The organism is Microseira wollei NIES-4236 (assembly GCF_020521235.1).
Lineage (GTDB): Bacteria > Cyanobacteriota > Cyanobacteriia > Cyanobacteriales > Aerosakkonemataceae > Microseira > Microseira wollei.
This window is the reverse complement of the sequence record NZ_BLAY01000037.1, coordinates 1-57671: the sequence shown is the minus strand read 5'-3', so window position 1 is coordinate 57671 and position 57671 is coordinate 1. Positions and strand designations below refer to the sequence as shown.

At 46.3% G+C, this 57671-nt stretch carries 50 protein-coding genes and 5 pseudogenes; 20 read left to right on the top strand and 35 right to left on the bottom strand.

The annotated features are described in order from the left end of the window. Nucleotides 1-1564: 1564 nt before the first annotated feature. From MiSe_RS14240 to MiSe_RS14230, 3 genes and pseudogenes are all read right to left on the bottom strand, one after another. Nucleotides 1565-1911, bottom strand: a pseudogene (locus tag MiSe_RS14240) (transposase); the annotation flags it as partial. Between the two features lie 543 nt (nucleotides 1912-2454). Further along, nucleotides 2455-3009: an NAD(P)/FAD-dependent oxidoreductase gene (locus tag MiSe_RS14235; RefSeq protein WP_373872793.1), complete on the bottom strand. Its 555-nt coding sequence runs from the start codon at nucleotides 3007-3009 to the stop codon at nucleotides 2455-2457. A gap of 19 nt (nucleotides 3010-3028) precedes the next feature. Then, nucleotides 3029-3572: pseudogene (locus MiSe_RS14230) on the bottom strand (thioredoxin domain-containing protein). Between the two features lie 190 nt (nucleotides 3573-3762). Here MiSe_RS14230 and MiSe_RS14225 point away from each other — a divergent pair. Both MiSe_RS14225 and MiSe_RS53795 read left to right on the top strand, forming a co-directional pair. Continuing rightward, nucleotides 3763-3936 carry a hypothetical protein gene (locus tag MiSe_RS14225; protein WP_226580440.1) on the top strand — a complete coding sequence of 58 codons (174 nt, stop codon included), beginning with the start codon at nucleotides 3763-3765 and terminating at the stop codon, nucleotides 3934-3936. Beyond that, nucleotides 3911-4321, top strand: a complete 411-nt coding sequence (locus MiSe_RS53795) for a helix-turn-helix domain-containing protein (RefSeq protein ID WP_444980495.1) — start codon at nucleotides 3911-3913, stop codon at nucleotides 4319-4321. Before MiSe_RS14225 ends, MiSe_RS53795 begins: the two co-directional genes overlap by 26 nt. A gap of 106 nt (nucleotides 4322-4427) precedes the next feature. Here the strand turns inward: MiSe_RS53795 and MiSe_RS14215 are convergent, their stop codons facing one another. The 5 genes and pseudogenes from MiSe_RS14215 to MiSe_RS14195 all read right to left on the bottom strand — a co-directional run bounded on the left by MiSe_RS14215 (nucleotide 4428) and on the right by MiSe_RS14195 (nucleotide 9818). After that, on the bottom strand, nucleotides 4428-4979 hold the full coding sequence (locus MiSe_RS14215) for a 3'-5' exonuclease (protein ID WP_226580437.1): 552 nt from the start codon (nucleotides 4977-4979) through the stop codon (nucleotides 4428-4430). Nucleotides 4980-5013: 34 nt separating this feature from the next. After that, nucleotides 5014-5616, bottom strand: a pseudogene (locus MiSe_RS14210) (Uma2 family endonuclease). Between the two features lie 246 nt (nucleotides 5617-5862). Next, nucleotides 5863-7041 (bottom strand): D-alanine--D-alanine ligase family protein, encoded by a 1179-nt coding sequence (locus MiSe_RS14205; RefSeq protein WP_226580430.1) that lies wholly within the window; start codon nucleotides 7039-7041, stop codon nucleotides 5863-5865. A 355-nt stretch (nucleotides 7042-7396) separates the two neighbouring features. After that, nucleotides 7397-9034, bottom strand: coding sequence for a Mur ligase family protein (locus tag MiSe_RS14200; protein ID WP_226580427.1), 1638 nt, complete (start codon nucleotides 9032-9034; stop codon nucleotides 7397-7399). Next, nucleotides 9027-9818 (bottom strand): alpha/beta fold hydrolase, encoded by a 792-nt coding sequence (locus MiSe_RS14195; protein WP_226580424.1) that lies wholly within the window; start codon nucleotides 9816-9818, stop codon nucleotides 9027-9029. The genes MiSe_RS14200 and MiSe_RS14195 overlap by 8 nt, the downstream gene beginning before the upstream one ends. Nucleotides 9819-10506: 688 nt before the next feature. On the opposite strand from MiSe_RS14195, the gene MiSe_RS14190 reads away from it, so the two are divergent. Continuing rightward, nucleotides 10507-11805 carry a Sll1247 family protein gene (locus tag MiSe_RS14190; RefSeq protein WP_373872792.1) on the top strand — a complete coding sequence of 433 codons (1299 nt, stop codon included), beginning with the start codon at nucleotides 10507-10509 and terminating at the stop codon, nucleotides 11803-11805. A 469-nt stretch (nucleotides 11806-12274) separates the two neighbouring features. Further along, the gene (rpsU, locus tag MiSe_RS14185) at nucleotides 12275-12454 is read left to right on the top strand and encodes a 30S ribosomal protein S21 (RefSeq protein ID WP_190471310.1); all 180 of its coding nucleotides are present in this window, start codon (nucleotides 12275-12277) and stop codon (nucleotides 12452-12454) included. Nucleotides 12455-12564: 110 nt separating this feature from the next. On the opposite strand, the gene pth is transcribed toward rpsU, so the two are convergent. The 3 genes from pth to psbH form a co-directional block, all read right to left on the bottom strand. Next, nucleotides 12565-13221 carry an aminoacyl-tRNA hydrolase gene (gene pth / locus MiSe_RS14180; protein WP_226580421.1) on the bottom strand — a complete coding sequence of 219 codons (657 nt, stop codon included), beginning with the start codon at nucleotides 13219-13221 and terminating at the stop codon, nucleotides 12565-12567. Nucleotides 13222-13231: 10 nt separating this feature from the next. After that, a complete protein-coding gene (locus MiSe_RS14175) occupies nucleotides 13232-13504 on the bottom strand; it encodes a TatA/E family twin arginine-targeting protein translocase (protein ID WP_226580418.1) in 273 nt (90 codons plus the stop codon). Between the two features lie 170 nt (nucleotides 13505-13674). Next, complete coding sequence (gene psbH, locus MiSe_RS14170; RefSeq protein ID WP_226580415.1) at nucleotides 13675-13878, bottom strand: photosystem II reaction center phosphoprotein PsbH; 204 nt, start codon at nucleotides 13876-13878, stop codon at nucleotides 13675-13677. An 85-nt stretch (nucleotides 13879-13963) separates the two neighbouring features. Between psbH and psbN the strand changes: the two genes are divergently transcribed. After that, complete coding sequence (psbN, locus tag MiSe_RS14165) at nucleotides 13964-14095, top strand: photosystem II reaction center protein PsbN (protein ID WP_226580412.1); 132 nt, start codon at nucleotides 13964-13966, stop codon at nucleotides 14093-14095. A 137-nt stretch (nucleotides 14096-14232) separates the two neighbouring features. Here the strand turns inward: psbN and MiSe_RS14160 are convergent, their stop codons facing one another. From MiSe_RS14160 to cpcB, 4 genes are all read right to left on the bottom strand, one after another. Next, nucleotides 14233-15102 carry a phycobilisome linker polypeptide gene (locus tag MiSe_RS14160; RefSeq protein ID WP_226580407.1) on the bottom strand — a complete coding sequence of 290 codons (870 nt, stop codon included), beginning with the start codon at nucleotides 15100-15102 and terminating at the stop codon, nucleotides 14233-14235. 131 nt (nucleotides 15103-15233) lie between these two features. Continuing rightward, entirely contained in the window at nucleotides 15234-16049 is an 816-nt protein-coding gene (locus tag MiSe_RS14155; protein WP_226580403.1) for a phycobilisome rod-core linker polypeptide, read from the bottom strand. Nucleotides 16050-16189: 140 nt separating this feature from the next. Next, nucleotides 16190-16675, bottom strand: a complete 486-nt coding sequence (locus MiSe_RS14150; protein WP_226580401.1) for a bilin-binding protein — start codon at nucleotides 16673-16675, stop codon at nucleotides 16190-16192. Nucleotides 16676-16819: 144 nt separating this feature from the next. Beyond that, entirely contained in the window at nucleotides 16820-17338 is a 519-nt protein-coding gene (cpcB, locus tag MiSe_RS14145; RefSeq protein ID WP_226580398.1) for a C-phycocyanin subunit beta, read from the bottom strand. Between the two features lie 298 nt (nucleotides 17339-17636). Between cpcB and MiSe_RS14140 the strand changes: the two genes are divergently transcribed. After that, nucleotides 17637-18389: a phycobilisome rod-core linker polypeptide gene (locus tag MiSe_RS14140; RefSeq protein ID WP_226580395.1), complete on the top strand. Its 753-nt coding sequence runs from the start codon at nucleotides 17637-17639 to the stop codon at nucleotides 18387-18389. Between the two features lie 163 nt (nucleotides 18390-18552). Here the strand turns inward: MiSe_RS14140 and MiSe_RS14135 are convergent, their stop codons facing one another. Beyond that, nucleotides 18553-18813 carry a hypothetical protein gene (locus MiSe_RS14135; RefSeq protein ID WP_226580393.1) on the bottom strand — a complete coding sequence of 87 codons (261 nt, stop codon included), beginning with the start codon at nucleotides 18811-18813 and terminating at the stop codon, nucleotides 18553-18555. Nucleotides 18814-19179: 366 nt separating this feature from the next. Between MiSe_RS14135 and MiSe_RS14130 the strand changes: the two genes are divergently transcribed. Beyond that, a complete protein-coding gene (locus MiSe_RS14130) occupies nucleotides 19180-19989 on the top strand; it encodes a hypothetical protein (protein ID WP_226580390.1) in 810 nt (269 codons plus the stop codon). 107 nt (nucleotides 19990-20096) lie between these two features. Then, entirely contained in the window at nucleotides 20097-20714 is a 618-nt protein-coding gene (locus MiSe_RS14125; protein ID WP_226580387.1) for a hypothetical protein, read from the top strand. A gap of 340 nt (nucleotides 20715-21054) precedes the next feature. Here the strand turns inward: MiSe_RS14125 and MiSe_RS14120 are convergent, their stop codons facing one another. Further along, the gene (locus MiSe_RS14120) at nucleotides 21055-24702 is read right to left on the bottom strand and encodes an alpha-mannosidase (RefSeq protein WP_226580384.1); all 3648 of its coding nucleotides are present in this window, start codon (nucleotides 24700-24702) and stop codon (nucleotides 21055-21057) included. On the opposite strand from MiSe_RS14120, the gene MiSe_RS14115 reads away from it, so the two are divergent. The 3 genes from MiSe_RS14115 to MiSe_RS14105 all read left to right on the top strand — a co-directional run bounded on the left by MiSe_RS14115 (nucleotide 24653) and on the right by MiSe_RS14105 (nucleotide 27998). Then, on the top strand, nucleotides 24653-26230 hold the full coding sequence (locus MiSe_RS14115; protein ID WP_226580381.1) for a hypothetical protein: 1578 nt from the start codon (nucleotides 24653-24655) through the stop codon (nucleotides 26228-26230). The genes MiSe_RS14120 and MiSe_RS14115 overlap by 50 nt on opposite strands. Before the next feature lie 71 nt (nucleotides 26231-26301). After that, on the top strand, nucleotides 26302-27069 hold the full coding sequence (locus tag MiSe_RS14110) for a proteasome-type protease (RefSeq protein ID WP_226580459.1): 768 nt from the start codon (nucleotides 26302-26304) through the stop codon (nucleotides 27067-27069). Nucleotides 27070-27572: 503 nt separating this feature from the next. Continuing rightward, on the top strand, nucleotides 27573-27998 hold the full coding sequence (locus tag MiSe_RS14105; protein ID WP_226580378.1) for a hypothetical protein: 426 nt from the start codon (nucleotides 27573-27575) through the stop codon (nucleotides 27996-27998). A 110-nt stretch (nucleotides 27999-28108) separates the two neighbouring features. Here the strand turns inward: MiSe_RS14105 and MiSe_RS14100 are convergent, their stop codons facing one another. Both MiSe_RS14100 and MiSe_RS14095 read right to left on the bottom strand, forming a co-directional pair. Continuing rightward, nucleotides 28109-28804, bottom strand: coding sequence for a hypothetical protein (locus MiSe_RS14100; RefSeq protein WP_226580375.1), 696 nt, complete (start codon nucleotides 28802-28804; stop codon nucleotides 28109-28111). Between the two features lie 136 nt (nucleotides 28805-28940). After that, entirely contained in the window at nucleotides 28941-29594 is a 654-nt protein-coding gene (locus MiSe_RS14095) for a sigma-70 family RNA polymerase sigma factor (protein WP_226580372.1), read from the bottom strand. A 386-nt stretch (nucleotides 29595-29980) separates the two neighbouring features. On the opposite strand from MiSe_RS14095, the gene MiSe_RS14090 reads away from it, so the two are divergent. From MiSe_RS14090 to MiSe_RS14075, 4 genes are all read left to right on the top strand, one after another. Continuing rightward, on the top strand, nucleotides 29981-31831 hold the full coding sequence (locus MiSe_RS14090) for a S8 family peptidase (RefSeq protein WP_226580370.1): 1851 nt from the start codon (nucleotides 29981-29983) through the stop codon (nucleotides 31829-31831). A 264-nt stretch (nucleotides 31832-32095) separates the two neighbouring features. Beyond that, complete coding sequence (locus tag MiSe_RS14085) at nucleotides 32096-32470, top strand: hypothetical protein (protein WP_226580367.1); 375 nt, start codon at nucleotides 32096-32098, stop codon at nucleotides 32468-32470. Between the two features lie 104 nt (nucleotides 32471-32574). After that, the gene (locus MiSe_RS14080; RefSeq protein ID WP_226580365.1) at nucleotides 32575-33858 is read left to right on the top strand and encodes a S8 family peptidase; all 1284 of its coding nucleotides are present in this window, start codon (nucleotides 32575-32577) and stop codon (nucleotides 33856-33858) included. 224 nt (nucleotides 33859-34082) lie between these two features. After that, the gene (locus MiSe_RS14075; RefSeq protein WP_226580362.1) at nucleotides 34083-34322 is read left to right on the top strand and encodes a hypothetical protein; all 240 of its coding nucleotides are present in this window, start codon (nucleotides 34083-34085) and stop codon (nucleotides 34320-34322) included. 251 nt (nucleotides 34323-34573) lie between these two features. Here the strand turns inward: MiSe_RS14075 and MiSe_RS53790 are convergent. The 7 genes and pseudogenes from MiSe_RS53790 to MiSe_RS14035 all read right to left on the bottom strand — a co-directional run. Next, a pseudogene (locus MiSe_RS53790) lies at nucleotides 34574-35309 on the bottom strand (hypothetical protein); the annotation flags it as partial. Between the two features lie 245 nt (nucleotides 35310-35554). Next, nucleotides 35555-36442 carry a transglutaminase family protein gene (locus MiSe_RS14060; RefSeq protein WP_226580353.1) on the bottom strand — a complete coding sequence of 296 codons (888 nt, stop codon included), beginning with the start codon at nucleotides 36440-36442 and terminating at the stop codon, nucleotides 35555-35557. Between the two features lie 278 nt (nucleotides 36443-36720). Continuing rightward, nucleotides 36721-37674, bottom strand: a complete 954-nt coding sequence (locus MiSe_RS14055) for an alpha-E domain-containing protein (protein WP_226580350.1) — start codon at nucleotides 37672-37674, stop codon at nucleotides 36721-36723. A 96-nt stretch (nucleotides 37675-37770) separates the two neighbouring features. Then, entirely contained in the window at nucleotides 37771-39201 is a 1431-nt protein-coding gene (locus MiSe_RS14050; protein ID WP_226580348.1) for a circularly permuted type 2 ATP-grasp protein, read from the bottom strand. Between the two features lie 309 nt (nucleotides 39202-39510). Beyond that, a pseudogene (locus tag MiSe_RS14045) lies at nucleotides 39511-39870 on the bottom strand (adenylate/guanylate cyclase domain-containing protein); the annotation flags it as partial. 277 nt (nucleotides 39871-40147) lie between these two features. After that, nucleotides 40148-42658 (bottom strand): DUF3769 domain-containing protein, encoded by a 2511-nt coding sequence (locus tag MiSe_RS14040; RefSeq protein ID WP_226580345.1) that lies wholly within the window; start codon nucleotides 42656-42658, stop codon nucleotides 40148-40150. 115 nt (nucleotides 42659-42773) lie between these two features. Next, complete coding sequence (locus tag MiSe_RS14035) at nucleotides 42774-42890, bottom strand: photosystem II reaction center protein I (RefSeq protein WP_226580343.1); 117 nt, start codon at nucleotides 42888-42890, stop codon at nucleotides 42774-42776. Nucleotides 42891-43354: 464 nt separating this feature from the next. Here MiSe_RS14035 and MiSe_RS14030 point away from each other — a divergent pair, with 464 nt between their 5' ends. From MiSe_RS14030 to MiSe_RS14010, 5 genes are all read left to right on the top strand, one after another. Further along, a complete protein-coding gene (locus MiSe_RS14030) occupies nucleotides 43355-45337 on the top strand; it encodes an ATP-binding protein (RefSeq protein ID WP_226580340.1) in 1983 nt (660 codons plus the stop codon). A gap of 186 nt (nucleotides 45338-45523) precedes the next feature. Further along, nucleotides 45524-45712, top strand: a complete 189-nt coding sequence (locus MiSe_RS14025; RefSeq protein WP_226580336.1) for a hypothetical protein — start codon at nucleotides 45524-45526, stop codon at nucleotides 45710-45712. 202 nt (nucleotides 45713-45914) lie between these two features. Continuing rightward, nucleotides 45915-46754, top strand: a complete 840-nt coding sequence (locus MiSe_RS14020; protein ID WP_226580333.1) for an RRXRR domain-containing protein — start codon at nucleotides 45915-45917, stop codon at nucleotides 46752-46754. A gap of 290 nt (nucleotides 46755-47044) precedes the next feature. After that, nucleotides 47045-48025, top strand: coding sequence for a PAS domain-containing protein (locus MiSe_RS14015; RefSeq protein WP_226580456.1), 981 nt, complete (start codon nucleotides 47045-47047; stop codon nucleotides 48023-48025). Between the two features lie 545 nt (nucleotides 48026-48570). Next, nucleotides 48571-50493 carry a PAS domain-containing sensor histidine kinase gene (locus tag MiSe_RS14010; RefSeq protein WP_226580330.1) on the top strand — a complete coding sequence of 641 codons (1923 nt, stop codon included), beginning with the start codon at nucleotides 48571-48573 and terminating at the stop codon, nucleotides 50491-50493. 31 nt (nucleotides 50494-50524) lie between these two features. Here the strand turns inward: MiSe_RS14010 and MiSe_RS14005 are convergent, their stop codons facing one another. From MiSe_RS14005 to MiSe_RS13965, 9 genes are all read right to left on the bottom strand, one after another. Then, nucleotides 50525-51322, bottom strand: a complete 798-nt coding sequence (locus MiSe_RS14005; RefSeq protein ID WP_226580327.1) for a class II glutamine amidotransferase — start codon at nucleotides 51320-51322, stop codon at nucleotides 50525-50527. Nucleotides 51323-51728: 406 nt separating this feature from the next. Next, the gene (locus tag MiSe_RS14000; protein ID WP_226580324.1) at nucleotides 51729-52295 is read right to left on the bottom strand and encodes a class I SAM-dependent methyltransferase; all 567 of its coding nucleotides are present in this window, start codon (nucleotides 52293-52295) and stop codon (nucleotides 51729-51731) included. Between the two features lie 61 nt (nucleotides 52296-52356). Continuing rightward, nucleotides 52357-52557, bottom strand: coding sequence for a hypothetical protein (locus MiSe_RS13995; protein ID WP_226580320.1), 201 nt, complete (start codon nucleotides 52555-52557; stop codon nucleotides 52357-52359). A gap of 392 nt (nucleotides 52558-52949) precedes the next feature. Then, nucleotides 52950-53408 (bottom strand): hypothetical protein, encoded by a 459-nt coding sequence (locus MiSe_RS13990; protein WP_307731409.1) that lies wholly within the window; start codon nucleotides 53406-53408, stop codon nucleotides 52950-52952. A 20-nt stretch (nucleotides 53409-53428) separates the two neighbouring features. After that, nucleotides 53429-54394, bottom strand: coding sequence for a protein translocase subunit SecF (gene secF, locus MiSe_RS13985; protein WP_226580317.1), 966 nt, complete (start codon nucleotides 54392-54394; stop codon nucleotides 53429-53431). Continuing rightward, a complete protein-coding gene (gene secD, locus MiSe_RS13980; protein ID WP_226580313.1) occupies nucleotides 54394-55806 on the bottom strand; it encodes a protein translocase subunit SecD in 1413 nt (470 codons plus the stop codon). The genes secF and secD overlap by 1 nt, the downstream gene beginning before the upstream one ends. Nucleotides 55807-55928: 122 nt before the next feature. Next, nucleotides 55929-56912: an alpha-ketoacid dehydrogenase subunit beta gene (locus MiSe_RS13975; protein ID WP_226580310.1), complete on the bottom strand. Its 984-nt coding sequence runs from the start codon at nucleotides 56910-56912 to the stop codon at nucleotides 55929-55931. A gap of 68 nt (nucleotides 56913-56980) precedes the next feature. Continuing rightward, nucleotides 56981-57418 (bottom strand): hypothetical protein, encoded by a 438-nt coding sequence (locus MiSe_RS13970; RefSeq protein WP_226580306.1) that lies wholly within the window; start codon nucleotides 57416-57418, stop codon nucleotides 56981-56983. Next, nucleotides 57415-57671: hypothetical protein (locus MiSe_RS13965; RefSeq protein ID WP_226580303.1), on the bottom strand; the 257-nt coding region annotated here is incomplete at its 5' end. The genes MiSe_RS13965 and MiSe_RS13970, both read right to left, overlap by 4 nt.

Below are 57671 nucleotides of genomic sequence, written 5' to 3'. Positions count from 1 at the left end.
TCCTCCATAGGCTAAATCAACGCGCTTTACTGTGGCTTGCATTGCTTGTGAATGCATCTGATCGAACTCAATCCATTCTTTTTTGAATGCCGGTAAACAGTTCTGCTGTTCAAAATAAGTAACGGTTTTTTTGTCCGAGCGAAACGAATAACGACGATGCGCAACACAAGCATTATAAAGACAGGCATTGTTTCTACCTCCCTCTAACAGCTTATTCTCTTGCTGCTTGTTCGGTTACAGTCCAAATGTCTGCCTTTTTATTGCCATGCGTTGCTCACCTCCTTTACTTGTTTGCCTAACTCAATCAATCACTGGAATACTCTAACATGGTCTCTTTGCATTAGCAAATATTTTACAAAATTTTACTTTAGCGCCTGCTTATTTCATGAAAGATTTTTTTTTACATATAAAATATCTATTCAGAATAGGTCACTCAGGTATAGTGTAAAAATTAGGGGCTAAGAAACCCTAATTTTTCCCCTGCTATCCATCCCCACCGCACAGGCAGATGGGGAATTCCGCAGGGTTTGTTAACCATACCTAAAAGCGATTATTGATGGCTAAACTTCATTCCACTGACTCACGCAACGATTCGTAAGATTATAGCGGTTTGCCTTGGGATGAAGTACGACTCAATATGCAGGATGTTGCTGTCACCCAGTTTTAAATTCCAGGTGTACCTCACTCAGTCGAAAAGCGCTATAAAAGAAGCTTTCTTACTTTTCAAACATTCTAAAAGACCTGTTACAAACTTTTCTAGTCATTGACCAGTTATTAGGCAACGTCACGGATTACCTTACCACCTTTCCTCCTTTCATCAGAAAAATGGGTAGAAACCCCGTCCTTATAGGACGGCTTTACAGTTACCACTACTGCCTTGGGGTTGCTTGAATCGGTGTACTTTTGTGTTGTACTTTCAGCGGGACAGTTACCGCCTCAAATCTTGCCACCCTGTACACATAGTGTTTTGCTCGCCATGAGCCTCCCTTTCGGGGTAAAGTTAGCAAGGCCAATGTTTTAAGAGCTTGTTATACTTGCAGCACTGTTTCAGTGACCTTAAAACTGTTTAACTGCAAATGACATAGCAGGGAACTAGCTACGCATTCTCCGGTGTCGTGACTCAAAAAACGTAGACAAGGAAAGTCTTAGGCTGGTCAGGATGGCTTGTTAGATTTCTCTTCCAAGCCTCATGCCTTTAGGCTGAGGTTCCTGACAACTCCTCTGATTAGAAGGTTATGAATCGAAGCTTTGATGCTTTATCTTTTAGCTGATTGGCGAGCGCTTTTGTGGCACCGCCATACTTACTGCCAAACATATCGAACCAGAAACTCTAGCAGGGAATAGGAAACAAGGGAGGTACAGGTGATCTATTTCACCCATCAAACTGCACTTCCATCATGTTGAGTTTAAGATTAGCAGGAAAAACTCATGAATGCAATTAAATTTTAGTAAACCTCAGCTGGCACCTGGAAACATAAATGTCAAAACCGTCACTCCGTACTAGAGTAATTATTCGTTCCAAGTCAAGTAAAAAGAGAAACAGAAAAATTTGCGGTCAAATAAATTCAAGCGCGGTTTGTGCAGCTTGTTCCCAGTCAGGTAAATCTGTAGAGTTGGTGGATAGATAACCCAATGTGCCAAAAGATAAGCAATTAGAGAGAGTACCAACCAACGATAAACTCCCAGAAGAGAGCCTTGACCAAAACGGTGTAAACCAAAGCGATGCTTGGCGGTTTTGAACCAACCTTCAATCTGCCATCTCTGTTTTCCCCACCAGGTAATCGTGCTAACTTTGAGCGGCTTGGTAGAAAGAACAAATCGCTTTTCCAGTTGACCGTTATCACGTTTGAGGTAGTACCAGGATACTGAAACGGGAAACTTCAAACCGACTAAACGGACTTGCTGACCCCGTTTACATACAGATTTAGCTTGGCTGTGTTGGGGTAAGGGATGCCTTTGAGCCTCTCAAAACCCCAACATGGCTGGAAGATTTTCTCGTTGATATGGGGAAGGCATTCACGACAGTAGGATATAAACTAATTGCTGGGCTTGGGCAAGAATTGTTGGCATCGTTCTTGCTTTTAATGGGCTTTTCACGCCCTTTTTTCTCATTTTTCGGCAAAGAAAGCAACTCTAGCGCTGTGGATGCTGGGTTAGATCGTTTCTCGCTTCCCCCCGTAATTATACTCTTATTTGTGTTGTATTTATGACTGGCTTACCAGAGAGCCGCGTTTTTCTACAGGTGTCAGTTTCTTACACCTCAACTGTTTGTATTCCGGGGTGACCCTGAAGTCAAAAAGGTAAGGGCAACTCTGGCAGCAAAACATGGTTCTGGTGGCAGCCACGCACTGCCCCAAATGACTCTGGCTTTCTGGGCTAGTGGTTCTTGAGATTCTAGTTGCCGTGCTGGATGCATGGCGAAGCCAAAGCCTCCGGCGGCGAGGAAAATCCAGACTAGTTTACGGACGGCTCTGTTGGGTAGTGAATTTGAATTCGATCGTGGTTGAAAAGTCGATCCTGCATGGTTTTGGATGCTCGCAGGCGATCGCGCCGTACCAGCAGGTGAACTTTCCGGGCATATTTCGTCAGGTACAAAGCTTCTTCAGCAGCAGAGTCACCCCCGCCAACTACGGCAACCTCGGCATCGTGGAACAATGGATTTGCCCCATCGCAGATTGCACAGGCAGAAATACCATTGTTCCAAAACGTTTCCTCACCGGGAAGATGCAACCGTTTGGCAGTTGCGCCGGTACAGATGATGACGGCGTGGGTTTGAACCACCTGTTCTGTAGAAGCGATCGCCAACGGGCGCTGCTTAAAATTGACCTGCTGATAATGGTTTTCTACGATGGAAATCACCCGTTCAATAGGATGACTAATTACGGGACCCAAGGTTAGAACCACAACCAGAGATAGCAATCCCAATCCACCGTAAACTAGCCATTTTTTTGACACTTTAAAACGTTGGTTAGCGGTATTCTCAGTTGATGACTGAGGTATTCGTGTCATGAAATTATCCTTAAGTAAACTAATTTTTTGCCAGAGCAGCGTCGAGTATTTTGGTGTAGTCAGCCTGATTGGGATTATTTTTGAACATCGCTAACAGTAGCTGGGTCAACAATAGCCACGGTGCTAGTTTGACTCTTGGTGGCTTCCAGGAATTGCCCCAGACCTAATTTTTTGGCGGTGGTTGCTGTTGCTTGGAGTTTGGCTTGCTCTGTTACATCTAGAACGACAAAGTTGACCTTGTCGGAGTATTCCTGTTTCAATTGCGACAGCGTGGGAGCAATATTCTTGCAGCCCGGACACCAGCTAGCAAACACATCCACTACGACTGGGTTCCCCTGAAGTTCTTTAGCTAATGGGCCTCCTACAGATTTAGCTTTAGCTGCACAAGGATTGGCCCGAGAAGCGCAAGGATTGACTTTTGATGCACAGGGATTTGCCTTAACTTCTGTTCCGGTATTAGTAGATGTGTTGGTTTTCGCCGCATCGGGGTTTGAACAACTGACAACTGCTCCGAGACTCAAAATCGAAACAATTGCCAGTCGGGAAAAATCTTGAATCTTCATGTGATTAATTCCTCAAGAAACTGTAAATTTTTGCTGGTTCGGCAATACTTGAGTGCAACCCCTGAAGATGCAACCGGACATGATATAAATTGGCATCCTGATATCAAAAGACTTACGCACGACGCTCCTATCACCTTTGTTTCTGTGTAGGGAACGGGCGAAATATTCTATTCCAGCGAACATTTTATGCTTGCCGTGCCCCTCCGGTTTCTTTGTGTCCTGTATCAACTATTTTTTAGCTAGAGCAGAGTTGAGTACGGATGTGTCAGCAGATCTGTTGGCATTATTACGATGTAGGGGCACGGCATCAATAAGCTTTGCTGCTAACGAGAAGGTTTTTGCCGTGCCCCTGCAACCAATTTAATCATTTAGATGCAACCGGAAACGATATGACAGGACAAGACTGGTTCGTGACAAATGATGGGCAGTGCAATGCTTGTGAGGTTGCCAGTCACGATCAAGATTTGACCCATTCCTATCCCTACCGACTTTACCGCTTTTTGACCGATGTGGAAGATGTATTAGATCGAATTGCCGATGACCGCTTGCGACTCCAGGCGATTTGTCCGCTGGTTCGCAAGTTGTTGATTAGTTCCTCTTGGCTGCAAATCACTCCCCTTGAACCTAACTCGGAAACGGGTTGGGAAGTTTTGATGCGTGCCTTACGGATTAAGCTAGAGGCAACCAATCCAAAACGGCTATTGCATACCGTGCGCGGGGTAGGATATGTATTGCGAGATTATGCTTAGGGAAACCACGCACCAGGAGGCCATCACCTTAGTTTCTTCTTAGATCTCTGGTTTGAGCAACGATTTTTCATAGAAACAAAGGTGATTTGGGTAAGTCCTGTTTCTGCTATCTTCTTTTTAAAATTAACTCTGACAAAATCCCAGCAATATTCCAAGCATCATCTACCCCACGATGGTGAGTTCCTTCGAGTGGCGTACCAAGTAATTCTAAAGCTTTTGCCATGCCAACTTCACGCGGTAATAGATAAATGATGGCCAACAGAGTTTTAACATTAATATGCCTAGTTCCAAACGGATAGATATTTGGGCGATATTGGCATTGTCTTTCAAATTGCTGCCGATCGTAATCGCCGTAACTTGCCCAAACTCTGTCTTGAGAACCATATTCTTCTTTAAGAATAGAACAAGCTTCGGCCAAACTAATTCCTTCGTCAACTTGCTCTTGAGTTAAAGTGGTTAATTTAGTGCAGAATTTACTAACTTTTGAACGTTCTGGTTTGACTAAAATACTTCTTTTTTCTAGCCTTTCTCCCGTAGGAATATCTAAAGTGCAGATGCCAATTTCTATAATTTCATTCTTTTCTCCATGTGGTGGATTTCCCTCCCAGCAAGTAGCTTCGATATCAATAACAAGGATTTGATCTAGTTTCTTAGCCAAGGTACATTCATCCTTACATTTCTCGTTCCCAGGCTCAGCCTGGGAACGAATTTTCTCGAAATTCCAGGGCGGCTTCTAGGGGATTAGGTGCAACTGCATATTGTGCTAACACGTTCATATCTAAATTTGGCAGCACCTCGCTGCGGTCAATTTTTTCATAATTTTATTCCCGCAGGCTATAAATTTAAAACTTATTTTTCTGGAAAAACCAAACTTCTCTCACTCCCAGAGGTTTGTAAACTTCTAACTTATCAAGTCCACCACTACTTACAACCACTTCAATCGCGATATCGGGAAACTCTTTATCTTCTCCAATGCCGTAAGATTCATCAGGTTCTGTACCGCCTCTTTTTTCTTCTTTGCGAAAGGTTGTAGAACCCAAAGGAAAATAAGGAATGCGCTTTTCTTGACAGTAAATTTCCACTAAAGAACCAATATTACTTTTATTGCGTGCGTGACGACGACTTGGGGACACAAGTTCTATTACTCCATCTAAATAAGTGACGCGATACCGGAGACTATCTCCCAATTCATCCAGTAAACTTTCGTATCCTTCCCAACTAACGCCGCTGACGATCTGCCTTTCTTCAGGATCTTCAGCTTGTAAACGTTGCGATAAATCTTGAAGCGAAACCATAAGCTGCTAAGGTCGATTTACTGCTAGTTTAATTCTAGCTTGCATACTATCTTCTCACTACCGGCAGAGTGATAATTAATTAACCGCTCCAGACGCAGAGAACGCAGAGGTAAGAGAAAAGAAAAGATGGGTAATACTTCTTCCTTCTTCTTCCTTCTTCTTCCTTCGCGCTCTTCGCGTCTTTGCGGTTCAATCAAAGTAATTTTTCGGAGGAGAAAGGAGTAAAGAAACCTGGTTTCTCATGCACTACTTAAACAACGCCCTCAATCCCTCATTTCTCCGCAACGCTACCTTTGTCCGCTGACGCATTTCGGCGCGTTCTATAATCCGATTCAGCAACTCTGTATAAAGTAACGGCGGTTCTGATTTCACCCACAAATAAAACGACAAAGACCCAGGGAGAGTATTAATCTCGTTAAAGTAAATTTTATCTGTAGTCGAATCAATAATAAAATCAATTCGCGCCACGCCAGAACAACCGAGAACTTTAAATGCTTTCAACGCATATTCAATCGCCGCCTGCTTTAATTCCACGTTCAAATCTTTTGGATCTATTACTCGCGTTAAACTCGCCATTCCTTGAGATTCGCCTGCTTGTTTATTGCCTTCGCCTCTCAAATACTTATCTTCATAAGTCAATACCCCGGAAGTCGATACAGGCATTTCTACCACCGATGCAACGGGTTCCTCATCCTCTAAAACCGCTACATTGATTTCCAAAATATCTTTGACGCAGGGTTCTACAATTGCCTGAGCATCGTATCGGAAAGTATTCACCAAAGCCGCATTTAAACCAGCGATATCGCTGGCTACAGAAATCCCAATACTTGACCCTAGATTGCAGGGTTTGACAAATAGGGGAAACTGTTCTAAACCAGGGGTGGATAATATGCGCTCGCGTACTGCTGTTAAACTCTTTCTCCCTTCATCTCGATGCACCACCGTCGCAGGTAAAACGGGTATTCCATGCGCCGCTAAATGGGTTTTACACTGATATTTATTCATTCCCAACGCCGCAGAAAGCACCCCGCACCCGGTATAAGCCACATCTGCCATTTCCATCAACCCTTGGATGCAGCCATCTTCCCCATAAGTGCCGTGAAATGCCAGAAAATAAATATCAACCGGAATCACTTCACCGTGTTTTTTTGGCTGCAATACTGTTAATCCACCAATCCGAGGTACAGGTAAAAGCGTCACTTCTTGAACTTGGGAGAGGGAAGCGGGTAATTTTTTGTATAACTCCTTATTTAACAGCGCATCCCCCGTATACCACCTGCCAGATTGAGCGATGTAGACGGGAATGGGGCGATATCGTTCCACATCCAGAACGTTGATCAATTGCAGTGCAGTAATGACGGATATTTCATGTTCCACCGATCTGCCGCCGAATAATACTGCTAAATTTTTGATCTGTTCTTTCATCCTATTTTCCCTCTTCCCATATATGTCTATTTAATTGCTAGTTATAAACAAGGGCGTTGCCGATTGCTAATGGCTAATTGCTAATTGCTAATTGCTAATATAGCATTTTTTCCTGTCTAGCCATTAGCCATTAGCCATGAGCCATGAGCCATTAGCCATGAGCCATTAGCCATTAGCCATGAGCCATTAGCCATGAGCCATTAGCCATGAGCCATTAGCCATGAGCCATGAGCCATGAGCCATTAGCCATGAGCCATTAGCCATTAGCCATGAGCCATTAGCCATTAGCCATGAGCCATTAGCCATTAGCCATTAGCCCCACTTCCCAAGGGTAACTAGCAACTTACATTCTTTATTAGAATCTCACCGCAGCTTCGTAAAGATCTGGCAGGTCGTTTTCAATCAAAACTACATCGCCTTCCTTACGGTTTTCCTTGAGATAGGATAAGGCACTATCTCGATTTTCAAACTGTAGCAGTTGTTCTTCTTTTATCCCACCTTGGCGCAATCCTTCAACTAGCGCTTTGCGGTTTGTATCCCCAACAACGGCAACTAAGTCGCAAACTCCGGCTGCTTCTTTGGCTATTTTGCTGTTTTCTTCTTCTTGCAGTTCTCCTAATTCAATCATGCCGGGAGTGACTAAGATTTTGCGTCCGCCTGGAATCGCTTCTAAAACCTCTAAAGCGGCTTTAAAACCCGTGGGATTCGAGTTATAAGAATCATCCAGTAACACCCCATCGCCGTTTTTCACCAAGTTTAAGCGGTGTTTTTCCGGTTCTAGGTTATAAATTGCTGCCAAAATATACTCTGGGTCGTAACCCAAGGCGCAAGCCATTGTAAATGCGGCTAAAATATTCGACAGCATCGGTTTACCCAGCATTTTGGTAAACCCTTTGTATTCTTTCCCTTCCCAATGAACTGTAAAGTGGGTTCCCGACTCGGAAGGTTGAATATCGGTCATCCAGCAATCTAAATGGCCTTTATCTAATTCCAGACCATACAATAACGTGATGCGCTTTTTAAATTCGCCCCAGACTCGTCTCGCACCTTCGTTATCTCCGTTACAGACTAAGATGCCATCTTGAGGTACGGCTTGGGGGAGTTCGGTTTTGGATAAATAAATATTTTCCAAACTGCCAAACCGATCTAAATGCATCAATCCAATGGCAGTAATAATTCCGGCTTTGGGTGGGGTTAAATTACACAGTCGCGCCACCGAACCGCGTTTATAAGCCGCCATTTCAATTACGGCATAATGATGTTCTGGCACCAATCTTTCCCGAATTTCGCGGGTAATTCCCATCGGGGTGTTGATGCTTCCGGGAGGCCAAAACGTCGGTTCGACGCATTCTAGAATTTTCGCCAAAATCGATTTTGTGCTGGTCTTTCCGTAGCTACCGCTGATGCCGATTACGTAAGGATCGACTTTTCCCAAAATAGTTTTAGCTTCTTGCATAAAACCATCTTGGATGCGTTTTTCCCCAGGCCATAAAATACCGTTTGCTGCTATTAACCAGGCAAATGTTGTCTGGAAAAAGATTATTTGTACCAGCCAAAACCAACCTACTGCGACTGGTGTGGCGCTGTGGAAGAACCCAGCAGCAACTAGGAGAATTGCTATTGTGTAAATAACCAGCGCTACCCTGTAGATCCGCGTTACCCTTTGGGTCATTTTCAGCGTCAGCTTGCCTACTTTGCACGGATCTTCTTCCCGGAAGGCGATGATTCCCAATATCGCCGCTGCAACGATACTTATAGGCAAGGAAAGCGGTAGGTTTAACTCGGCAACTCCCAAAGTCGCCAACCCGGCTGTAATTGCTACAACGGTTCCCCTAGAGTCGAATGCTCGTTTTTCCAGCCACCAGCGGGTAAACCGATCCGGATAGTATTCTTCTTGCTGGAAATAGCGCATGTATCGCAACGAACGACGCAGGAAAAATAAGATGCTGCCGCTTGCGATCGCTATTATAGATACCCTGTCTAAATCAAACATGGCTTAACTGCTTTTCAACTGATGACTCTGTCTCCGCAATTTCTCGCAGAAACTGTTTGACATAATACGCACAAAGGTGCGATCCTTCGCCGCGAAATAGAAAGTGATCTCGTCCCGGTAGGGAAATTAATTTGCTGTTGGGGATGATTTGCTTATACCTGTGTCCCATTTCTATCGGCGTTTCCGTATCGGATTCACCCCAAATTAATAGCGTCGGTTTTTGGATGCGGGATGCTTCTTCTGTGAGGTCTTCGTTGACGGTTTTAACCAGAGTCCCCCGCAGAATGCCAGCGTTTTTGTAGTCTCGCGAACCAAAGCGATCGCTGTGCCACTGTTTCAACCTTTCTCCGTATACTGGTATCAATCCGAACACTCGCCGCAGCGTTCTGATGTATTGACTTCTGATCTGCTGGGGGAAATTTCGCTGCCGTTGCAGTCCTCCAGAATTGATTAAAACCAAACTTTTGACCCGAAAAGGATATCGACTTGCTAACCGGATGGATATTCTACCACCAAACGAATGCCCCAGCAAGTCCACCTGCTCTAATCCCTGCTCATCCATATACTGGAGAATCCGTTCTGCATACTGGATGGTATCCCAATCTTGAGGGGGCGGGGCAGATTTACCAAACCCCGGAAGGTCAATCAGGTGAACCTCTGCCTCCCTTGCCAGCAATTCCCCCAGCGGTTGTAAGGATTGTAAGGTTTGTCCCCAACCGTGGAGCAATAAAATCGGATTTCCCTTTGGACCAAACTTAATAACGTTTAAAGATTCTTTATCCATGCTCTAAATCCTTCTTATGGGGGATACCTGGGGCGACCTGCCAAGGTAAAGTAAGCGATTTTCCCCCCGTTCGATCTTGGGGGTCGCTCGTAACTTAACAGAATCTTTACCGAAAATCTAGAGTTTTTGTTGGGATCTTCACGCAGCCTAAACACACGCAGCCCTGATGCTTGTGTAATTCTGGAAGTACAGAGCCGCAGATTGTGACAAGCAATACAGGGGGTATTGCCCATCAAGGACTAGAGTTGAACTAGGAAACCTGGATGGAACCTAGCAAGTCAATCGATCCCATCAGGGATGTCAGATCGGGCAAGGTAAACTGTATAGCACTACAGTGATACCAATCACAGGTTTCTGCTATAGTGTCAAGTTAGGGTGAAGAAAATGTCCAAGTTGAAGATATGAGGGACATTTGGCATTAATTCACAGGAGGTGGCTGGGTATTATAAATCAGCCTCGTTGTATCAAGAAGTAATTAATGCGCGTCACAGGGTGCAATCAGATTAATTCGGCTGCGTTCGCGCAGCGTGCCTTTGGCATATCGCCAGCCAATTCATCATCCGCTCGGAATGATTTTGCTTGCTCAAACCCGATCAAACCCAACCGATAGAGCGATAACAGGATATGGCGCAAGTAAGTTCTTTGGTAGCGCAAGAATATACGCCCAGGTAAGGAAGAGGGAACAAAAGTGATTGCCTGGAAAGATACCTACATGCGGCAAAGCCGCCCGGAAGAACAAAAGCTGTACAAACACCTGCTCCATTGCGTGCAGGTGGAATCTCCACCTCAGCTGATCGAGCGCTTTCGCAGCTTGTTCGTTGATGGAGTAAGCTATCCCAATGCCGAAATCTTGACGGCACTCGACGAGATTGCCGACTCTAAACTAGCCGAGCAGGAATTTAAATATGTCCTGAATCGCTGCTGCCATATTCTGATCAACCGCTGGCAAATCCAACCGCAACTGCAAGCGGCTATTCCCGAATTGGTGGCTTTGTTTGAAAGTCGCCCTGCGGGTATGGGGATCTATTCTCCCCGTTATCGCTCCATCAGGCGCTTGCACGAACTCTTAAAGCTTTTCACCGAGAGCGAGCAGTATTTAACCCTACGACGGTTATCTCATGCCATCTCGGATCGCACAACAGACGGGAGTGGCGATGGCAAATCCCATTTGGGCATGTTAATTCGTCGCTATCCCTACTTGTACGAGCATTGTCTTTTAAGCGAAGACAGTACCTACGAGCATCAACAAGCTATCCGGCAAATGCAAGCCAAGGCGCAGCGGCAATTTGAAATCGATCTGAGTCAGTACGTCACTTATCAGGTGCGCCAAAGTCACCAGAGAGTGCAAAATAATGGGGTGTCGGTAAAACCATGGATCGCGCCGGTCAAAAATCCCACTTTGTTGAGCGATCGCGAACTTTTCTCTGGGATTAAGCAATATAGTGGCAAGGTAGAAGGCTCCTACACCTACCGGGATCTCGCCCAAAGTTTCCTGACTCACAGCAGCCATACGCCCTCTTTCGGCACGTTTAAGGGCGAACTGTATTCCTACCTTGTTTCCTCTATCGATCCAGCCTACGGCAAGCGTCAGTTTAATCATCGCCTATATAACCACCTGCAAAACATCCTGCCCCACAACGATTCCCAGCCATTTAACGAATTCCTGCTGCTGAGAACTTGTAGCCATTTGTTGAACTTCTTGGTGGTAGACAGTCGCCAGCAGCCTCAACACTTTGTATTTATTGACCTAATTGCCAACACCGGCATTCATTTTACAATTGGTCTTTTACTTAAAATTGTGCTAATTTGCCGCAAAGTAAAACCCTACCTGGAAAAGCGATTTTCCATCCTGTTTAACCACTACGAGGGGTGCGGCACCGATGCGGTGAAGTGGCTGATCCAATCCCTAGAAAACTTAAATGTTGCCCTCAGCATCCATTTTGGTGCTGTAGACTTGTCCTACCTCAAGCAACTCAGACAGGTCTAACTGTCAAGGGTAACCCAGTAGCCACGCCGACCCCAACCCCAAGGGCTAAAACCTCTTGGCAGATTGAATAAGTCGTCAAAATTTTGGCTATAATTCTTCAAAGTTGTCTAAAGTCAGCAAAAACTGAAGCGCCCACAGGAGAGTCTTGACAACTTTTGACCAGGATGGGTTACCTCCCAATCAACCCCTGTGGAGAGCGAGTACGTGCGGCAAGCGCGGAATTTACGCCTGTGGACAAGCAGGAGCCGACTCCCTTGGTTGAGACAGGAAGCAAACGTCGAATTAAGCGAAATACTTGATTTGAGTAAGTTTTGTCTTGCACAAAAAAGCAGCCGACTTTCTGGGTAGAAGCGGGAAGAAAGGTCTAAAGTTGTCAAACTTTGGGTAAGTCTTTTGTAACGGTAGCTTCCAGCGCCCCATAGAATGGGGTCAGGGCTTAACTAATGTGTCGTAGAGCGGAGTAGCAAGAATGACCCAAGTGGTTTTAGGTGAAAATGAAGGACTTGAATCTGCATTGCGTCGATTTAAGCGTCAAGTCTCAAGAGCCGGGATTTTGGCTGATGTCAAAAATCATCGGCACTTTGAAACCCCGCTAGAGAAACGCAAGCGCAAAGCCACCGCAGCTAGACGCAAAAAACGTATGCGCTAGAGCGTGGCTGAATTTCGCTAGTCGGTAATAGCTAATCAATTCAGATTTTTACTTTAGGGACTAAGCATGAGCCTAAAGATATTTCACCTTGACAAAAAATATAGCTGGTCTCATGCTTCGCCCCTAGTACCTACTTTGGCAGCAACGGTGCGGTTATTGTAAAGGCTCATGGCTTTTTCCACGCCTTGCTTGAGGCTAAGTTCCACCGCTTCCACCACCAGTTGAAGGATTTCTCCCATCATCTCGGTTTCCCCCGCGCTAAAACGTCCGAGAACGAAGGAAACTGTGTCTTTATCGTTTTTGGCATCTGGGGTTTGAGGTTTGCCAATGCCGATTCGCAATCTGGGGAAGTTTTGCGTACCCAAGTGAGCAATCGCTGACTTCATCCCGTTGTGTCCCCCCGCCGATCCCGACAAGCGCAACCGCATCTTCCCCAAGGGCAAATCCATATCATCGTATATCGCCAAGACAGACTCTGGTGGCAATTTATACCAATCTATCGCCGCGCGAATCGCTTGTCCCGAAAGATTCATATAGGTAAGTGGCTTGAGCAAGCGTATTTTTTGTGACCCAGGCCCCACTCCTTCCCCGAAGGTGCCTTGAAACTTGCGATTTTCCGATAAAGAAATTTGCCACCCACGCGCCAAGGCATCAACCGCAGCAAAGCCAACGTTGTGCCGCGTTTGCTCGTATTTAGATCCTGGATTTCCCAAGCCCACAATTAACTGGGGAATCACCAAAGCAGGTGCGGTATCTGCCGACTTCATACTTGATTCCTTAACCTGGTTGAGACGGGCTAGCCGTGCTATTCTCTGCCTTATTGGTCGCGACTTCCGCAGATTTCACCGGAGAGGAGGTTTTGACCGCTTGCTCTAACTGCTGAGCTTCCCGCTTAAACTCATTCTCAAACTCGCTAGATGCTTGCTGAAATCCCCGAATTGCCTTACCCAAACTGCGACCAATTTCCGGCAACTTCTTCGGGCCAAAAATTAACAGCGCTAATACTAAAATTACTGCCATCTCCGGCAGCCCAATGCCAAAAATATTCACAAAAATCCCTCCAAAAACCGCCTCAAACTATTTATAACACTTCGTTTCCCTGACTTTTCCCCCCACAGGGAAGAGTCCCCATCTTCCCTCTCCCGACAGCCCAAAAAAAACCCGGACTAGCCGGGAAAGGGGAAAATCCATCGGCGGCTGGGGCAAGGGTGGGATCTGCCCTAGCGACCAAGGCCGTTCCAGCCTACGGTAAAGTCCTGAAGCACTAGCGAGGAGTTGTAGATCTGAAGGATGATCAACAAGAACACGAAGAATAGCAGCATGAAAACAGCCATCACGGGAGTGGTTCCCCAACCAGCGGCAACCTTACCATACTCAGAGTTCAGGGGTCTGAGGACATCACCTAACCAAGTCCGTTGTGCCATAAGTGACCTAAAATGAATCTCTATCGCCATTTTGTAACGTTCCGTAATATTATAGAGGAATCGGACTCATAATTTATCCTTACATATGGAACCCGCAACAGTTCTTAACATTTCGATTGGCGCTATCCTCGTTGCTATTACTGGTTTTACGATTTATACAGCGTTTGGCCCACCAGCAAAGGAGCTGCGCGATCCGTTTGAAGATCACGAAGATTAAAGTGTTTTCTCATATTTTTCTGGCCTGCACGCAAAGGGTATAGCCACTAGATCCGGCTATACCCTTGGTTTTTGTCAAGGTGCGGAGAAACTTGCTGCGATCGCTCTTTGGGGAAGCGATCGGCGGAAGTTGTAAGCCTAGAGAGGAGTAATACTAGCGATCTTACCGCCCTGACGCTGCACTCTCTGCATATGAGGGGTCAGCTCTTCATAGGGAATAATGACGGCTTTGTTAACCCGGCGGACTTTAGGATAGCCCGGTCCACTAATTCCTGCAACTTCAACCCGGAAGAGGCGACCAGACCCGAAAGCTTTTGATCCACCAAATGCACTGAAGGAAGCATCGCCTTTCATCGCTGGTAGGAAAGCAAAGCCCCCTGCACCACCCGAAGGAGGCACTGCCACAGAAGCAGTATTACGAGCTAGATCCTTAACCAATCGAGGAGTATTGCCGATCAACTGCGCGCGATCGCTGCTGGCATAGCCCCGATAAAGTTGTAGTAGACGGGGAAATCCCACCGCTCTCTGACCAACACCTGTGGTCACAAAGTCTCGGTAGTAGGGCACAATATTTTCACCAAAGGTTACCTGATACTCTGGTGAGTTAATGTAGGAGTCAATATCCGCATCGAAGCCTTTGGATTGATACAGATTCATATGCTCTGTAATTTCCGATTGGTCATAGGGTGCCCGCCCTAACAGGTGCTTATAGTTAAGCTCAATCGTCCGGCTTTGGAAATTGTTGTAGAAGAACTTCTGCTTGTACAGCTCCGATTTAGCAACTTGACGAACAAATTCCTGCACCGTAATCTTGCGATCGCGCAGCAAAGACTCAGCAATTACAAGACGTTCAGAGGTCAGGAGATGAGGATTACCCAATACCTGCTGATAAACAGCAAGAATAACCGCTTCAATATCTCCCTGACTCGCTTTGGGACGCAGTTCCACCGGAGCGGCATCACTAAACGGCGACGTTCCCAGGCGAGATGCTGCTGTTGTTATAGCCACCTGAAATTCTCCTTCAATATTGTTAATGGAATGGCTAAAAATGGGTGGGTTTGAGCGACAAAGAGTAACCTGTAACCAGTAAGAACTTGCTGGTATTACCGATTGCAGATTACCCTTTATACCCTACAAATCTAGACAGAGGTAACACTAATCACCTTACGACCAGCACGACTTAACTGTTGCAGCTTATTCGTCAATTGGTCGTAGGAAACAAGTATTTCAGTCGTACACTGCCGCACTACAGGTGAATTGGGGGATGCAGATTGTAGCACCCGCAGTCGGTAGACATCCCCACGCGGTCCACCCAAACCACCAGAGAGCGCACCGGGAGAAGGAGCAGCGATCGGGGTTGCCAAATTTCTGGCTACTTCCCAGGTTAACCGGGGTTGTTTTTGACCCTGTGCCCGATCGCTGTTGGCATAGCCGCGATAGAGGTGTAACGAACGGCTAAAGCCGATCGCTCTTTGTCCGGGGCGATCGACTTTAAAATCTCGATAGTAGGGAACAATGTTATCCCCAAAATTGCTGTCATATTCTACTGAGCTGAGGTAAGAGTCAATCTCAGCTTCGTACCCCTTGGACACGAACAGATCTAAATGATAGGAAATCTCAGTTTGATCGTAGGGTGCTCGTCCCAGCAGGTGCTTATAGTTCAACTCGATAAAGCGCACGTGGAAGTTCGGGTACAAAAACTTCTGGCGATAGAGTTCTGACTGTGCGATCGCTCGGACAAACTCTCGCACCGAGATCGCGCCCCGCACCAAAAGTGACTCAGAACTCACTAACCGCTCGCTCTGCATCAGGTACTCATTCCCCAGCACCTGCCGATAGGCTGCCGAAATTACAGCTTGGACATCATCTTGAGTCCAATTGGGTCGCAATTCAACGGGTTCTGTTTCTTCAAAGGGTTTAATCCCTAATCTTCCTGCCTCTTGCAAGCCAGCCATGTTTGTTTTCCCCTTACAATTGATTGGTAAACAAGTTTTTTCACGAATTTTTAACTTTACTGCTGATAAAAGTTGCCCGGAGCGATAAACAAAGCCATCTTCTCAATAAATCTGCTTATCGTTCCGGGCAAAACACGCAACTAGAGTGCCTTGATAATGTGGTCGATGTAGGAGTTGACCTCAAGTGCAGGGTCACCTGTTAAACCATGATTAGCCTTGATGTACTTGAGTGCTTCAGCATACCAACTGGGAACCAATTCAAAGCTGCTGTGCATTTCAGCCAAACCTGCCAACAGGTATTCATCAGCAGGGCCAGTACCACCTGCAATCAGGCAGTATTGAATCATCCGAATATAATAGCCGATGTCCCGCAAGCACTTGGCTTTACCGCGAGCATCAGAGGCATAGTTTTTGCCTTGCATGGTGGTGGTATAGGGGAACTTTTGGTAGACTGCATTAGCCGCACCTTCAGCCAATTGTGTAGCTTTAGAACCCAGAGCCTTTGCTGCTTCTAGGTCGGCGGCAGCTAAACGCAGACGACCAAATGCAACTTGAAGTTCGACGTTGCCTAAGTAACGACCTTGAGAATCAGCAGCTGCAACTGCTTCAGTTAATTGTGTTTTCATCGCAATGATATCTTCCCTAGTGTTTGAGAAAGTTTTAACTGGACAAAGTTTTAGGTACAAAAAGCTTTAGCTGGAACTTATCCTTGGCAAAATAACAGACAGTTGAAAATTCTGCCTTAAGCTTGCGTGTGAACCTACGGACTGTTAGCTGACAGCAGCAGCAGCGCGATCAAAGTAGCTAGCTAATTCAGCCATCAAAGCGCTACAGTCACCAGGAGTAATACCATTTCTATCACTGGCGATCGCGATGGCAGCGTCCTTCATTTTGGCGATGCTGGTTGCCATCGAAGCGGTAGGAACGCCCAAAGCCAAATAGGTTTCACGCAGGCCATTCAAGCAGCGATCGTCTAGAACGCTAGCATCTCCCAAAAACACTGCATAGGTGACATAGCGCAGGATGATGTCCATGTCACGCAGACAGGCAGAAACTCGACGGTTGGTGTAAGCATTTCCACCAGGAGCAATCAACTGGGGCTGCTCTTCAAACAATGCACGAGCTGCATTGGTGACAATCGTGGAAGAGTTACTGGTAATGCGGTTTACAACGTCGGTACGCTTCGCACCATCCTTAACCATAGCCAACAGAGCATCAATTTGAGTATTGCTCACTAACTGACCCTGGTTATCCGCTTGAGCAACAACCTTAGTAAAGGCGTCTAACATCGATCCAATCTCCTAAATTTTGCTCGATTTAGTAAACTTTTGTTTCAAAACTGAGAGCTTCAGTTCCTCAAGTTCTGTTTATACAATGCATTGTAAATCATTTATGTTACAAAATGTTAAGACCGGCTCTGCTGTTACAAGAGCCGATTCAGCCGTCACTTCAGACTCCATTGAGTCATCGACTTCAAGGTTAAGCTCTGTAACGTTTTATCTAAGGAATGCAGATTCGAGATCCCTCGCCTTTATATAATCGGGACACCTTAATTAATCTTTTGTAGTATTGGGAGTTTTTGTAAACGTGGCTATTCCTTTGTTAGCTTATGCTCCTTCGTGTCCAAACCAGCGTGTAGATGCGCTGGGTGCTAGAGATGACGAAGCGATCGTATGGTCAAGCGACGATCAGTTTTCGCCCACAGACATGGGAAATCTGATTAATGCGGCCTATCGCCAGATCTTTTTCCATGCCTTTAAGTGGGATCGCGAGATTGTCCTGGAATCTCAACTTCGCAACAGACAGATTACGGTTCGTGACTTCATCCGTGGTTTGCTGCTATCTAATACCTTCATTGACAGCTTCTACAACAAAAACAGTAACTATCGCTTTGTTGAACACTGTGTCCAAAAGGTTTTGGGACGCCGAGTTTACAGCAATGCTGAGAAGATTGCCTGGTCGGCAGTGGTGATGACCAAGGGAGTCAAGGGGTTTGTTGATGACCTCCTCAACAGCGACGAATACATCGAAAACTTTGGTGAAAATACCGTTCCCTATCAGCGCCGTCGGATTTTGCCCAGTCGTGCTATTGGTGAAACTCCCTTTAACATTACCTCTCCTCGGTACGATGCCTACTACCGCGATCAATTGGGCTTTCCCCAACCGATCTGGCAAGAGGCTGTCCGCAATTTCCGCTCCTACGACAGACAACCAAAGACTGGCGATCCCAGCTTGTTTCTCAACATGGCAAAAAGCATCAGCCCCAAAGCCGCCAAGCCAGATCTCACTTCTATCTACAACATTGATATTTACAAGACAGTCCCGTATCGCCGTAGTTAAGTGACCAGCGTTAAGTGGCAGCCATTGATTCCTTTGCTCAGTTCAATGCGGTTCTGAAAGGCTTCTTTGAATTGGGGCATGTGGGTCACAGCTAAAATACAGGCAAAAATCGGGGGCGATCGCATCTGCACGAAGCATGAGCGATCGCCACCAATCAATTTGACTACATGAGTCCAGGTTTTGGGGTCATATGACCCCAAAACTCTCTGCACCAAGGCTTTTGAGCAACGGAAGTTACACCGCAGCGGGCAACTTCCGACTCAGCGAGCGATCGCTTTTGTCTTTGCGGGTGCAGGGTCAGACCCCAGACAAACACCCCATTAAAATCTTCAGGACTTACCCACGACGATCCTATCACCTTTGTTTCTACCGATTTTTCATAGAAACCCCGTTTCTTTGCGTCAGTCCCGATCTTTAATCCCATAGCTGGTGTATATCACAATTGGCAACCCTACAAAGAGTTAATTTAACCATATAATTTTATCCTTCTTTTTTCAAATTATATAGAAATAAATCTATCATTTTTGGGCACAGCCTTATCATTGTATCAGTTTGTTTCAAACATACAAAAATTGGGGGAGTTTTTGTCTTAATTTGTTACTATTTTTGATTTTAACACTTGCAATACATGATGCATGATTGCAATTTAATACTATAGATATACTTTGATAAAAAAATATAAATGTAAAGTCAAAATGCTAGGAGCTTCAGACAATAAGGAATAAAATGCACTTGGCAGCCAAAATTGAATATTCTTGCTCAGAAATCGACAAAAAGGAGAGAGAAGCAGATGGAAAACCTAGCTTATCTACACTGTGCTTCGGCTTATGATGAAGCTCCGCCGATCGAGTTGGTTCCAGGGGAAGATCTCGAACCCTTATTTAACGAGCTGAATTGGAACAAATTTTCTAGCAAAGCCTTGGTTGGTTTGATGCCTTTTGCTGTTGTCGTGGGTTTGTTGGGAACTCCTCAACAAGCACAGGCAGGTTACCACTGCGGACATGTTGTGTCAGTTTCGTGCAAATACAAAACTGTTAGCTACCACAAGAAGGTGGTATATCACGCGAAATACATCCCAGTAGTCTATAAGAAAGTGGTGTACAAGCCGAAATACATCACGGTAGTCCATCGGAAGGTGATACCCGCTTACAAATATGTGAAGGTAGTCCATCCGGTCGTGATCCACAAGGCCAAACTGGTTAAAACATACTATCCCATCGTCATCCGCAAGCCGAAGTATTACGCTTACAAAACGGTAAGCTATAAAGGCTGTTGCAAGCATGTAGTTATCCACAAGTCGAAGTGTTTCTACAAGAAGGTAATCTATCGGCCTGCGTATCACTACAAACACTACTCCTTCGTAGTCCATAGGGCGAAATTCATCAAGGTGTACCATCCGATAGTGGTTCACAAGGTGAAACACATCACCGTATTTCATCCTGTAGTGTTCCACAAGGTGAAATATATTAAAGTGTTGCATCCGGTAGTGTTCTACAAACCGAAGTATCACTATTACCACGTGGTACATCGGCCTTCGCCTTGCAAACGCTATAAGTTAGTCCATCGGCCCAAGTATTACTCGCATTACTACGACGGGTAGGCGTCGCTAACCATGGGGGCTGAAGTTGTTCAATCTGGAGTACAGATTCCACTTAGATGCGAAAACTGATAATCTGAGTCAGAAATCCACAAAAAGGAGAGAGAGGAATGGAAAACCTCGCCTACCTACATTGTGCTTCAGCTTACGACGAGGCTCCCTCCATAGAGTCAACGCCTGCCGAAGACGCCCAGCCGTTATTCAACGGGCTGAACTGGAAACAACTCTCAGGTAAAGTCTGTCTTGCCTTATTGCCCGTCGCCATTGTTTTGGGTATGGTAGTTAGCCCGGAACAGGCACAGGCAGGAGGTTGCTATACCTACAGCTACAGACCTTGCCAGGTTCACCATCGGGTAATCCGCAGGCCAAAGTATTACGTCAAGCACTACCCAGTCGTGATTCATCGGCCTGTTTATCGCTACAAATATTACCCGGTGTATAAATATTACCCGGTGGTGATCCGCAGGCCGAAATTTGTCCACGTCACCTATCCCGTTGTCATACCCAGGCCAAGGTATTTTTACAAAGATGTCCCGGTGGTGATAACGAGGCCGAAGTGTTACAAACATCGTGTGGTACATCGCCCTGCCTGTTTTGACGATTGGGATGGCGGATGTGGCAAATCCTTCGCTCCGGTGGGATTTCACCCGACCCCTGCCGTTGATTACGACGATGGTGAATTTGCGGTATACAAAGGCGGGTGCGCCGGTGAATCCTGTTCGGGTTGAGGTTTTTCAGTAGACCTGTTGCAAAAGCTGTAGTAGCACGGCAACCTGGAGATATGGGGTTGTTTAACAAAATTACTCATGTTCCCTAGGATAAACGGCATTTTTGTCAGAACAGGATTGGTCGGAAAAGAGGATGGTTTTATATCATGTCCCTTGGCAACGGTTGTGTAACTGCTAATAGCTAATCGCTAATGGCTAAATAAAAAAGAAACAGTCAATAATTACTGAGCAGCTCTTTTGGCAATTGACAATTAGCAATTAGCAATTAGCAATTACCAATTAGCTATCCATACACTACCGATGCCTAAGGACATGATATTAGACCAAAATCATGGGTGTTTTATTCCCGCTCTTGGGCGGGTTTTTTTTGGCACTGAAAGCTGACGATTTGCCAAGGGGAAATTTGGCTGGTTTTAGGGTCGGGGATGGGAAGCGCGCGCTCTAACAAATCTACCATCTGCGCGATCGCTAACCCCCCATTTCCCCCCAAAGATAAATCGGCTGCTGCTCCATGACATTCATAACACCGCAAAATCCATTGTTGCGGGTTATCTTCCGACTGCTTCAACGCCATCAATATTAAATTTTGCGCCCCTAAATCTAAAAAGCAACCTACGGGTGGTAAAGATGCCTCTTTCCCTTCGCGACCCGGTGGCATTACCCTTACCTGAAGCGGTTGGTTTAATTCATACCCCCGTCGCACGGTATGGGCAGACTGCCAACTATTGCCGTGAGGATATATGGCATAGGTAAATTCATGATACCCCCGGTCTGCTTCTGGGTCAGGCCAACTGGGACTCCTTAATAGTGTTAATCGCAATTGATTCGGTTTGCTGTCGTAGCCGTATTTGCAATCGTTTAGCAAGCTGACGCCGTATTTGTCAGTTGTTAAATCTGCCCAACCTATGGCGGGTACTTCCCATTTCGCTTTTTCTCTCAGTTCTCGCTGGCAAGTTGCATTATCTTCCTCTCCCATCTCCGCGTCCCCGCGTCGGGGCGTCCCCGCGTCCTCTTCCTTTGCGTCTGCCTTTTGAGGTTGAGTTGGGCGACTTATCGCACCGCAGGCGATTTCATAAGTTGCGGATTCGGCTTCTAAGTTTAAAGGAAAAGCTGCTTTTACCAATACTCCCCGTTCTTGCCAATCTACCTTTGTGGCAATTTTTAAGACGGGGGAACCAGTTTGCAAGATGTAATCTTGACAAAACTGCGATTGTCCTATCTGTCTTACCACCCGCAGTCGTTGCTCTATTGGCCCATAGTCTATCCACTCAATTGATTTTAGTTCGGCTGGGGGTAACGGGTGTTGTTCGTAGTTGGGGTCGATGTTCCACGCATCCCAATATTGACCGCTATCTTTAAACGCTTGCAGTTGATTCCCTCCTGTTTTGTCGAGGATTTCCCGCTGGTGGATTTTGTCGAAGCTGCTGGATAAATTCCCCGTTTCTGGGTCTACGGTTACCCGCAGAAATTCGTTTTCTAAATTCCAATTTTTTGTTGCAATTTCATTTTTTTGTGCTATACTATATTCATAATGGGAAAGGTGCGCCCATATAGGCTCTGATTCGGAAGGGAAATTAATCGAATTGGGGATATGAGAGTTTTGGGGACATAACCAGAAGAGGCGATAGCCAACAGAGGGAATATCGGGGGCAATAAAGAGTAGTGCGGATGGGTTGGTAGTGAGGACTGCCGTCCTTAATTGGGTGACTAAAGGTTGTCCCTGATGGTCGAAAACTTGCCAAAGATCCCCCCCTGCCCCCCCTTGACAAGGGGGGGAGTATGGTAGGGGAATGGCGACTTGTGACCAAATGGGATCCGCCCCTGCCCCCCCTGGAGAAGGGGGGGAGTCTGGTAGGGGGGTGGGGGCGACTTGTGACCAAATGGGATCCGCCCCTGCCCCCCCTGGAGAAGGGGGGGAGTCTGGTAGGGGAATGGCGACGACTTCGGATCTTTGCCAGTTTAGGGGATTAAAAATGATGATGGGTAAGGCGTCTGGATGTGGGGGTGGGGGTAGGGAGATTTGGGTGGCGATCTGATCCAAAGACGCTGCTAATATCTGCGTAGCGACTTGTTCGACTTCCTGCCAAACTTGGTTAGCTTCTACAAATACTTGAGTAATCGAAGTTCCGGGTAAAATATCGTGGAATTGGTTAAACAATGCCTTCTTCCAGGCATCTTCTAATTCAGCTTTGGGATAAGTAGCGCCAGCGGCTATAGTAGCGAGAGATGAGAACAATTCGGCTTGGTAGAGTAAGCCAGAGCAGCGACGATTCCAACGCTTTTGATCTGCATGGGTAGTATAGCAACCGCGATGGAATTCTAGATAAAGTTCATCTTGCCAAATTGGTAATGGGTGATTGGTAATGGGTAATTGGTAATGGGATGGATTTTTATCGCTGACGGGGGGCGGGTTTAGATCGACGGTAGATGATGGGATAGATGGTTGGTGTAACCCGCCCCTACATAACTGACTCAAATAATTAGCAGCGGTTGTGAATTGGAGTTGGGGGAAGAAGGGAGATTTTTGCCAACGTTGGGCTATTTCTAGCATATCGCGAGTGGGGCCGCCGCCGTGGTCGCCGACGCCGGGAAGCCAAAGAACATCGGGTAATTTGGTTTTTAGTTGCCAATCAACGGCGTAGGATGCCATTTTAATTGGGTCGATACTTTCACCGATGAGGGCGGACATTAAACTAAATATTTGAGTGCCGTCGGGGGATTGCCACCAGAAGGCACCGTAGGGAAATTTAGTAGTATCGTTCCAGGCTAGTTTTTGGGTGACAAAGTATTCAATTCCCCCTTGTTTGAGAAATTGGGGCAAGGTGGCGCAGAAACCAAAAGTATCGGGAACCCAGGCGACAGTACTGAGTTGATTAAATTTGGCTTGGACGTAGCGCTGACCGTAGAGAATTTGGCGGACAATTGATTCGCCGTCGATCAGATTTAAATCTGGTTCGATCCACATTCCCCCGACAATTTCCCATTGTCCAGATTTGACTTTGTTTTGGATGGTTGCAAATAAATCGGGGCGATGTTCTTCGAGCCAAGCGTAGAGGGCGGGGGTGGAATGGCAGAATATTAAATCGGGGAAATCTTTTTGCAGATTTAGGACTGATTCAAACGTACGTTGGGCGGCTTTCCAAGTTTCTGCAACAGGCCATAACCAAGCCATGTCGAGGTGGGCGTGTCCGAGTAAGTATATTTTGGATTGGATGCGATCGCCAGTATTTGGTAGGCAAGAAAAGCCTTCCTTGTCTTCCTTATCTTCCCGTTCTTCCTTATCCCATAATCCGGCGACTGGTTTTGAAGATTGGAGAGTTTGGCGGAGGGTGGTAAGCGATCGATCAAACAATTCCCTATCCTCCAACACTTGCCAATCTATTTGGGAGATAGCTGCTGCCAGGATATCGAGATGTTTTGGATTAAAGGCTGCTAAATAACGCTGCAATACGTCTAATTCATCGGCAATAAAACCGGGTTCGAGGCGGTCTGGAGTGGTAGATTCATAAATACAAACAGAACGCATCAACGCACCATCGCAATGACTCGGACTGACGAGGCGCAACGCGACGATAATTTCTTCCCCTGGGGTGACGGATTCGCTCAACAGTACCCGCGTGAAATAATCTAATAAATCCCCAGATTGTACAAAAGTACCATTGATAAAAATCTGAACATCTTCCGCCCACCAAGTCAATGCCAGCCGCAAGCATAAATTAGTTAAAGGATATTCTTGTAAAGCATAGGGAATAACCAATTGTTGAGCTAGCCATAAAACTTGACAACCCCCAGACCAAGCGATGTGGCCTTTGGGATTAAGCTGGACTAGCGACCAGTTCAAAAAGTTGCTTGGGGTGATCTCCTCGACGGGTAAGTCAGCAGGACAGTATCGCCAACTTGCTAAGGTATCAACTTGAGTTAGCTGGCGCAGTCTGGCGATGGATGCGGAAATTTGGTTGGTGGCAGAAGATGTCACGGGATGGTTCATCTTTTCGGTACAATCAGGTGAGAAATCTTTATTTCAGGATGCGGCGGGGAAAATAAACCGCGTCCTTCAGACTAGATATATGCCTACTAAATTCCCAGGTCGCTATCAAAGCAGGTTGTTCAGTTATCTTAACCGGCAGTATATCCGGTGGAGCGATCGCCGCGAGCGCGCGATTCGACACGGACAAGTTGCTACGACCTGGGGAGTGCAGGTAATACTTTACCCCGTTTTCATGCTGTTTCAATCCGCCCAACTCGCAGGAAGGCGCTTGCAGCAATTCTTGGGACTCTCTAATTCACCCCCGCCACCCCAACTACCACCCTCGGATATGCCAGTGAGGCGAGTGCTAGAGGTGGCTGAATCATTTTACCTGCCTGCTGCCCAAGCAAACAAGGCAGCTTTGACAGAAAATGCCAAACCGATCTCTTTCCAGGTTAAAGGAAGCAAAAACCCATCCCCGATTACTGGCATTGCTACGCAGCAAGAACAGCGCCATCTAGTATTGGTTAATGACGAAAATGAAATTTTGGATATTTTAACTCCAGAACAGCAACAACAACTCAACGAGAAAATTATTTTTGAAGTTGAAAGCTACTTGCACCAGCGCGACTCAATCGACCAAGTCGAGGAAACATCCAGCATTACTTTAGCGCCACCGGAAGCACCAGCCAATATTGCACCGGGAGGACTATTGCAGAATGCGATCAATTGGGTAAAAACTGGCCCGGTGGCGACGGTTGTTAATTTATTCCAGTCAGAAAACCAGCAACTGAATCAATTTGAAAATAGGCGGCAACAGTTAAAAGCTAAAAGTGAGGAATTAAAACACCGACACGAGGAATTAACCCACAAAATTCATCTGAAGTCAGATGAAAGTAAACCCGATTGGATTTCTAGCATAGACAGAGCGATCGCTCAAATAGAAACCGGCAAAATTACCCAGTCGGTTGTCCATAGCGCCCAAAAATTACTGCACCAGGTAAAAACGAGATTGCTGAATCCTCAAACAGCGGTTTCAGAAGATATAGAAGACCCTTGGTTGACAACAAACGACCTCTTTGGCAAACCACAGCCAAATAATAACCGAATACCAGCCCAGAAAAACCAGGCTTCCGCAGTTGCTCTCCCGCCTTCTACACCAACGGATATCCCTGGGGTCAATAGCATCCAAAACCTGATTAAGCGTCACCTCCAACCCAAACAAGCACTTGCAGTAAGACCTCAACAACAGTCAGATTTAGCGGTGCATCAAAAATCACCCAAGGAAATAACAAAAGTTCCCGACAGCGTCTCGTCTTTAAATACTACTTCTACCTCTCAAAAATCTGTAGCATCCACCCGCAAAGTCCCTGCAAATCCAGAAACCGAATGGATAGAAACCGAAGCGAAACCAGTCGGTTACGTCAAACACCCATTAGAGCAAATCTTAGAATGGCTAGATCGGGTAATGGTTTGGCTAGAAGATCTATTAATAAAAGCTTGGGAATGGTTAGAGCAACAAATTAATAATATTAATAATAAAAAATGACCCGTGAAATCTTCTCTTTCTGCTCTTTCTCTGAGTCCTCTGCGTATCTGCGGTTCGTTCATTCAAAAGATATGACTTATTGCCTTGGTATCATCACAAAATTTGGTCTGGTCATGGCTTCCGACTCCCGCACCAATGCCGGAGTTGACTATGTTTCCAATTACCAAAAACTGTTCGATTTTTCGTTAGAAGGAGAAAGGGTAATTGTTATCTGTACTGCTGGAAATCTTTCTATTACTCAAAGCGTTATCGCTTGTCTGCAAAAGGATCTCAAAGCACAAGAAAAGGTCAACCTTCATACCTTACCCACGCTTTATGAAGTCGCCAGTTACGTCGGCGCTACAATCCGACAAATTCAACAAAAAGATGGAACATGGTTGCAAAAAGACGGAATTGATTATAAATGTAGCTTCTTAGTTGGCGGTCAAATTAGAGGAGAAGAACCGCAAATTTATCTAATTTACAATCAAGGTAACTTTATTCATGCCACGCCAGAAACGCCGTTTTTACAGTTAGGTGAAACCAAGTACGGCAAGCCGATTTTAGACCGCACGCTCAAGTACGATACCCCTTTAGAATCGGCGGCAAAATGTGCGTTGCTATCGATTGATTCTACGATGAAATCTAATATTTCTGTAGGGCCACCGATTAGCATGATAATGTACGAAACCGATACTTTTACGATCAAACATCAATTGCAATTACCACCCGGAGATCCTTATTTGCTCAAAATTCGTAAGCTGTGGGAAGAATCCCTGAGAAAAGCGTTTGATAATATGCCCGATGTCGAGTGGAAATATTATCGGGAAAACGGTACGGAAGCTGTTTCGGCTGATTAATTGGGAAGCATCGCCAAGATCCGGTAGCGATCGCACAGTACAGAGACTAACTTGCTAAGAACTTTTTGCCAAGTTTGTCCCCTCTGTTTACAATAAGTTTATATATACCTGGCTAAATTAAAGATTTGCTGAAGTTGATAGCGATTAATTTACGTAAAGGGAAAAATATTGTTAATTTTAAACAGGCTGCTCTACTGTAGTAATAGATATAGCGGATTGCAGCCGCATGAGGTACACCTTGGCAGCAGTGTGCGGGCAGCATTAAGGGTGCCCGCACACTGCTGCCAAGGCTTTCCCTCACAAGAAAAGCAATCTGCTGTAATTGCCAAAAAGCTTTTGGGCAAATTTATCGTCTTGTACGCTTAACCTGTCCTCGAAAGAGGATTTCCCTCCCGTAGTTTTATGGGTTAAAAATACAACAGGGTATCGCAATCCAGCTGATTAGTGCATTAAGGTTGCATCTAGGCACGAATTGAACTTGCTGATTTAATTGAGGTAAATTAATGTCCAAATGGACTTTTTCAAAAATCACCTTCATTGCCGTTAGCACCGCTTTGAGCTTGCACCTGATACATGGTTATCTGTCCCAAGTTCCTACCCCAAAATTAAACTTGAATTTAAACTTGCCGTCATGGGCAATGGTTTGTTTTCTAGTGGTGAGTGGGTTGGCATTGTTGCTCGTTTTAGGCTTTGTAGGGTTCGTTATGCTTGTATCTGAGTTCAACCTCGTGTCAAATGTGACGAATGAATATGATTCTTTTGATGGATTAGGTGCGGGAGAGCCATATCTTTTACCAGGAATCATGCGATCGCTCTCCCCAACTCCTTACGGAAAGAAACCCGGTTGCTCTGAAAAATCCAGGACTGATGCACGCGGGGCCAAAAACAAAGGTGATGCGTCAATCTCGCTGCTCTACACCCAGGATTAATCGATTTCACCAAAGTTTTTTTGCGTAAGTCCTGAAATCGTTGATTTGTCAACTAAAGATTTACGAATAAACAAAGGTGATGGCTTCGTCTTGTGTCAGTCCTGAGTTAATCAAATTTCACAATCCTGTTGGGTTTCAACTGACAAATATCGCGAAATTTGTAGGGCTTCATTTAATACCACCTCCGTCAGTTTCATCCCTTTAAAGTAGGCGCGGTAAGCAGCTAGCGGGACGAGCAAAACATCACTCCAGGCTTGTTCTTGCCGATGAAATGCTTGAATTTCTGGCTGTTCGCTGGTTGAAATTGGGGCAATCTTCAACGCTAATGCTTGAATTTCCTGGGGTGAGGGTGCTGCATCAACCAAACCGAGGTAGTAGTCCCCTACAGTCATCAATAAATCGTAAATTTCTCTGGACAATCGCCGCCCAACTGGCTGTAGTAAATTACAAGTCAACATCGGCAGAATGTGCCAAGTTTCAGCCAGCAAATCTTGTCCGACGCCAGAAATCTCTTGAGGAATAAGCAAATCTACATCGCTCAAAAAATTAGTTTCAGGGGACATCAACATCACAGAAACAACTTGCCATTCTGCTTCTGGATCTAGTGGTGGATCGGGTGAGTTTACAATCGTTACGTAGCGGGGTGGCGACTTTCCTTCTAGAAACCGGCGCGCCGCCTCTGAGTAGAGTTGCTGTTGCTCTTCCTTGGAGAACAAAAGAGGACTTCGCAGGTATCGACTGAGTTCCCAGATTTCTCCGGGTTGCGGCGTTGGTGGGTTAAATTCTTGCCCAAAGTCTTTCTCCATAGATTTTTCGCTCCAGACGAGGATAATTGATTTTTCTGCAACTGGTGTTTGTTTGTATTAACGGATGACGGCATCATCGTATAACCAGTTGTATTGATTATTCCCAATTGACGGGCAGCGAAAAACCTTGGTTTCTCTACCATTTAGTCTGAGAGCGCGTTCTGCGTGTCTTCTGCTGGTGAATTTGCCCCAGTTCTTGTTTAACCGCGTCAACTTGCAACAGTCCTAGTATCTGGGCGATGCTGTGGCACAATTCTTTCCAGCGCTTTGAGATGGCGCCTTGAGTGACGCCCAACTCAGCAGCTAGTTGCGCCTGACTCTTACCCTCAACCCTTCCTTGCCAAAGTTTGAGATAGGCGCGCGCTGGGTAGCGGCGATTTAGGAGAGCGATCGCTTCTATGGCTTTTAGCACTAAATCGGCACGCTCAAAAGCATCTAATAAATTGAATTCATCCGCGATCGTTTCAGACAGGGGCACATCGGTTCCGGGAATATTCTGGTCTAAACTTTGACAATGAAATTGCTGTTCGTGACGCACCAGATCGATGATGGCAAACCTCGCCACAGTTGCTGCCCAATGATAAAATTCCTCCACTCCTCCTTTGCGGAACTTGCCAGCTTGCGTAGCTTGTAATACTTTCTCATACGCAACTTGTTGGGCATCTTCCCAGGAAACCCTTGTGCCTCTGGTTTGCTTGCGGGCAATTCTCTCGATAGTTTTAAGCAGGAGCCGATCGAAATACAGGTGCAGAGAGCTTTGAGGCTGAGACTCTCCTGGTTTTTTATTCATAACTATACTTCCCCAATCAGCAAGCGAGATTTGTTAAAAAATTCAGCAGTAAAACTTTACAAACATGCAACTCAAGGACTTAGGCAAAGAAACCGGCTTTCTGTATACGCAGAAACAAGGGTGATAGGCTTCGTGCCTAAGTCCTGGGTCTTTTACGACCAAAGCAAGGTTTTTACAACAGCGCTTCACCCATTTAAGGTATTTTTGCAAGGGAGATCTTATGTCTGGGATCTATAACAGAACTTTTTCAGTCAGTTCCGGAATAATTTGCATTTCTCCATCGTTAAAAAGAACAGAGCAGACAAAGTGAGGTAAAACCAGCGAGATATTCGCCAATACCCCACCAAGAAAGCTTCTGAACTTTGTTGAAAAGCAAAGAATAAAATATGGAACGCGAACTAATTGTAATTGTTGAGCCTGCAACCGGATTGCGAGCCACAACGGCAGGCGTCAGATCTGTTGCTGGCGTAGATGTCTCGTCTTTAGCAGATTTGCTGGCATCTGAGAATATCACCTTGCAACCATTGTTTGGTGCTAGTGAAGAGAGAGTTCAACAGAAGACTTTGTCTTTAGCAGCTACTTCAGGGACAGAAGTACCGGATCTATCCACTTACTATCGAGTGCAAGCTCCAGACGAGCGATTGGACGAACTGGCGACACGTCTGCGGGAATTGGATGTTGTTAGCGCCGCCTACGTGAAGCCAGCAGCGGAACCACCCCTGCGGCTTAACGACATGATGCCGACCGCAGCAGATGCGCCCCCAGCAACCCCCGATTTTACGGCCCGCCAAGGGTATCTGGGTGCGGCACCAGGAGGTATTGACGCCAATTACGCTGCAACGATACCGGGCGGCGGCGGTGCGGGAGTGAAAATTATTGATATTGAAGGCGCTTGGCGTTTCACCCACGAGGATCTAACGCAAAACCAAGGCGGTGTAGTTGGCGGCACTCAATCGACGGATATTGGCTGGCGCAATCACGGGACGGCGGTGATTGGTGAGTTTGGCGGCGATCGCAATCCCTTTGGCATTACCGGCATTTGTCCCGATGCTAACGTCCGCGCCGTCTCGATTTTTGGCGGCCCCGGATCGGCAGGAGCGATTCGCCAAGCTGCCGATCTGCTCAATCCCGGCGACATCATTCTGATCGAACTCCACCGACCTGGACCTCGCGCGACGGGAGTTGGACAGCAAGGCTACATTGCGATTGAGTGGTGGCCCGACGACTTCGACGCGATTCGCTATGCTACCAGTCGCGGCGTCATCGTTGTGGAAGCAGCGGGCAACGGTGCGGAAAACTTGGACGATCCGGTTTACAACACGCCAGATCCAGGATTTCCTGCCAGTTGGACTAACCCATTTAACCGCGCCAATCGCGATTCTGGTGCGATCGTTGTGGGTGCGGGTGCGCCACCTCCAGGTACTCACGGACGAGACCACGGCCCCGACAGGTCGCGCCTGGACTTCTCAAATTATGGCTCGATACTCGACGCCCAAGGTTGGGGACGCGAGGTGACCACCTGCGGTTACGGCGACTTGCAGGGAGGTAGCAACGAAGACTTGTGGTACACCGACCTATTCAGCGGCACTTCTAGCGCTTCGCCGATCGTCGTTGGTGCTTTGGGTTGCGTTCAAGGCGTATTGCGCCAACGCGGCATCGCTCCTCTATCGCCAGAATCAGCCAGGAGTTTGCTTCGCACGACTGGTTCGCCCCAGCAAGATGCTCCCGGAAGACCCAGCAGCCAACGCATCGGCAATCGTCCCAACGTTCGCGAGATGATCGAGCGCGTCACCTTCTCTTCTCTGGCACAGGCGATGTGGACTCACGGTCACAGCATGGAAATCGAATTTCCTAATGAGATTGCCAAGGTTTGGCGGGCTGGATTTTACATCGAAGTCGAAGGTAAAGCAAACACGAACAATTGGTTCCACTTTGCGGTTCCTACTACAGTTATTGTCAATGACAAAAGACTGCGAGTTGGGTCAGTCATGTTGTTATTTGAAACCCTGTCAGCCGATGCCGTGGTGCGAGATGTTCACATCTTCGATGGCCCTGACAAGATTGCCCAACATAACGGCGTAAATCTTACTGGCAATGCTGGATTTGTTCGCTTTGACGTGCCGACTCATCCCCCCGTGAAGTGGGGAATTGGCATCTCGATTGGCGTTCGTTTCGGCAGTGGTTCTGGCTCTCGCGTGATGCGGTTTAAATCTGCTGGCTGCGATTTTGTGTTGTAATAACTCAAGTTGCTAGTTATCAGCTAATTGCTAATTGCTAATTGCTAATTGCTAATTGTCGCTCGTAATATTTGACGATTCTACTATTAGCCATTAGCTAGCAGCCCTAAAAAGGTAACTAGCAACTTATGTTAATCAGTTTCGGAATATTTTGCATCGAGCCTTCGTTATAGATAACAGAGCGAACAAACTCGATGAGATACGGCAGTTCATCGCAGTGCGCCCTAATTATACACCACTTTGAACGAAAAAGGAGAAATTGATATGTCGTCAGTGTTACAACTCCCAGCAGAAATGGAAATCCAAGAAGTTAAAGCTGAAGAAGTTATTCAACTGTTCGGCTCAAAAGATGGCGTTTCAACTCAAGAACTGAGCGGCACTGGTTTTAGCTATCGCCATGACTGGGGCGACAGAAAAGGACAGTGGATATTACCTCTCAACTGGGGTGCTGTTAATCGCAACTCTCGGGTATTTGTTGCGATTGGCGAAGGCGCATCAGGAGGAGGAAAGTTTATTGGAAGTGCCAGGTTCACCCTCCACAACGTTGCCCCACAAGACGGTCGGGTAAGTATTTGGGTCAATATCGAGTGGGGTGAACCTATCCGCCTCTACGTTGATTACTTAGTAATCAATCCTTAGTCCAATATGTAGGGGCACGGCATCAATAAATTTTGCCGCTAAAGCCCAAGTTTTTGTCCGCCGTGCCCCTACAAACAAAACAAACTTAAAAGGAAAGTTGTGAAATGGTGAACAATCTCAATTCAATGGTTGCTGGATCTGAAACTACGGGTAGGTATCTAATCCTGTTTCGTGAGGATGCAGTAGATGCTGGGATACAAATGCTGAGTGAATCAGCGAGTATAAATCTGTCTGGTGAGGCGGATAGCCCTATAGTTTTAAGTACTTTGGGGGTGGCGGTGGTGAGTGCAGCACCGGCACAACTGCGCTCGCTCAGAGTGTCTGCTGATGAAAACAGCCCGATTCTAGCCATTGAACCAGAAAGGGTGGTTTATGCCCTGGAAGATCCAGAATTAGGCAATCCGAAGCTGTTGCGATCGCCCACTACTATGGACGTGACAGCGGACTACCTCAAAGGTTACCGCGATGCTGTAAACCAACTGGTTGGTAGCTTACTTCCCACCGAACAGGGACAACTGACTCTGAAAGAAGTAGATGAATCAGTCGCTACCTGGGGACTGCAAGCAACCAAGGTGGTCAATTCATGTTACAGCGGTCAGGGGATTAAGATTGCCGTTCTGGATACGGGTTTCGATTTGAATCATCCCGATTTTATTGGTCGAAGCATCCAAAGCAAATCATTTATCCCAGGGGAAGAAGTCCAGGACGGACATGGGCATGGAACCCATTGCATTGGTACGGCGCTGGGCGCTCTCAAACCCAGCCAACTGCCTCGCTACGGCATTGCTTATAATGCAGAAATTTATGCAGGTAAAGTGCTGAGCAATCGGGGTAGTGGCGCTGACGGAGGAATTCTCCAGGGGATTGAGTGGGCAATAGCAAATGGATGCCAAGTTATTTCTATGTCCCTGGGATCGCCTACCGAAGTTGGTACGCCTTACTCTCGCGTGTACGAAGCAGTCGCTCAAAGAGCGCTCAGCCGTGGTACGTTGATTGTTGCAGCCGCAGGGAACGAAAGCCGACGGGATCTCGGCACGATCAATCCAGTGGGTCGTCCGGCTAACTGCCCATCGATCATGGCTGTTGCGGCAATTGATTCCCAAATGCAAATCGCACGGTTTTCTACTCGAGGCATCAATCCAGACGGGGGTCAGATTGACATTGCCGGTCCCGGTGTCGCGGTTCGCTCTAGCTGGTTAATGCCAACGCAGTACAACAAGATTAGCGGCACGAGTATGGCAACACCCCATGTGGCGGGTATCGCAGCTCTTCATGCTCAGGCAACTGGGCTCAAAGGTCAAGAACTGTGGAATCTGCTTGTACGCACCGCGCGTCGGTTACCCCTGCCCTCAGAAGATGTTGGTGTTGGCATTGTCCAAGCGCCTTAAGGTAAAACAGGCAGGACTTAAGCAGGACAAGCCTATCACCCTTGTTTCTGCGTAGATCTGATGTTTCATAGAAACCCGGTTTCTTTGCGTAATATCATGTCCTTGGATGGCTAATTGCTAATTGCTCGCTTGCTAATTGCCTCCAGAGCAGCCATTAGCGATTAGCTATTAGCAGTTACACAACCGTTGCTATTGGACATGATATAAGTCCTGAGAGGTCGATTATGTCCGAAGTTAATTTGTCAGTTTTGGTTAAGGATCAGTACAGGGAGCGAATCCTGGAAGTTGTTGCAGCTTTGCAAGCTGATGGAATGAAAGTAGAACAGTTGATGGAACAAATTGGAGTGATTGCGGGTTCCATTGACTCTACAAAACTGGCAGGAATCGAGCGTATAGAAGGAGTTTCTGCTGTTGAGCTGGCACAGGGATACCAACTCGAACCACCAACCTCGGAAATCCAATAAAAGAATTGCAGATTTTAGATTGTAGATTGCAGATTTAAATCAAATCTGCAATCTACAATTCTTTTATCACACCAAATAGCTAGTATTGGGCACAAGGTCGAAGAATGCATACTCATATCATGTCCGTTGAATTGCCCATACACACTACCGCATCGTTGCGTAGGGGCACGGCTAACTTTAAAGTTATCTGTTCCTGCAAAGTATCTATGATGTTCCCTACTCCCAATCATGGGTAATCGACCGGACATGGTATCATACCACATTGTCCAGATAAAACTGCGAATCCATCGCTGACTTTTTTGGGGACTTAATTCATATTCAAATGCTCCCCCCGATACATCAATCGCCGATAGGTGGGAGTTACAACCGCATCCATGCTGATAGGTCAAACCGTATTTGGAAGCAATGCTTTGAATTTTCATCTGGATGGCAAACACCTTGCAGGCGTGAAGCACAGCATCCCAGGGACGTTTGTATTCTGCATCGCGGGGGTCAAATCTTAAAGCGCGTTCTGCAAAAATATGCTCTCGGAAAATGGGTGCGAGGTGGACTTGGTAAAAGCTGGCAGGCACTTCGTAACCAAACTCTTGAAAAAGATCTATCCCAATGCTGAGGACTTTTAATTCATCGCTAAAATGTATTTTTTTTGATTCCAGTTGGTCGCAGTATTTCTGTAAAGTTGGGATAGTTTTCGATTAAAAAATCCTTGCCGTAAAATTCGAGGGTTTCTCGCGCTAGCTGTCCAAAGAGTTGGGCCAAATATGGTTTGAGGTGAATTATATCTGGACGATCTTTAAATAAGTCTACGTCACCTTGTTCTAATTTGTATTGGAACAACTGCGCCATCTGAACGTAACTTTTTGGCTCGGGAAGTGCAACGTTTGACTTCCCGGTGGCGATGTTTTGCCAAACAACGGGTAACTGGGAAATGGCAACGGCATTTTCACCAGCGATTGCTTCAGTCTGAGATACTTCCAACAGCAGCATCGGTCACCTCCAAAGAACAACTGCAATTAAGTTTTTTGGAGTATAACTTATCGAACTTGAACAACCCGATGCGTGGAATTTTTTAATTTTTCGTTGGTTCAGGATGGGTGGTTGAAATGAACAGGACTTACGCTTGGGCGACGTATCATATCATGTCCAATAGCAACGGTTGTGTAACTGCTAATAGCTAATCGCTAATCGCTGCTCTGGAAGCAATTGAATTGCGAGCAATTAGCAATTAGCTATTAGCCATCTTTTTCAGAGAAACTTTGGTGTTTGCCTAAGTCCTGATGAATAATCTTCAAATCATAGTGCATAGTAGACCGGGCATTACCGCGAATACTGCCGGAAACTGGGGCAGCATTTCCTGGTAAAGCACTCGCCACTAAACTAATATGCCGATCTGCCACAACTAAACCCTGTATCGGATCGTACCCCCGCCAACCTGCACCCGGTAAATATACTTCTACCCAAGCGTGGAGATGTAATTCTTCGCTGTCGGGGTCGCCTTCTTGGTATCCGCTGACAAATCTAGCAGCTAAACCGACGGCGCGACAAGCTTCGATAAAAACAACGGCAAGATCTCGGCAAGAACCAGCTTGTTGTTTCCAAGTAATTCCTGGGGGGAATGGTGCGCCTGTTTCCCGAATTTCCTGTTGACAATTCTTGTAAATGCGTTGATTCAATTGTGTCAAGAATATATCGGTTTTTCCACTCACTTCATGGCAAATTTCTTGCGCGAGTTCGTAGATAATTGGGTCTATAGCATTTGAGGGTGAGGGGTTGAGGTAAGGCATTATTTGGGTAAGGACTGAACTGGGGTAATCAATAGGTAATTGGGTTGCCCAAGGTTCTAAAATGTAGTTGAAGGGATTGGTACAGTGAGTTTCAACTTCGGATGCGACTTTAATCGTTAAACTCTCGGTGGGTTCTACGAACCACATGCGAGTGACGGCATTTCCTTCTAAGTCCAGCACCTGGGAAATTCCAGCGGGTTCTGGACTAATTTCTAGGGAAAAAGAGTGCAGGGTTTGGTTTCCATCACTGCGAGATCGCAACCTCACTACATGGGGATTTAAAACCACCGCCGGAGCGTAAGTATAAGTCGTGGTGTGTAATATTTGGTAACGCATTGGTAATTGGTAATTGCTAATTGCTAATTGCTAATTGTTAATTGCTAATTGCTAAACCAATCTCCCCAAACCCCCCTTCCCAGGGATCCCCCCGTGCCCCCCTTATTAAGGGGGTCTGGGGGGGATCAATAGGCGTTATTACCCATTACCCATTACTCCCTTCGCTAGGTAAGAATAACTATTTAATCAACCGCGAAGACACGAAGAACACGAAGAAGGAAGAAGAAAGATGTAGATAGTCTTCTACCGCGAAGGGAGTAACCATTAGCCATTAGCCATTAGCCAACAGGTTGCAGTGCGAAAAACGATTCAAATATTTTCTTGCCTACCTGATTCATTCGCTGCTGCAAGTTATCCAAAAATTGATGCAGACCGATCTCCATAATCTCTTCCATTGTTGTATATTCCAATTCGGCTCGCAACCGACCTAAAGCCCTTCCTACAGGCATATTGCAAGTCGCTTCTGGCGTTCCATTAATTCGCTCCAAAGATTCTGCTACTTGGGACAGACAAAACTGAATTGACCGGGGAAACTCGCGGTCTAAAATTAAAAATTCTGCGACGCGATTTGGGATAATTCGATGTTGCTTGGATTTGCGATACATTTCGTAAGCGCTAGCAGATTTCAGCAAAGCCATCCACTGAATTTCATCCAAAGGAGTGCCAACATCTGTGACTGAAGGTAACAGAATAAAGTATTTAACATCTAGAATTCGACTGGTTTTATCCGCGCGTTCCAAAAATCTCCCCATGCGCCCAAAATGCCACCCTTCGTTATGACTCATTGTGGCATCCGTCACCCCGGCAAACAAATGGCTAGAGAGTTTGACTTGGGTGAAAAATTCGTGCAATTCAGCGAGGGTTTGTTCTTTCGCTGCTTCTTTTACCATCAGGTAAAAAGCATTAACTTGCTCCCACATTTCCGAAGAAATAATTTCTCTAATTGAGCGAGCATTTTCCCGCGCCCGCTGCAAGCAAGCTACAATTGAATTGGGATATTCGCTGTCAAATGCTAGGAATTGAATTACGTTTTCTGCGGCGGCTTTACCGTAGCGTTCTTTAAATATTGGGGTGTCGCCCGTCGTTAATACTAAAGGCTCCCACTGTTCGGCTACCCCTGTGGGAAAATCCAGAATTAGATTCAAATTCACATCGATGAAACGAGCTACATTATCCGCTCGTTCTACGTAACGATTCAGCCAGTAAATCGAATTAGCAACGCGACTTAACATAATGGGTGATGGGTAATGGGTAATGGGTCATTGCTAATGGCTAATTGCTAATTGCTAATTGAATTTTTCTCCTGACAATTAGCCATTAGCCATTAGCTAATTTGCCAGCACCCAAGTATCTTTGCTACCGCCGCCTTGGGAAGAGTTGACGACTAATGAACCTTTTTTGAGTGCTACGCGAGTCAGTCCGCCTGGATGAACGTAGATATCTTGACCGTAGATAATATAAGGTCGCAAATCTACGTGACAACCTTCAAAGCGATCGCCTACAATTGTCGGTACTCTCGAAAGCGATAGGGTAGGTTGGGCGATATAATTGCGGGGGTTTTCCTGAATTAATTGGGCAAATTCTTGGCGTTTTTCTTCGGTGGCGTGGGGTCCAATTAACATCCCGTATCCCCCTGACTCGTTAGCCGATTTGACGACGAGCTTATCCAAATTTTCTAGCACGTGGGCGCGCTCTTTTTCATGCTCACAAATGTAAGTGGGGACGTTTTGCAATATTGGTTCTTCTCCCAGGTAGAACTTAATCATTTTGGGGACGTAGGCGTAGATTGCTTTGTCATCTGCAATACCCGTACCCGGTGCGTTAGCGATCGCCACTCGTCCCTGACGGTAAACTTCGATTAACCCCGGTACGCCTAACAGCGAGTCGCTACGGAAAACTTTCGGGTCGATAAAGTCGTCATCGATACGTCGGTAGATGACATCGACGCGCTTTAATCCTTTGGTGGTACGCATTTGCAAGTAGCCATCCGACACCACCAAATCCCGACCTTCTACTAATTCCACCCCCATTTGTTGGGCGAGGAAAGAGTGTTCAAAGTAGGCGGAATTGTAAATCCCCGGTGTCAAAACTACGACGTTGGGTTCGGGTACCGTCGGTGCTAAAGTCAGCAGGGCGTCTAGTAAATGACTCGCGTATCCATCCACGGGTTGAATTCCCATTTGAGCAAACAACTCTGGGAAGGAATTCTTCATCACCTGGCGATTTTCTAACACGTAGGAAATGCCGGAAGGACAGCGCAAGTTATCTTCTAAAACGTACCACGATCCCTTGCGATCGCGCACTAAATCCGTCCCCGTAATGTGACACCAAATTCCGCCGGGAGGTTTTAACCCAATGCAAGGAGAGAGAAACCGACTCGCCGATGCAATCATCTCCACGGGAATCACCCCGTCTTTGATAATCTTTTGCTCGTCGTAGATATCAGCAATAAAACAATTCAAGGCATAGATGCGCTGTTTAAGTCCTGTTTCTAGAACCTTCCATTCCTGTGCTGAAACAATTCTTGGAATCACATCAAACGGAAAGATGCGCTCGGTTCCTTGACTATCCCCATAAACATTAAAAGTTGCCCCCAATTTCATCAAAGCCGTCTGTGCGGCTTGTTGTCTTCGCAGTAATTCCTCTAGCGATAGGGAATTTATTTTCTCGATTAACAACATTGCTTCAGGACGGGGTTTACCTGGAGCTATAAACAGTTCGTCGTAAAAATCGCCTGGGTCGTAATTGTCGAATTGCACGGTTTTCTTCCCCTGATTAGTAATGACGATATTTTTGGTATATTGGTATATTGGTATAAAGGTTAAGATTCAAGTGCTAATGGCTAATGGCTAATAGTCAAAATGCCTCAAAATGCCATGACCAATTAGCAATTAGTAATTCGCAATTCGCTGTTTTTTGCCAATCGCTAATCGTCCAAATCCCATTAGCAATTAACAATTAGCAATTAGCAATTAGCTCTAAGATAATGTTATATCTTCCCATACCAGACAATCTATCGTTGAATAATTCACTTTTTTTTAACAGTTAGTTATGAGATAAATTTTCATTTAGACCGGGCTATATTTTATACGTTTAAGAAAATAGGTACGCATTTTTCCTTTACCTTTGACATCGATCGCGCCTCGCGCCTCAAACAGAAACTGATTCCGGAGGATTGGGTATGTTGTTTCTGATACTTGAATGTAACGGGGGAGGCCGTGAGATTCGATGCGGCTGTGGGTATTGACCGTATCTCCCCAGAGGTCGTAGATAAAGTTTTTGATACCAATTACACCAGCAACAACGGGGCCGGTGTGGATGCCGATGCGGATGCTGAAGTCCTCGCCGCGTTGTTGATGGAAATGAGCGATCGTTTGTGGCATATCGAGTGCGAGGAGAGCGATCGCTTCGGCATGGTCGCTCTTAGGGGCTAAAACAAAAAACCTACCTATTTTTTATTAAACCTACTCATATCGTTTCCTTAGGCATCGGAATTACGACCTGTAGGGGCTTTTCTGGCAATTAGCAAGCTGGCAAGCGAGCAATTACCCAGAAAGTCCGATCATTCCGATGCCTAAGGATTTGATATCAAAACCCATAAGATTGACTTGTATTGACAGGGCTACAAGTTAACTCATCCATAGCGGCTAATGGCTAATGGTTCAAAGGGGAAAAATCATATCTTAGGGATTGGCAATTAGCGCCTTATTCTTGAATTACGCCCGTATCGACAAAGCGCCCACCAGAACCGCCGAATACTTCATCGCCGCCAGTCCAATTAAAGTCGCTGATTCGCAAGTTAATCGAACCTTGTTCCCGATCCGGGTTGAAACGGATGATAATACCGTAGGTGCGGCGACTGTATTCCAAAAAGTAATCGGTGCTGAAACGTTCCCCCGTATCTAAATTAATCCCAGTTTGAAACCCAACTCGAAACGGCCCATAAAGTTGCTGGGTGATACCAAAAGAAAGCACTCTAGTATCGACAACCCGGTCGAAAAAGAAGGGAGATAAACCATCTTTCAAAACTTGGGTGTAGCCGAGATTAAACCCGGTATAGTCGAGAAAAGGTCGGGAGAAATGACCGAATTGTCCTTGCAAGGCGATACTACCGCTGAGGGTTTGTTGGGTATCGCCGCTGGTGTATAAACTCGTCGTACCCCGCACAGAAGGAACTACGCGCAGGAAAGGTACGACGGGAACTGGAGTGTATCTCAAACCCTGAGATGCTGTCGCTGGTAAAGGTCGCCCGCGCCAAAGCAAGGTAGGACGCGCAAGTTCGGCGCTAGCTTGGAAACGAGCTAAGACGATGCGGTCATCTTGGGGATTGGGGTTCAAGGGGTCAAAATCGAGCAAATCTAGGCGATCGCTTTCGGCATTTATATACTGTGCGCTACCTTGATAAGTCAGGTTAACACCCGTTCTCCCCAAGGGAATAACGGGGGAAGTAATCACAGCTCCCAAACTGCTGCGGACGGTTTGGAATCCTAAAGAACCGTTAAATAGACGATTGCGGTAACTATATTCCAGGGTAAGCGTGTGGGGTAAACGAGTACCGATAATCTGACTCGCCGCCAACCTCGCTCTCAGTCTATCTGGCAATTCGTTTAAAAAGAAAGTCGGCGTCACCGCAGAAGCTTCAACTCTGGTGCGTGGACTGACGTTAGCATTAAACCGCATTCTAAAACCCCAAGAGTTTGGGTTAAAAACGTTACCGCTTTGTCGCGCGATCGCTCGCTGGACTAAAAACTGCGGCGTGATGCTCAGTTGCACCTGTGGGGTCGCAATTATGTCAAAAGTCCGCTCCGCATAAACACCACCTCTTTCCCTCGCATCGTAGCGAATTTGCACTATGGGTGCTTCCCTTGGGGTGCGGTCGATTACTATCCGCCGTCGGAAAGTGGGGATGGAAAAACCTTGATCGAAAAAGATGCGGGAGTTGGTGAGGACTATTTCGTCCCGTAGGGGTGAAAGCTGGGTAAATACGGCGCGATCTGCGCGCAATTCCAATTCTGGCGGCGAAAACGGATCGTTGGTCAGGCGCACGTTGGTCGCAGTCCAGCCTCTGGGGTAAAATTCAATCTGCTCGGCTTCAAACCGCACGCGATTGATTTGACCCAGGTTGGAGAGTCCCCCCCTACCGAGTTCGACGGTGACCCCGCCTGGGTTGGTAATTTGTTGGGGTGGTTGATTTTCGATTAAGCGATCGCTCAATGGTCGATCCGGGGTGGGGATAGTAAATCCACCCGTCCCCGTTTCAAAGGTTAAATCCGTCCCCGAAGTTGGTGAAAATACTATCCCCCTGGCGTTCTGAATCGTACCGCTATTTTGAATAAAGTTATAAACAAAGCGCGAGCCGCGAAATACCTGCTGTCCCCGCGTCAACGACGCATTGCCTTCTGCGATCGCTATAAAATTAAGTAAATTTCCTTGCACCCGATTGGCATCGAGTATCCCCCCCTGAAACCGCATCACCACATTACCAACCGCGGTAAATATCTGTCGCCTTTCGTCAAATTCCTGCCGGTCGGCTGTAACTTCTATTACACCCGCCGAAGTTGAAACCGTCGCTGGCTGCTGTTGTTGCTGCGTTGGCGATGCTTGGGTAGTCGCCCTTGTGGGAGCCGGAACCGGCGACATATGCTCCCCTGGCAAAACTTCTATCTGGGGAGTTTCTGGCACCTGTTGCGCCTGCACAACGCTCCCATCGCCAGTATTTGCCAGTTGGATCAAGCGATTTAACAGCCACCCATCCTGGGTGTCATCGCTTCCCTTCCAAGCAGGTATTTCTGCGGATTTGTATTTACTTTTAGGTTCTGATTCTAACTCAGTACTTACGCCGGAAAGATAGCCCCCCTGCTCCTGGGCCCCTCCAGGCTGAGTCAGGGGTGTAAGATCGGCAGTTGTAGTGGAAATATCGGTAGCTAGTTGAGCAGGGTCACTCGCCGCGTCTCCCCCTCTCCGCGTCAGAGCGTCTTCTGGATCTACTTCCGCCAGCGATATTAACTGCGAGTCCGCTGCTTCTGAAATGCCAACGCTCAAGGGTAAACCCAAGTCTGACGCACTCCAAGAGCGGGTTTGCCAGTCATTTTTGCCAGCGATGTGCCCAGAGGCGTGCGTACGCACAATTAAAGATTCGCCAGCAGCATGAGGCAAATGCTGGTATCGTAGTGGCTGAATAATTGCTGGCGGTTGAGGGGGCGTAACGTAGGGCATCTTTTAGTACACCGAAGCGAACAAACAACCCATACGCAAGACCTCAACCGCATTTAAGACTGTAGGGGCGAGGTATCCCCCGCCCAGACTGCCTGAGGTATCGTTAAATCGTTGTCTATTCCAAATCGCGACGCTTGGGGTTGCGGGCGGGGTCATTAGACAAGAACCCGAAGATGAACAGCAAAACAAAGAACGAAACAACGACATAGACAGTGGTTTTGAGTGCGATCATACGGTATCTCCGTGACGTGTGAAAAGCTCAGCAGTTCCGTCGTTTAGACAAGTCAGCTTTATATGATACCGAAATATTGCCAAATTTTTTCCGCAGAATTGGGCATCGGGCATCCCCATCTATCCCCCTACTGGTCAAATCATGCCTGATTCTGCCCTATTCTGTTTTATTTTATACAAAAATTGCCCTAATTTCTGGTACTGATCCGGATACTTAAGTAGAAACGCGGAGCAAACGATGGCATACACGGAAAATTTAATGAAAGTTTCCGTAAAATCCCTAAGAAGGTAGATGCGGTTTACCCTAGCAGGGTTAAAATACAAAAAACTACTTAGGTAAAACATTGATCCAAATCACAACCAACCAACAAGCAGCCTCACGGAACGAGGCGATTCGCGTCACTCAAGCTCTAAGCAAAAGAGTTCATACTAAATTTATCAATTCAGTAAAATTGCGGATATGCTATGGACTGGGTAGGTGACGGCTGTTTGATCAACCCTGATAGATGGGTGGAGTGTTCGGAAACAGAGCAAGAGAGCTTTTTCGAACGCAAAATGCACATGGAACGTACCAATCCCAAACCGCAAATCGAGCAAATGGACGCCATACCCGCTAAAACCATCGTTTTACCAACTTTAGCGGCAACTGAGGCGAATAGTTGCTTTTCAGAACTGGGTTTGGACTCGACGCTGCAAGAGTTAAACCTTTACGAAGTTTGCATCGAGTCCGACCGTCCAACTAATGAAGTGACAAAGATTTTAAACGAAAATCCTTTACTTCCGGGCGTCATCATCACCAGCGAAGGCGAGTACGTCGGGATGATTTCGCGGCGGCGCACTTTTGAATATCTCAGTCGTCCCTACAGCTTGGAATTATTTGCCAAACGACCATTGAAGGTACTTTATGGCTTGGCTAAAACGGAAATTTTAACCTTGTCCAGCGATACTGAGATTGTGGCAGCAGCAAGGCAGTCTTTGCAACGCCAACCCGAACTGATCTACGAACCTATTGTGGTGCAAGACCCCCATGGAGTCTACTCCCTGTTGGACGTGCATCAGTTACTGTTAGCACAGTGCCAAATTCAAGATGCTGTTGCGGTTGCACTCAGACAAGCAGAAGCCAAATATCGCAACATTTTTGAAAATGGGATTGATGGCATTTTCCAAACTACACCCGACGGCAGCTTTAAAAGTGCTAATCCCGCAATGGCACAGATTTTGGGCTATAAATCGCCAGCGGAACTGATAAACAATTGTACCGATATTGCACGGCAAGTTTATATTAACCAGAATCGGCGAGCAGAATTCATTGCCGCGATGCAAGAATACGGTTCTGTATCCGCGTTTGAATCGCCAGTTTATCGCCTGGATGGTAGCGTTATTTGGATTAGAGAAAACGCCCGTGCCGTGCGAGACGAGAGCGGGAATTTACTTTACTATGAAGGCACCGTAGAAGACATCACCGAGAAAAAACAGGCTGAAGAAGCACTGCGCCAAAGGGAAGCGCAATTGAGCCAAAAAACAACTGAATTAGAAACAGCTTTACGCGAATTACAACAAACTCAAGCCCAGCTAATTCAATCTGAAAAAATGTCTTCAATAGGGCAAATGGTTGCAGGGGTTGCCCACGAAATTAATAACCCGATTAACTGCGTTGCTAGCAATCTTCCCCACGCGGAACAATATATACAAGACTTGTTAAAATTGGTGCAGCTTTATGCCCAACACTATCCAGATCCGCTAGAGGATGAAAAAACAGCCATAGACTTAGAATTTATCATCGAAGATTTACCTAAAATTTTATCGGCAATGCAGCAGGGTTCAGATCGCATCCGCGAAATTGCCCGCAGCTTACGAAACTTCTCCCGCTTGGATGAAGCGCAAATGAAACCAGCCAACATCCACGACGGAATCGAAAGCACCCTGCTGATTTTGCACCATCGATTGAAACCCAAACCAGAATTTCCGGGAATTCAGATCGTTAAAGAATACGGCAACCTACCACTTGTAGAATGCTATGCCGGACAACTAAACCAAGTTTTTATGAATTTAATCGGCAATGGCATAGATGCTATAGAAGAGGTAATAGGTAATGGCATTCCCAGGCAGATCCAGGGAACGAAAGGTAATGAAAACGAAACCACCAATTCCCCATTACCAATTCCCAATTACCAATTACCCACTATTCGCATTTCCACAGAAGTTATTAACTCTGATTGGGTGAGAATCCGCATATCCGATAACGGAGTGGGGATGACGGCAGAAGTACAAGAACAGCTTTTTAACCCTTTCTTTACCACAAAATCTACAGGCAAAGGCACTGGCTTGGGTTTGTCAATTAGTTACCAAATTGTTGTGGAAAAACACAAGGGTCATTTAAAATGCATCTCCGCACCCGGAAAAGGGTCAGAATTCATCATTGAGATTCCTATCTTCCAGAAGGATTAGCCCAGAATCTATCAATAGGTGAATGCGACTGTGCCAGAGAATTTTCTATGCTTCTGAAGCTAGTAGCAGACGCGGCTTATACTTGCAAAAGATAATCTTTCTCGCGCTGCTAAAATCATCTGCGGGGATTTGCTTTCGATGCAAACATTGGGCGTGTTTGGTATAACACAGGGTCTGGAGGTTGACATGAACGTAGACATCTTGGCGCGGCAAATGGAAGCACTCAACTTGCGATTGAACAAGCTTTACCAAGGTGCCAACGCATCGCCTTCTCCTCCCATAGAGCATCTACTACCCGTCGCTTTCAAGGAACTGGGTATTGTTTCGGAAGAATTACAGGTTGCTGTAGAAGAGTTGTGCCAGCAAAGTCACTGACCCCCGAATAGAATTCGGGGGCTTGTAAGAGGAGAACTGACCAATCTCTTAATACAAGACCTTGCCCAGTGTCTAGCCATTAATACTGAACTATCTGGGTGTGGTAGCCCAAAACACGTTACTGGATGCCTCCCTAGTCTGTAACCTCTGTGGTAGTCAGTGGCGAAGGGACATATAAACCTAGCAATAGGACTTATCGTAAATGTTTGTTCCAGTTGTAGACAGTAATAATCGCCCTCTGATGCCGACAACCCCTGCAAGGGCTAAGCGTTGGATAAAGTCAGGCAAGGCTACCCCATTCTTTAAAAAAGGAGTTTTCTGTGTTCGACTCAACCTAGAGCCATCTAATCGTAACTGTCAACCGATAGCTGTTGGGGTTGACCCAGGAAGCAAGCGTGAGGGGTTTACAGTTAAATCCAAGTCACATACTTACCTAAACATTCAAACTTACGCGGTTGATTGGGTCAAAGACCATGTGGAAACACGTCGTAATATGCGACGCGCTAGAAGATTTCGCAAAACACCATGTCGCCAAAACCGCAGAAATCGACTTGTGAATAAACAAAAATTACCACCATCCACTAAAGCTAGATGGCAGTGGAAGTTGCGTATTTGCAAGTGGCTAACATTAATGTTCCCGATTAGCACTTTTGTGGTTGAGGATATCAAAGCAAAAACATGGAAAGGTGCTTTAAAGTGGAATGTAATGTTTTCTCCCCTAGAAGTCGGCAAACAGTGGTTCTATTCAGAATTACGTCAAATTGCCAAACTAGAAACTCGTGCAGGAAGCGAGACTTATACTGAACGTCAAATTTTGGGGCTAAAAAAATCCAAGAATAAACTATCTAATAAGTTTGATGCTCATTGCGTTGACTCTTGGGTTTTGGCTAATTGGTACGTTGGCGGTCATGCTACCCCTGACAACACATTGCTAGTTGAGATTGTTCCTAAGCGAGCTTCATCGTCGTCAACTTCATCGACTACAACATCAAGCTGGACATATCAGACCTCGCTACGGTGGGACAATCAGTGCTGGTTTTAAGCGGGCTTCTGTTGTCTTTCATCCTAAACATGGCTTTTGCTACGTCGGTGGTTGGCAGGAATCCCCAACTAAAAAAGACCCTGAAAGAAAGACAATTTCGCTTCACGCGCTAAAAACTGGTAAGCGATTGTGTCAAAATGCTTTGCCCAAAGATTGTAAATTTCTAGCCTACAACTCGTGGCGCATTGCAAACGGCTAATAAATTAGCCGAATGCCCGTGTTCCGACCTGGTCTGAAAGACGCAAAGGTGACACACTTCCCGGAGATTTTTAGATGAGGAACTCGCAGTCATACAAGTCCAGTTACAAGCAGAACGCCAGCGCTACCAGGATCTGTTTCAATTGGCTCCGGAAGCTTGCATAGTAACCGACGCCAGCGGTAAAATCCGGGAAGCTAACCGCGCCGCCGTCGAGTTGCTCAATATCTCCGACGAGCATTTAATCGGCAAACCGCTGGTTGTGTTCGTGGCATCGGAAGAGCGTTGGCAGTTTCGCAACGAACCGAACCGGAAACGTGCTGGCGATCGCATCCAAGACTGGAAAGTCCACCTGCAACCCCGTGGGGGGGAGCCGTTTGAGGCAATGCTAACAGTTTCTGTAGTGCGCGATGGGGAAGGTAGACCAACTTCCCGGCGCTGGATGCTGCGTCAGACCGGCACAAGAGAGCCAATTCAAATCGCGCACCAAACAAATAACGACGCCAAAAGCCTTGACTCGGCGATGCAGGTTTATGCTAAAGGAGAAATTATCCCCCTCAATCCCCAAAGTATTTGGCAAGTTGATCAAGGCTTAGTCAAGCTAACAACTATCTGCCAAACTGGTGAAGAGGTGCTGGTAGGATTGCTAGGGGATCAAATGTTGTTTGGAGCGAGTTTAACTGCTCTAAAAACTTACCAAGCAACAGCTATGTCCAAGCAAGTTAAGTTAGTAGAAATTTCCCTGGCAGAGATAGCAAGCAACCCCAATCTAGCTCAAACTTTTTTCGAGCAAATTAATCGGCGGCTCAAGCAAACCGAATTGCTTTTAGCCATTTTTGCCAAGCGGCGCGTGCCAGACCGCTTGCAGCATCTATTGCTACTTTTGCAACAGGAAATTGGCGAATTCCACAGCGAAGGAACTCGTCTAAAAGTGCGCCTGACTCACGAAGATTTTGCCAACGCCTGCTCTACCACCAGGGTGACGATGACAAGGTTGCTGCTGAGGTTACAACAAGAAGGGAAGATTGCGTTTGACTGCGATCGCCACCTGATTTTAAAATACGGCTGCTTTTAACCGAACTATTGAGTTTAATCTAATCTTCCATTGAGATCTTGCACTATTAGCCAACCGAGGCAAAGCCTGGATCATCTCGTTTCCAGGCTTTGCCTGGAAGATCGAACTATATTTTAATATTTATATCATGTCCAATAGCAACGGTTGTGTAACTGCTAATAGCTAATCGCTAATGGCTGCTCTGGAGGCAATTGACAAGCTTGCAATTAGCAAGCGAGCAATTAGCAATTAGCCATCCATACACTACCGATACCACCGGACATGATATTATGTATAAAATATCAACTATATAAAAAAAAATAATCGTTTTAAAGATATGTTATAAAAAGTTTATAAAGAGTGAAGAAGATGTAAAATCAAACTCACAGGATACGATCGCAAGTCCACTAGCGTCGGTATTGTAAGGCAGCGTTATCAGTCAGGGGTGAAGAGTTGCACTCGATCGCCTCAGGCTCAAATCGACGCAACCTTGTGCAATAGACACTTTTAACATCAGGGGCATTTCGGAGAGAACGCAGTAGTAAATAGAACTGAGTAGGTGAGCAATGGCAACCCATACGGCAAAAATTCCCAGCAGCATTCGAAAGGAATTGCAAGCAAAGCAGAATCGGTTTTTTACCCTTTCGTTGGATATGTTTTTCATCTTGGGTTTTGACGGCTACCTAAAGCAAGTAAACCCGATGTGCGAAAAAATACTCGCGTTAACCTCAGCAGAATTACTGGCGCAACCATTACTAGAATTGGTTCATCCCGAAGACCGCGAGTCTACTGTCGCTAAACTGGAAAAATTGGCGACCAGCACCGAAACCGTGACGTTTGAAAACCGCTGCCGTTGCCAAGATGGGTCGTATAAATGGTTGCTGTGGAACGCTGCGCCCTGCCAAGATGATAAATTAATTTATGCCGCCGCTCGCGACATTACCGAGCGCAAACAGGCAGAAGAGGCGCTCAAAGAAAGTGAAGAACGCTTTCGCTTGTTAATTGATCGAGTAAAAGATTATGCGATTTACATGCTCGACCCCGATGGACGGGTTGTGAGTTGGAACCAAGGCGCAGAAAGAATCAACGGGTATCCCACAGAAGAGGCGATCGGTAAGCATGTTTCCTGCTTTCATCCCCCCGCAGAAGTAGAAAGCGGTAGACCCGAAGAAGTATTGCAAATTGCAGCGCAAGTAGGTGGGTACGAATACGAGTCTTTGCGCTTGCGTAAAGATGGGTCGCAGTTTTGGGCGAATGTGGATGTAACGGCGTTAAGAGACGAAAACGGACAGTTGCGGGGTTATGCAACGGTAACGCGGGATATTACCGAACGCAAGCAAGCAAGCGAAGCGCTGGAACAAGCGTATCGCGAGTTAGAAAAACGGGTGGAGGAGAGGACTTTTGAGTTAAAAACTGCCAATGAAATGCTGGTACAAGAAATTAGCGATCGCCAGCGCACCGAAGTAGCGTTGCGCCAATCTAAAGCACGCTTAAAAGAACAAGCTCAACAGTTAGAGGACGCACTTTACCAACTGCATCGCACCCAAGCACAACTGATTCAAACTGAAAAAATGTCGAGTTTGGGACAATTGGTAGCGGGTGTAGCTCACGAAATTAACAATCCCGTCAGTTTTATTTACGGCAATTTAGACCATGCGAGTCATTATATCCGCGACTTGTTGCACTTAATTAGCCTTTATCGCAGACACTATTCCAACCCCCCAATCGAGATTCAAAATTCAGCAGAAGCGATGGATCTCGATTTTGTCATGGAAGATATGCCCAAACTATTATCTTCGATGAAATTGGGAGCAGACCGCATCCGCCAAATTGTTTTATCCCTGCGAAACTTTGCGCGTCACGACGAATCGGAAATGAAGCGGGTTGATATTCATGAAGGGTTAGATAGCACGATCAAATTACTGCAAAACCGTCTCAAGGGAAGCGATGGACAAGCAGGAATTCAAGTTATTCAAGCTTACGGCGATCTGCCTCCCGTAGAATGCTACGCTGGATTGCTCAATCAAGTATTTATGAATCTCCTGGTCAACGCCATCGATGCTTTGGAAAATCATCCAGACCCCATTATCACGATTCGCACCGAACTGGCGATGCGCGATTTCCCGATGACCTACAGCTGTTCTATCATACAAACCGACCAATCTTTTATTCCCAATCCTTATATAATCATTCGGATTGCCGATAATGGTCCCGGTATGCCGGAAGCAGTCTGTCGCCGGTTATTTGACCCGTTTTTTACGACGAAACCTTTAGGCAAGAATAAAGGACTTGGTTTGTCTATTAGCTACCAAATTGTGGTTGAAAAACACGGCGGTCAATTGCGGTGCGTTTCCTCTCCCGGTGCAGGTACCGAGTTTATTATTGAGATACCCGTTCAGCAAACTGTTCAGTGGCAATCTTTCCAGAACCCCCTCCCTGAAAATTCCACCTTTTTCTCACCATCAGCATCTAGACCTGGGATATTCTAATGGCTAATTGCTAATTGCTAATTGCTAATTGCTAATTGCTAATGGCTAATTTCTCTTGGTCTATATTCAGGGGTAAACCATCTTGAAAAACCAGTAATTCTCCTGGTTTAATCGGCGTCCAGACTTCGTTGTCAGTCAGGGGAGTGGTGGCGATGATAGCGACGCGATCGCTCTCCGTTGTCAATTCGCAAAAGTCTACCGTTATATCTTCGTCAATTAAATGGGCAGCTGCAAACGGCGCTTGCCTTACAATGTAGGTGAGATGGGTTGAACAGTGGGCAAAAAAGTGTTCTCCATCCGAAAGTAAATAGTTAAATACCCCTTTTTCTGACAAAGCGTCGCTGATGTCTTTTAATACTGCGTACAATTTTTCTATCGGGGGTTTACCTTGGGGAAATTGTTCGCGTAAAGTGTTCAGCATCAAGCAGAAAGCTTTTTCGCTATCGGTTTGACCCACTGCTTGATAAAAATTTCCGGTTTTCGGATGTAAATCTAGCAAATTTCCATTGTGAGCAAATACCCAATACCTTCCCCACAACTCCCGCCGGAAAGGATGACAATTTTCTAAGGCAATTTTACCTTGAGTTGCTTTGCGGATATGAGCGATCGCGTGGGTAGAGTGGATCGGATAGCGCCGCACCAACTCGGCAATCGGAGAAACAACTGAAGGTTTATTATCTAAAAAAATGCGGCATCCCAATCCTTCAAAAAAAGCAATTCCCCACCCATCGCGATGTTCGTCTGTCTTTCCTCCCCGCGAACAAAAACCTTCAAAAGAAAAGCAAATATCCGTTGGCACGTTGCAATTCATTCCCAGCAGTTGGCACATGATATTTCATGGGTAATCGGTAATTGGTAATTGGTAATAATAAAAACTATCTCAGTGCCGTGACATAAATTTCCTTCTGTATAGATTTACGTGTCAAGCTCTACTTTAGCTAACTTTATCTTCACGGCTGAACTTTATTTCAGGGCATACTTTTGCCCGGACTCTAATCAATCTTATCTTTTATACTTATCATATGCTATTGTGGTTACCCCGGAATGGATTTTTATATTTATTTTAAAATTATATGTTATTAACGCAAGTTGCTAGTTATAAACAAGGTAGTTGCCAGCTTGCTAATGGCTAATTGCTAATATAGGATTTTTACCAATCGAGTCATTAGCGATTAGCCATTAGCTGCTATGCATGAGATAACTAGCAACTTGAGTTATTACTTGTTAACTAATGACTAATTATAAAACCTTGCGCGCACGCGGTCAACTGCAATCTCATCTAAGAACATCCATCCCCATTCGGGTTTTAATGCGGGTCGCTTGTGGGGTGTAACGATTATCATTGATTCGGCAATTAGACTCAACTGGTAAGCTAATAGGGGGAGACGGGAAGAATTTACCAAATGCATGGCGAAACTGCAAACGATGAGACTGTAGGAGCGATCGCTTATAATTCCAGCAGCAATATCCTCAAAAGTGTAAGTTTCTGCGACTTGACCCGTGCGGTTAAAATAAGCATTGCCAGTGTAAGGATCGATGCCATCAATATTAGAACATCCCAAACTTTTCAAGGCTAACGTAACCTCACCGCTACCACAAGCCAAGTCTAATACTTTGTTAAAATCCAGCGACCATTTAGCACTAGCTAATTCTAGCACTTGCCTAATAACAGACTCGTGAGGGTTTCTATATTCATCGCCTAATTTTTCATAGAAACCTTTGACGCTGTGTTGCTCGTATTCATTCCGGATAGCTTTAGGTTCCGGTTTAATGGTTACTTGAACTTTGCGTTTTTTATTCATAGGGTGGGGCAGGTTTAGTTATTTGTAAAACCCGCCCATACAATACAAAATATACTATTGCTTACGGATGAGCTGTCGGCGGATGTAAAACCTCAAGCAGAGCATCTGCTAAGATTACAGCTTCTTTTGCCCGTTCGTGAGGACTTGCAGAAGCGCTAGTTGCTTGTAAAGCTAGTGCTGCGATATATTCTCTTTTTGTTAGCCCTTTTTCGAGCATTGAAGGTTCTACAGGATGGGCGGCACGTTCTGCTTGACTGGTCATTTTTTTGACTTCCTTTTTAAGAATAAACAATCCAAAAATTATCTAAATAACTCAATTTGCTAGTTATAAACTTGGGTATTGCTAATTGCTAATTGCTAATTGCTAATTGCTAATATAACATTTTTCTTGGTATTAGCCATTAGCCATTAGCCATTAGCCATTAGCCATTAGCCATTAGCCATTAGCCATTAGCCATTAGCCATTAGCCATTAACCATTAGCCATTAGCCATTAGCCATTAGCCATTAGCCATTAACCATTAGCCATTAGCCATTAACCATTAGCCATTAGCCATTAACCATTAGCCATTAGCCATTAACCATTAGCCATTAGCCATTAACCATTAGCCATTAACCATTAGCCATTAGCCATTAGCCATTAGCAGAGAGATAACTACTGACATACCCATTTCCAAAGCGGATGACTCGATCCTTGCTGGCGAATGCGGCGGACTTGTTGTTCTAGACGCTTTTGTTCTGCGTGGGACATTCCCCACAGAATATTGCGACTTTGCCAAATTAAAACAGCAGTTGTCATGCCGATACATAAAGCAAGACCGAGGGTTGGTAGTCTATTGTAGGCTAAGCCGTAACGCAGGGCGGCCCAAGTAAAGTGTTGCCGCCATAATGCAATTTCTGCACGCAAACCCCACAGACTCAAACAACCAATGCTCAACCAAAGCAGCGCGACCATTAACCATCTGGCATAGATTGTCAGCTGGTGTAGCTTTCGCACTTGATGTTTAAAATGGGGGTCGTTTACAGCAGCAAAAATCGACGATGAAGTATCAATTGATTTTGATTTTTCCCCGTCGTTGCTGTTTTTAAATTTATCGTCTCGACGCCTCGCCATCGACACCTGCCTTTTGCCTGTTAGACTTCATCAGAAGGTTTGGGTTCTGAGGTAGAAATGGCAATCGATTCACCGTTCCTTTCTCGCCACCAAGCTAGTAAAGTACTGGCGATAAAAATACTCGAATAAGCACCTGTGGTGAAGCCAATAATTAAGGCGAGGGCGAAATATTTGAGGGTTTCTCCGCCAAATAGAAAGATGCTGAACAAAGTTAGCAGTACGGTTAAGGTAGTATTGATCGAGCGCGTCAAGGTTTGATTGACTGCATCATCTACAATCTCTCCGATCGCGCGATCTGGATTTAGCTTCAACGTCTCCCGCACGCGGTCGTAAATTACCACGGTATCGTTAACCGAGAACCCGATAATTGTCAGCAACGCGACGATAAATAAACTATCGACTTCAACCCCCAATACTAAGCCCAAAAACGAGAAAATCCCTACGGTTAGCCAAACATCGTGGAACAAAGCAACGATCGCAAAAAAGGCGTAGTCGAACTTGAACCGCATACTGAGATAAACGGTAATCCCAGCAAAGGAAATCAGCAAGGCTAATAAACCGCCTGTAAGTAACTGCTGCCCAATTGTAGGGCCAACGGTATCGATTTGAGTCTTTGTGACATCGAAAGTGCCGATTTTTTCTTGCAATGCGGCTTGCAGCTTGGTACGCTGCTCCACATCTATATATTTTGTTCGCAGGGAAAGCGCTTGCTTGTCTTGTCCGGCGACTTGGATGCTATTGTTGCTTAAACCTTGCTCATCCAAAACTTGCCGTACTAGGGCGGGGTCAATTGGTTGAGTGCAATTGTTGGGGATAGAACAATCCCGTGCGAATTGTAAGCGCGTACCGCCGATGAAATCCACACCCGGACGCAGGGGTGCGCCAATTTGCTGCCAGGAAATCAGCATCGCGACGAGTCCGCTGAATAGAATAGCGGCAGAAAGAATCCACCAAAGCGATCGTTGTTGATTAACTGCTAACTTCATTACTTAACCACCTCAAGCTTCGGCGCATACAAATGGGGTTTCCGCAGTTGGGGAATGCCGATTGCCAACATCAACAACGTCCGACTGCAAGTAATTGCCGTAAACATACTCACTCCCACGCCAATTGCTAGCGTCAGGGCAAACCCTTTTACCAACCCCGTCCCCAACCAAAACAACGCCCCACAGGCGATCCAAGTTGTGACGTTACTATCCAAAATACTGGAAAAGGCGCGATAAAAACCCGACTCGACGGCGCGATATAAACTTTTACCTGCCTGTAATTCTTCCCGCGTCCGTTCAAAAATCAGCACGTTGGCATCCACCGCCATGCCGATACTGAGGATAAACCCGGCAATTCCGGGTAGGGTTAAGGTAACCGGAACGATGGCGTAGACCGCCAAGTTCAGGATCGTATAGATAATCAGGGAGATGTTAGCAATAATTCCGGGTAGCCTGTAGTAGACCCCCATAAACACCAAGACTAAAATCAGACCGCCAATCCCGGCGTAGATACTGCGCTGGACGCTATCCCGTCCCAAAGTTGCACCGACTGTGCGGTTTTCTACCACTTCTACAGGAAAAGGTAGCGCCCCGCCTTTCAACTGAACTGCCAGTTCAAACGCTTGTTTAGAAGTAAAGCGCCCTTCAATGCGCGCCCTGCCGCCGGTAATGCCTGTCTGGGCAAATTCTTCGCCTACGATGGGGCTGCTAATCAGTTTATTGTCTAGAAAAATACCGATACTGCGCTTGGTTCCGGCGAGGTTTTTGGTGAGTTGGGCGAATAAGTCTGCCCCAGTTTGATCGAATTCAAACGCCACATTCCAATTATCAGTTCCTGTCGTGGCGGGTTCTGGGAAGGCATTGATTAGGTTTTTGCCGGTGAGTCCGCTGGGTTCAAACAGTTGCTGGGTTAGGAGGGCGATTTGCTGTTCTTTTTGTTGAATTGCGGCTTTATTGGCAGCGATTGCCGCAGCATTCCCAGCTTTTTCCAATTCTGCTTGCTTTTGGCGCAACTGTTGCAGTTCTATCTGTCTGACCTGTTGTTGCGCGCCAATTTCCGGTTTGTTTGCTTCCTGGCGGAATTCCAGCTGCGCCGTCCCGCCTAAAATGCGCTCAGCTTCGGCGGGGTCTTTGGTTCCCGGTAATTGTACCGATAGTTGATTATTCCCGACTTTTTGCACTACTGCTTCCGATACGCCCAAACCGTTGACTCGGTTTTCAATTACTTTTTGCAGGGCGTCCAGTTCTTCTGGTGTAATTTGTTTGCCTTGTTCAGACTGCTTGACCTGCAAAGTAATTTCCGATCCGCCTTGCAAGTCTAAACCCAACTTAAGGGGAAATTGAGCGATCGCTACAAAAGACGCAATCAGCAAAACCAAAATCAGAACCAACAAGGAACGCTGTTTTCCCATACAACAACCCGCCGCGACAAATGATATGATATATCGTTTTGTGCGCGATCGCGTCATTCCCCAGGCAGGGTATATCGGGGGCAGAGGAACAATATTACACTTGACCCATGCCCCTAGTGCCGCTAAACCCGCAGCGCTACCATTTTTTGTACGGCTTCGACAATTTGCTCTGGTTGTACGATCGTCAGGCGTTCTAACATGCCGTTGTATGGCGTGGGGATATCTTGGGAAGATAGGCGCAACACGGGGGCGTCGAGTTCGTCGAATAAGCGATCGGTAATCGAAGCACTTAATTCTGCTGCAATCCCGCCGGATTTCATGCATTCTTCTACAATAATCGCCCGGTGGGTTTTGCGAATCGAATCGCCGATGGTTTCCATATCCAAAGGTTTGAGCGAGATTAAGTCAATCACCTCTGGGTCAAACCCTTCTTTTTCTAAAGTTTTCACCGCCTGCATCACGTGGTGGCGCATCCGCGAGTAGGTAAGGATGGTAACATCTTTCCCTTTTCGCACGACTTCTGCTTTATCTAAAGGCAGCAGGTACTCTTTTTCTGGCAGGTTTTCTTTTAGGTTATAAAGCAGGACATGTTCAAAGAACAGAACCGGGTTATCGTCGCGAATCGCCGATTTTAATAGCCCTTTGGCATTGTAAGGCGTGGAACAGGCGACAATTTTGATGCCGGGAACCGCTTGGAAATAAGCTTCTAGGCGTTGCGAGTGTTCTGCACCCAACTGGCGTCCAACGCCACCGGGACCGCGAATCACCATCGGAATTTTGAAATTACCGCCGGAAGTATAGCGCAGCATCCCGGCATTATTGGAAATTTGGTTAAATGCCAGCAGTAAAAAGCCCATATTCATGCCTTCTACAATCGGGCGCAATCCAGTCATTGCCGCACCTACTGCCATCCCCGTAAAGCTATTTTCGGCGATCGGCGTGTCTAATAGCCGCAGTTCGCCGTATTTCTTGTAGAGATCTTTTGTCACTTTGTAGGAACCGCCGTAGTGTCCCACGTCTTCACCAAGGACGAATACGGAAGGATCGCGTGCCATTTCTTCATCAATAGCTTCGCGCAATGCATTGAAAAAAAGAGTTTCTGCCATCGGACGGGTTGAAGGAATTTTTAGGGTCAGACTGCGATTTTAACCTGTTGCCGAGTTGCGTTCAAATCTCAATTTGACATCGAATCAGCAGGGGCACGGCAGGGAAACATTCTGCCCCAGTCCAGATGGGACATCTGCCGTGCCCCTACAGCATTTGGGTGGTTCACCAGTGGTTCGCCAGTAGGGGCACGGCAGGGAAAATTTCTGCCCCTGTCCAGATGCGACATCTGCCCTGCCCCTACAGCATTTGGGTGGTTCACCAGCAGGGAAAATTTCTGCCCCAGTCCAGATGGGACATCTGCCCTGCCCCTACAGCATTTGGGTGGTTCACCAGTGGTTCGCCAGTAGGGGCACGGCAGGGAAACATTCTGCCCCAGTCCAGATGGGACACCTGCCGTGCCCTTACAGCATTTGGGTGGTTCACCAGTAGGGGCACGGCAGGGAAAATTTCTGCCCCAGTCCAGATGGGACATCTGCCGTGCCCCTACAGCATTTGGGTGGTTCACCAGCAGGGAAAATTTCTGCCCCAGTCCAGATGCGACATCTGCCCTGCCCCTACAGCATTTGGGTGGTTCACCAGTGGTTCGCCAGTAGGGGCACGGCAGGGAAAATTTCTGCCCCAGTCCAGATGCGACATCTGCCGTGCCCCTACAGCATTTGGGTGGTTCACCAGCAGGGAAAATTTCTGCCCCAGTCCAGATGCGACATCTGCCCTGCCCCTACAGCATTTGGGTGGTTCACCAGTGGTTCGCCAGTAGG

Excerpts from the sequence above, each read along its gene's own strand:
- MiSe_RS14035 (WP_226580343.1), bottom strand. The coding sequence starts at position 42,890 with ATGATCGCACTCAAAACCACTGTCTATGTCGTTGTTTCGTTCTTTGTT.
- MiSe_RS14235 (WP_373872793.1), bottom strand. The coding sequence starts at position 3,009 with ATGACACGAATACCTCAGTCATCAACTGAGAATACCGCTAACCAACGT.
- MiSe_RS14000 (WP_226580324.1), bottom strand. The coding sequence starts at position 52,295 with ATGAATAAAAAACGCAAAGTTCAAGTAACCATTAAACCGGAACCTAAA.
- secD (WP_226580313.1), bottom strand. The coding sequence starts at position 55,806 with ATGGGAAAACAGCGTTCCTTGTTGGTTCTGATTTTGGTTTTGCTGATT.
- MiSe_RS14105 (WP_226580378.1), top strand. The coding sequence starts at position 27,573 with ATGTCCAAATGGACTTTTTCAAAAATCACCTTCATTGCCGTTAGCACC.
- MiSe_RS14110 (WP_226580459.1), top strand. The coding sequence starts at position 26,302 with ATGACTTATTGCCTTGGTATCATCACAAAATTTGGTCTGGTCATGGCT.
- MiSe_RS14125 (WP_226580387.1), top strand. The coding sequence starts at position 20,097 with ATGGAAAACCTCGCCTACCTACATTGTGCTTCAGCTTACGACGAGGCT.
- secF (WP_226580317.1), bottom strand. The coding sequence starts at position 54,394 with ATGAAGTTAGCAGTTAATCAACAACGATCGCTTTGGTGGATTCTTTCT.
- MiSe_RS14025 (WP_226580336.1), top strand. The coding sequence starts at position 45,524 with ATGAACGTAGACATCTTGGCGCGGCAAATGGAAGCACTCAACTTGCGA.
- MiSe_RS13975 (WP_226580310.1), bottom strand. The coding sequence starts at position 56,912 with ATGGCAGAAACTCTTTTTTTCAATGCATTGCGCGAAGCTATTGATGAA.
- MiSe_RS14080 (WP_226580365.1), top strand. The coding sequence starts at position 32,575 with ATGGTGAACAATCTCAATTCAATGGTTGCTGGATCTGAAACTACGGGT.
- MiSe_RS14060 (WP_226580353.1), bottom strand. The coding sequence starts at position 36,442 with ATGCGTTACCAAATATTACACACCACGACTTATACTTACGCTCCGGCG.
- psbH (WP_226580415.1), bottom strand. The coding sequence starts at position 13,878 with ATGGCACAACGGACTTGGTTAGGTGATGTCCTCAGACCCCTGAACTCT.
- MiSe_RS14095 (WP_226580372.1), bottom strand. The coding sequence starts at position 29,594 with ATGAATAAAAAACCAGGAGAGTCTCAGCCTCAAAGCTCTCTGCACCTG.
- MiSe_RS14030 (WP_226580340.1), top strand. The coding sequence starts at position 43,355 with ATGGACTGGGTAGGTGACGGCTGTTTGATCAACCCTGATAGATGGGTG.
- MiSe_RS14150 (WP_226580401.1), bottom strand. The coding sequence starts at position 16,675 with ATGAAAACACAATTAACTGAAGCAGTTGCAGCTGCTGATTCTCAAGGT.
- MiSe_RS14200 (WP_226580427.1), bottom strand. The coding sequence starts at position 9,034 with ATGTTTGATTTAGACAGGGTATCTATAATAGCGATCGCAAGCGGCAGC.
- MiSe_RS14040 (WP_226580345.1), bottom strand. The coding sequence starts at position 42,658 with ATGCCCTACGTTACGCCCCCTCAACCGCCAGCAATTATTCAGCCACTA.
- MiSe_RS13995 (WP_226580320.1), bottom strand. The coding sequence starts at position 52,557 with ATGACCAGTCAAGCAGAACGTGCCGCCCATCCTGTAGAACCTTCAATG.
- MiSe_RS14075 (WP_226580362.1), top strand. The coding sequence starts at position 34,083 with ATGTCCGAAGTTAATTTGTCAGTTTTGGTTAAGGATCAGTACAGGGAG.
- MiSe_RS14010 (WP_226580330.1), top strand. The coding sequence starts at position 48,571 with ATGGCAACCCATACGGCAAAAATTCCCAGCAGCATTCGAAAGGAATTG.
- MiSe_RS13990 (WP_307731409.1), bottom strand. The coding sequence starts at position 53,408 with ATGGCGAGGCGTCGAGACGATAAATTTAAAAACAGCAACGACGGGGAA.
- MiSe_RS14115 (WP_226580381.1), top strand. The coding sequence starts at position 24,653 with ATGGATGCGGAAATTTGGTTGGTGGCAGAAGATGTCACGGGATGGTTC.
- MiSe_RS14020 (WP_226580333.1), top strand. The coding sequence starts at position 45,915 with ATGTTTGTTCCAGTTGTAGACAGTAATAATCGCCCTCTGATGCCGACA.
- cpcB (WP_226580398.1), bottom strand. The coding sequence starts at position 17,338 with ATGTTAGACGCCTTTACTAAGGTTGTTGCTCAAGCGGATAACCAGGGT.
- MiSe_RS14130 (WP_226580390.1), top strand. The coding sequence starts at position 19,180 with ATGGAAAACCTAGCTTATCTACACTGTGCTTCGGCTTATGATGAAGCT.
- MiSe_RS14195 (WP_226580424.1), bottom strand. The coding sequence starts at position 9,818 with ATGGATAAAGAATCTTTAAACGTTATTAAGTTTGGTCCAAAGGGAAAT.
- MiSe_RS14085 (WP_226580367.1), top strand. The coding sequence starts at position 32,096 with ATGTCGTCAGTGTTACAACTCCCAGCAGAAATGGAAATCCAAGAAGTT.
- rpsU (WP_190471310.1), top strand. The coding sequence starts at position 12,275 with ATGACCCAAGTGGTTTTAGGTGAAAATGAAGGACTTGAATCTGCATTG.
- MiSe_RS14100 (WP_226580375.1), bottom strand. The coding sequence starts at position 28,804 with ATGGAGAAAGACTTTGGGCAAGAATTTAACCCACCAACGCCGCAACCC.
- pth (WP_226580421.1), bottom strand. The coding sequence starts at position 13,221 with ATGAAGTCGGCAGATACCGCACCTGCTTTGGTGATTCCCCAGTTAATT.
- MiSe_RS14155 (WP_226580403.1), bottom strand. The coding sequence starts at position 16,049 with ATGGCTGGCTTGCAAGAGGCAGGAAGATTAGGGATTAAACCCTTTGAA.
- MiSe_RS14055 (WP_226580350.1), bottom strand. The coding sequence starts at position 37,674 with ATGTTAAGTCGCGTTGCTAATTCGATTTACTGGCTGAATCGTTACGTA.
- psbN (WP_226580412.1), top strand. The coding sequence starts at position 13,964 with ATGGAACCCGCAACAGTTCTTAACATTTCGATTGGCGCTATCCTCGTT.
- MiSe_RS14090 (WP_226580370.1), top strand. The coding sequence starts at position 29,981 with ATGGAACGCGAACTAATTGTAATTGTTGAGCCTGCAACCGGATTGCGA.
- MiSe_RS14005 (WP_226580327.1), bottom strand. The coding sequence starts at position 51,322 with ATGTGCCAACTGCTGGGAATGAATTGCAACGTGCCAACGGATATTTGC.
- MiSe_RS14205 (WP_226580430.1), bottom strand. The coding sequence starts at position 7,041 with ATGAAAGAACAGATCAAAAATTTAGCAGTATTATTCGGCGGCAGATCG.
- MiSe_RS14135 (WP_226580393.1), bottom strand. The coding sequence starts at position 18,813 with ATGGGATTAAAGATCGGGACTGACGCAAAGAAACGGGGTTTCTATGAA.
- MiSe_RS14120 (WP_226580384.1), bottom strand. The coding sequence starts at position 24,702 with ATGAACCATCCCGTGACATCTTCTGCCACCAACCAAATTTCCGCATCC.